Genomic DNA, 57,671 nt, shown 5'->3' with positions numbered 1-57,671 from the left:
AACGCTATATTTCAGATCGTTACCTTCCTGACAAAGCCATCGATTTGATGGATGAAGCAGGTGCTAAATTGAGAATGGAAATTGACTCTTTGCCCCAGGAGTTGGATGAATTGAACAGGCGCATCATGCAGTTAGAAATAGAGCGTGAGGCAATTCGTAGGGAGAAAAACAGAGACAAAGAAACTGTTCTTAGCAAAGAATTGGCTGACCTTTCAGAAAAAAGGCAAGCATTAAAAGCCAAATGGGAAAGTGAGAAAGGAGTTATTCAGGGTATTCAAAGAGAGAAGGAAAACATAGACAAGTTTAAAATAGAAGCAGAACAGGCTGAGAGAAGTGGAGACTTTGGTAAAGTAGCGGAGATTCGATACGGTAAGATTGTCGAGAGTGAGAAAAGACTTGATTCTTTTAAGCAACAATTGAGGGACATGCAAGAAGGTTCTCCCTTGCTAAAAGAGGAAGTGGATACAGAGGACATAGCTGCCGTAGTAAGTAAATGGACTGGAATTCCTTTGTCCAAAATGATTCAAAGTGAGCGAGAGAAATTGCTTCATTTAGAAGAACAACTTGGAAAACGTGTAGCTGGGCAAAAAGAAGCCATCACAGCTCTTTCAGATGCAGTGAGAAGAAGTAGGGCAGGCTTGCAGGACCCTAAACGACCAATAGGTTCTTTTATCTTCCTTGGTACCACTGGAGTAGGAAAAACAGAGTTGGCCAAAGCACTTGCCGAATATTTATTCAGTGATGAAAATGCAATGGTCAGAATTGATATGTCTGAATACCAGGAAAGACATGCTGTTAGTAGACTGGTAGGAGCGCCTCCAGGCTATGTGGGGTATGATGAAGGAGGGCAACTTACTGAAGCTGTCAGAAGGAGGCCATATTCAGTAGTATTATTGGATGAAATTGAAAAAGCGCACCCAGATGTGTTCAACATTCTCTTACAGGTTTTGGATGATGGTAGGCTTACTGACAATAAAGGAAGGGTGGCCAACTTCAAAAATACCATTATAATTATGACCACAAATATTGGTTCTCACTTGATCCAGGAGCGTTTTGAAACCATTACGAAAGAGAACAAAGAGCAAGTACTGGAAACCACGAAAGAGGAAGTTTTCAATATGTTGAAGAAATCAATGCGACCTGAGTTTTTGAACAGGATTGATGAAACCATCATGTTTGAACCTCTCAACAAAAGCATTCTTCGAAAAATTGTGGATATCCAATGGAGAGAGATTCAACAGCGTTTGGATGAATCCGGTATAGAAATTGATGCGACTCAGGAAGTATTGGATTATTTGGGAGAGGTAGGATATGATCCTCAATATGGTGCCAGGCCATTGAAAAGGACCATGCAAAAACTGATACTTAACGAATTGTCTAAACAAATCCTCGGTGGATTTGTTAAAAATGATAGCGCAGTCTTGGTGGACCTTGATGCGGTAAACCAGATCTACTTTAAAAATGTAGATAATGTAGACAGCGTTAAGATAAATTAAAGTTTGGTTAATTGGGTTTATTAGTTGGACAGCCAACCTGTTTTCAGGTTGGCTGTTTTTTTGTCCTTAATGAAGAATCGAAAACCGGCTTGCGTTGTTGTTAACGTTTTATGCTTTTGAAACTGGGTTAAATATGCATATATTAAGCATACAATATATTCCCATTCAAGTTTAGAACAATCCCAATTAGCCCATTCAATGCATAAGTTAATCTCTTTTCTACTGCTGTTTTTTATTTGTTTTTTTTCTGTCCTTCAGCCTGCAGAGTCCTCGGAATTAGCGCCTATGGCTACAACAAAAAAAATAGTATTGATAGCAGGTCCAAAAAGCCACGGTCCTAAAGCGCACGAATACATAAAATCTGTTAGGCTGATAAAAACCATGCTTGACAATTCCAATGTGGAAGAAATTGCCACTGAAATCCATTTTAATGGGTGGCCAGAGGATCCCTTAACTTTGGAAGATGCAGCCCTTATTTTGTTTATTTCGGATGGCCGTGATGGCCCTTTATATGATGAAGTGCCATTCATGACAATAGATCGGATGAAAGTAATGAAGCGGCAAATGGACAGGGGTTGCGGTCTCTCCTTGATTCATTTCTCAACTTTTGCTTCAGACGAAATGGGCAAAAAAGTTTTGGACTGGGGAGGCGGTTATTTTGATTGGCAGGATGATCAAGGAGAAAGAAATTGGTATTCTGCTATTAAAACCATGGAGACTGAGCTTGCATTTCCTGATACTGATCACACCATTTTATCCGGTGTTCAGCCATTCAGATTAAAGGATGAATATTATTATAATATTCGTTTCCAAGACCATGACAATCGCTTGAAACGAATAGCTGAAGTGCCAGCGTTGGGAGGACGAGAGGGAAATAGTAACACTGTGGCTTGGGCAGTGGATAGGCTGGATGGTGGTAGGGGCTTTAGCACTACCATGGGGCATTTCTTTTCCAACTGGGAAAATGCCAATTACAGAAAAATGGTCCTCAATGGAATCGTCTGGGCTGCGGGTGCAGATGTTCCAAAAGACGGAGTAGAAGCAAAGTATTATGAAGACGAAGAAGTAACCCAGCACCTTTACCAAAAGTCAGGGAAAGTATTGCTTTTAACGGGAAACCACCATCCTGCCCACCCATGGAAAGAAACTTCTCCGCTCATTAAATCCGCCATTGAAGGTAACAGTGATTTCTTTGTGGACATTTCCACAAATATTGAGGACTTATACCAATATGACCTTGATGATTATGACGCTTTAATTTTAAACTATGCGAATTGGGAAGACCCTAAGGGATTGTCAGACGCATCTAAAGATTCATTTGTAAACTACTTAAAACAAGGAGGAGGATTAATGGTGCTTCATTTTGCCAATGGTGCATTTCATTCCTCTCTTCCAAATGCAGGGAAATCGGATTGGCCCGAGTACAGGGAAATAGTGCGTAGGATTTGGGATCATGATGCCGATAGTGGACATGATAAATATGGGGAGTTTTCGATTCACATTTCAAATAGCAGACATCCAATTACTTCTGGAATAAAGGATTTCTCCACTTTTGATGAATTGTATTTTAATCAAAAAGGGGAACTACCCATTGCGCCTTTGTTTAGTGCTCGTTCTACTGTCACAGGAAAGGACGAACCGTTGGCTTGGGTGTACAACTATGGGGAAGGGCGGGTTTTCCAAACCCTATTAGGTCATGATGCCAAGTCTTTTAGCGCTCCTGAGTTTCAACAAATCCTAAGCAATGCGATCAAATGGGTCGCGAAAAAATAAATGGTGTTACTCTCATCTCAGTGACTATTGTTGTATGTCATTTCGGTCTGTTTCAAAGTGCTGGTAGTAAAATTTATAACAACTGTTTACGCTGTCTTCTTTAAGTAGGTATCCTAAATCGAATGAAATAAAATCCAAATCAAGGTGTTTACTTGGGATAATAAGTAGCTGATCTTTAGGTTTATTTTGATGAAAAAACCATTGATCCTTGTAGGAGATTAATACTTCTTGTATTAAGCTATCAGGATGTTCAATTATTTTAAATGGAAGAATTAGTGATCCATCACTTTTAAATATTGGTTTTCCATGAAACCCATATTGCATAGGGTTTTCGAAGCTTACGCATTTTAAATTTTCAATTTGATTTTGCTCATTTAGATTTATTGGAGCCGTTTTTCCTGAAATAACCTGCCTATCTTCACTATAAAATTTATCTACCCAATATTTTGATGTGTTGATAATTTTGAAACTGTTCAAATAGGAATTAGCAATTGATTTGTAGGTTGTTAATGTATTACTTTCAGGGAAAGTAGCACTTATCTTGTATATATAATCTTCATGATGTATCCATCGATAAAGTGTAGTTTCATTCAGTAGTGAATCATACCCCTCTACCCTAACTTCGTAATCGTAAAGGTCTTTAGAAACCTCATATTCAACTTGTTTTTGTGATTTTTCCTCGTAATAGCCTTTCAAATTTGCAACAAAATCATCAATTGGTAGATTGATATATTGGTGCGACACCATGGTAAAAATCATGTTGTATTTATCCAGTTGATACTCTCTATAGGCCAATTGATTTGCGCGAATTCCTTCGAAAAATTTGTGCTTTGATGGCATGCGAACTTTAGCCCCAGAGTAGAAATCAGTAACAAAACCAGATTCAGGATCGAAGAAGTTGAGCATTGAATCAATTTGAAATTCCCATTTTAGTTGCAAATTCCTTGATAGGCTGTGATTGGATTCAGTATCATAGACTTGTTGCATTTTTGATAGTTGTATCCTGGTTAAACTCAATTCATAAAGAACCTCTTCTTTAGTATTTAAAATATCTTTTTCAATTGTTTTATTAAGCTTTCGCGCAAAATATTCTGTAATATTAAAATGATATTGTTCGTGCTTGAGTAAATAGTCAGCCGCCCCGTTTTGTGACCAGTATTTTCTCCACGACAATCGGTTGTTCATTGCTGCATACGCTTGAAACTTGAGTGTTGTTGAGTCAAATTTTACATAAACATTACTATTAATTCCGGCATCCCATTTTGTAAATAGTTTGGCAGGACCTTGGAAATCATCCCATGTCAATTGCCTCCACTCAAGAAAATTAGCTGGAGTATTAAGATTATTCTTTAATAATTGGATCAAAATTAAAACACCAATTGAACCAATTATAACGATCAACTTGTATCTCAGAAAATTTGACACCTTATTTTTTTTAGTGAAAATTTGAGGAATGCCACGATTAATTCCAATGCAGTGAAAAGGAATACCAATCCAAATATTATAATAAAAAACATAAGACCATTTCCTTTGATACTTATTCTATAGCTACTATCTATTAAGAATGTAAAACCAATTTTAATAATTATTAGAAAGAATAAAAATATAAGATCAATGATCAATCGTCCTATGAAGTTGTTGGATCGGTTATGCTCAAGTCTGTAAACGATATGGTTCAATAAAAATATTGAAAGGAGTAGTACTATCTTCCAAGTATTGAGGGTGTTTTTAAAGATAAAGAGTGGATCATTGGAATAGATACCAATTACTTCTAGAAGGGAATGAAAAAGCAGGGATAATGCAATTATAGTAATAATTTCTCTGTAGCTAAAGGTTTTGAGAAAAGGTTTGGGATCTAAGCTTTGGGAAATCCCACTGCTATTTGACGGAATCTTTTTATTATGAATTTGCTCTAATTCAGAGAAATTTGGTTTATTTTTAATATCGCAATGGGCTTTTAATAGTTGTTCTGCAGCACAGACAGCATCTGCTTGATAATCGTCTTTGTTGGCTACGATTAATTCTAGTTCATGTATGCTTTTTTCTTTAAACTTTCTAGAGAAATAACTTTCCATTGCTAAGGATCGATAGGTAAAGGCAGATCATAACTGGAAGATGGAAATTAATCACCTTGAACTATATTTTTTGATGATAAAATATCTTCTTGTTTGAGAGGTATTTTATATTGGGTTAAATCCGTACGAAATATAATACCTAATGTTGTGTACAAACTTATCTGTTAGTGAATATAAAAAAAATATTTTACACAGTAATAAATCTGTAGTATAAATAGAATGACCACTTACAAATGTCATTTTTAAACCAATCCTCATCTTTGTTGAGGTTCCTCCTTTAATTTACTTTTTCCAAAGCTGACTTTCTTCAGTAACTTTCACATCCCATTCCTGAGCAGGATTTGGGTAATACTTGGGGTCGTGGTCCTTTTCAGGGAAAGTAGCGACTACTTCATATAGCTGGTTAAAGTTATTTTTTCTCTCCTCAGAATTAAGACTGTCCAACAGGTTATTGCTTTCCTCAGCATCCTTAAGTAAATCGAAGAATTTTTCAGGCTCCCTTTTGGAATCGATATATAGTTTGTATTTCTTGTTTCGCAGTACTCTATCTCTGAATAAGAATTGATTTTCTACCCCGTTTTGGGTGAGGGCGGCATTGTTTCCTCCGCCCATACCAAGGATCCAATTGCGGTTTGATTCTTCATTGTTTTTAAGTAAAACATCCTTAAAAGAATGACCATCTATCTTATGCGAATTGCCATCATCAATCACATTATTTTGAGGTGCTGCGCCTGCAAAGTCAAGAAATGTTGGGAAAAAATCAGTAAAGTCAATTAAGGCATTCGAAACCCTATTCGGTTTTATCGTTCCGGGCCAGCTGACAAAAAAAGGCGCACTGATACCTGGTTCAATTGTTTTTGCCTTTCCACCTTTTACATTTAAACCATTTCTTCTACCTGTGATCGCTCCAGTTGTCCCATTGTCTGTGGTCCAAAAGACAATGGTATTGTCTCTAATGCCTGCGTCTTCCAGTGCCTGAATTATCTCACCGGTTATTCGGTCAGTGTATTTCACCATTGCTTTATGTTTCCCCAAATTGTCTGCAGCAGTGTCGGTTGGTGTATTCACGAAAGGTGTATGGGTCAGGACCATAGGGAAATATACGAAAAATGGTTTCTTTTTATTTTGGTCTATGAAGTCTATGATGAAATCTTTAAATACATCTGGTCCAAATGCTCCTTCATAGGTTTTACTGCCTTCTTTTGTAAAGATATAAGGATTCTGATACCGGTTAGCACTTGCTTCTATTCCTGATTCGTAGCCAGTCCACATACAAAATGCATCGAAGCCATTTTTCGTCAATGCATCTGGCTCAACTCGAAAATCGTCTATTTGCCATTTACCTGCCACACATGTTGCATAGCCAGCTTTTTTCATTTCCTTACCAATGGAAGGATTCATTGTTTCATCGAAATGTGCCCCTCCTCCCCAGCGTGGTACATCCCAATGGTTTACCCAGCCATGCCTGAATGGGTATTGGCCAGTTAGTAAGGTAACCCTTGTGGGCGTGCATTGGGGCATTGAATACACATTGTTGAAAGAAACGCCGCTTGCTGCCAATGCATCAATGTTTGGCGTGGATATATCTTCTGCACCATATTGACTAATCCATTCTTTGCCCAGGTCATCCACCATTATTAGAATGATATTAGGGGAGGATGTCATTGCCTCAATTGACCTTTCTTGTTTGCAGCTAGAAAGCAGGGATAGGCAGAAGATAAAAACTACGTTTTTCATGAGGGATTTTTTTTATGGATCTGATGGGGCATTGCTTATTTTTTTTTCAGTTCGTAGACAAAACACGCAGTCTCATTAAACACTTGTTCTTGAACAAATTCAAAACCAATTCTTTCATAAAACCTATGGGCTTTTGTATTTGATTTTAAAGGGTCAATTAAAATGCCATCCACACCTGGTTGAAGGAAACATTTTTTGATGGCGAGTTTCATCATGGCTGTGCCATAGCCTTTATTCAGGTTTCTCTCTTCGCCAATCCAAATATCTATGGCTCTTTTGTTAGGTGCTATGTCCCCCCAGTAATGGGTTTCTTCCTTATAAGGATCAATTATCTGTACGAAGCCTATAGGGTCTCCATTCAATTCTGCAACCAATTGTTCCCGCCAAGGTGGGTTTCGATTCAATTCTTCTTTCCAATCCCAGTCCTCATCTGGATCACAATCAATTACATGTTGCTTCTTGTCCCAATATTTGAGCAATTCGAGGTCATCAATTGTTGCGGGTCTTAATTTTATCATTTTCACCTATTTTCAATCATTGACGAGAAGACCTTTTAGGTAATTAAGTTTATAGGATTTTCACTCGTCAATCAAATTTGCGCAGCAATGTATTTGTTCAATTTTTTATTCGTGGTATTTTGAATTTTACTTTTCATAAATGGTGTCCACCCAATTAAATAACCTACGATTCCCATAGCTTGTTTGGTCCATTTCCACAAATTAAAGGAATCAATGTGTTCAATGATTTTATCGTCTTTAAATTTAAATTCACCACTAACTTTATTGATTACTTTCCTCTTTTTGACGCCATAAGCGTATTCTGCCACCCAATTCACTTTTCCTCTTTCATCAGAAACCCGCCTGATGTCAAAGCTAATTTTCGTATCCGCCTTTTTATTGGAAAGTAACATTTCCCACATTTTGAAAGCGCGATCTCCCTTGAGTTTCCCAAAGACAGGGTCTTTAAATACAATGTCTTTGTGGTAACATTCCACCATTCCTTTGCTATCACCTTTAGAAAAGGAGGTGTAGAATTTCTTTAATAAATCGTTATTGTCCATTCTATTATAGTTGTCTGAAACGCTCGTTTTTTAGTTGAGAGGTTGTACTTTAAGTCCAATTTATTGATTAGTTTTTATATACTTTTAAATTAACGCAATTATCATTAGCATGTGGCCTTTACTTTTCGCTATTGATATGGACTATTATAGCGGCTTTTCTAACGATGCGTTTTTCTTTTATGCCTTTTTACCCATTTCTCGAATTCGACTGCCCAGAATACTATGCTAGAAAGACTTAAGCATATTGCCAACTCTGAAAAGGTTAGGGCTTGAGTTCTGAAAACACTTTGCAAAAATGGTAAGTAAATTACAGCTAACTGTAGGCCAATTGTTACCAGAATAGCAATACCCAATTGTTTGTTTTCAAAAATCCCTGAAGTGAAAATTGATTTATCATTACTTCTTATGGCCAAAGCATGTCCCAACTGTGAAATGCTAAGGATTGTAAAGACCATGGTTGCCCATTTAGGGTTTTCTACATGTATGGCCCAAGCTTGTGTCCCAAGGCACACAGTTCCCATAAGTAATCCCACCCAAAGTAGGTGTAAGCCAATACCTCCAGAAAATACGCTTTCATCGGGATTTCTGGGAAGGCGGTTTAGGATGTTTTCTTCTGCAGGTTCAGAAGCAAAAGCCAAGGCTGGTAATCCATCCGAGACTAAATTTACCCATAAGATCTGTATGGGAATAAGCGGAATGGGTAAGCCGAAAAGTGGGGCTAAAAAAATCGTCCAAATCTCACCGCTATTGCCAGTTAGGATGTATTTTATGAATTTCCGGATATTGTCAAATATTCTCCGTCCTTCACGGACAGCCTGAATTATGGTATCGAAATTATCATCCAACAAAATCATATCGGCGGCCTCTTTGGATACATCAGTCCCAGTAATACCCATGGCGATACCGATATCTGCCCGTTTTAATGCAGGTGCATCGTTTACTCCGTCTCCAGTGACAGCAACAAAATGGTTTTTAGCCTGAAGGGCTTTAACAATTTTCAGTTTTTGTTCGGGAGAAACACGTGCAAATACCTTTATGGATTCAAGGTTTTCTTGAAATTCTTGCTCGGAAAATTGAGTAAGTTCAGTGCCTGTAATGACCCTATCTGTAGATTGCTGTAAAATTCCAGTTTCGGTGGCAATGGCTTTTGCAGTTACCGGGTGATCTCCGGTTAACATGACCAATTTGATTCCCGCAGTATGGCAATCTGCAATGGCTTGAATGGCCTCAGATCGAGGAGGATCAATCATAGCTGCAAGGCCAATAAATTCCAATTCACTTTCAAAATTTTCTACAGTTAATGATTGAGGAAATTGATCGATTTTTTTGATCGCATATGCCAATACTCGTTTGCCTTGTTGGGCGTGTTTTTCTGTAACAGCATTTATTTCTTTCGCATTACCAGCATTGCATATCGTGAGAAGTTTTTCTACCGCCCCCTTTGTCACTACCAACCAACTTCCATTCATTGGATAAACCGTAGTCATTTTCTTTCTTTCAGAATCGAAAGGAAATTCATAAACACGTTTAAAATGGGTAAACCATTGTTTGTTATAATTCGTATTATTCCGTGCATAATCCACCAAAGCTGTTTCGGTTGGGTCACCCTTCAAATTATTGTTTTCATCCGTTGTTACATCATGATTGAGTGCCATTGCCAGGATTAGTAGCTCTTCTGATTGAAACCCAGTAACTGTCTTGACTTCTGGGGGTACCCAACAATCGACTACTGTCATTTTATTCTGGGTGATCGTCCCAGTTTTATCCGTGCATATATAACTGACAGCGCCTAAAGTTTCAGCAGCAGGTAATTTTCTGATGAGTGCATTTTTGCGTACCATGCGTTTTGCGCCAAGGGCCAAAGCAATGGTAATTACAGCTGGCAACGCTTCGGGAATAGCAGCTACGGCAACGGATATGGCTGTGAGTAACATTTGTATGGGCTCTTCACCGCGCATCCAACCGGTAAAAAAAAGCGCAATACAAATGCCTATAACCGTAAAAGACAAGGTCTTTGCAAATTTAGCTAATCGCTTTTGTAATGGTGTTTTTATTTTCTCCTCTTGCAGGAGCTGTGCAATACGCCCAATCTCGGTATTCATGCCGGTGGCGACAACCACCCCCTCGGCTCTTCCATTGGTGATTATGGTGCTTTTAAAGGCCATGTTTAAGCGGTCGCCAAGGGGGGAATCATCCGTGGTGATCGTTTCAGTGGATTTGGTAACGGCATGAGATTCTCCAGTGAGCGATGCTTCTTCAATTTTTAAGGTATGCGTCGATATCAAGCGTAGGTCGGCAGGCACAAGCATCCCTGCTTCAAGTATTACTAAATCCCCAGGGACAACTTCGACTGCAGGAATTTGCAAAATTTTTCCACCCCTGCGGACTGTCGCATGTAGGGCGGACATTTTATTTAAAGCTTCCATGGCTTTCTCGGCGCGATACTCTTGTACAAAACCGATTACCGCATTCAGCACTACGATGATTAAAATAACGATGGTATCAGAGCTGTCTCCAATCACAAATGAAATTACTGCCGCTACTAGCAGTATAAAAATCATCACATCCTTAAATTGATGAAGTAATAAGCTAAAAACTGAAATTTTCTTTTTTTTAACCAGTTCGTTTTTGCCGAATGTTTTTTGCCTGTTTTCAGTTTCAGAATTGTCCAATCCCTGATTACTTGTGCCAAGCTGCTTGTAGGTTTCTGAAATGGATTGATCGTGATAATTCATCTAAATAGCTTTATCTAAGGAATTATTTGGTAATACTATCCACGAATGGGTTTATGGGGCTAGCCTTATCGTTGATTGCTAATATTCCCTTGAAAACCTAAAACTATTTGAAATGGATATACCTCAGTACTTTAAAATTTGAGTTTACGATGGCCTCTTTTGTAGGAAATCTAAGCGCTACAGGTTCAATATAATTTAAAAAGTTGACCGTTGCAATGGATGAAAAGGTTAGAAAGGATTTCTTTCGAGGGCAAGCGTATCAATTTTTTATCAAAGATTTAATAAGGTGCTTTAAGGTGGGGGTACTCATTGCCTATGTAATGCTATTTCAAGACAGGATCTTAAGACTACCGGCTTATTTGGAAGCTTTCTTGAATTCAGCTTCTCCAAAGGCAGAGGGTATATGAAAATCTGGTGTTGGATTTTGGGGTTTAACCCAGGAATACCAGCTAACTTCTGTAGTCTGAGGCTTTTTAAAATCTGCCCGGAAAATCCCCAAATAAAAAGGGTTTAAAATTCCCAATTCTGTAAGTTCTTTCAATGAGATCCTACCTTCTAAAGTATAACCTGTTTCCGAGACCTTAGTGACCACCTTTGTACTTTTAAAATCCCATGCCTCATCAAAGTCGCGGTAAAATTCAGCTGAATAATCAAGCACATTGCCATTGGGATCCATCTCAACACAATAATAATTTGTCAAAGTTGTGTCACTGGCAAAAAAGAGTTCTACCCTGTCTCCACTGGCCACAGACAATTCTTTTTCAAAGGGGACGGTAGTCATGGTGAGGTCAGTAACCTGAAAGCTGAAATTGAAATAATCTGCAGAAACAAAAGCCTTGAACTCAGTTTGATCAGTGGAATCGTTTTCCCAAGGAGCAGTCAAATGTTCGAGGGAGGCAAACTTTTCCCATTCCCCTGTCTCAATTTCGCCATCTAGCGTTATTTCGTTCTCGGAATAAGGGATTAAAAACTTAGATTCCGTTGATTTAGCAAAAGAAACAAGAAGTAATAAAACTGAGAATGATACGTATTGAGACAACATTTTATTTAATGGGTTTGTCTGATAGCAATAGAAGCATAGGAAGTTTGAATATTGGCTAATACAAAAAGATAGGAGCATGATAAGTGGGTGGGTCAGTGCTCTAATATGCTTGAGGTATTTATGGGCCAACCATTTCTAGAGAATAATTAAGCTTGGAGGAAATGGTTTTTTCTTCTTGGTCCAGAAGAGTAAGTTTGCCAGTTTTGTCTTGTAAAAAGCTTTTGACCAGTGTGGAGGTGTCATCTAAAAGTCTAATGGCCATGGCTCCAGGCTGGTCTTCAAGGCCATAGATGACTTCATAAATCCCTGAAGTCACGTATTTGCGGTCTCCGTCTTTGGTTTCTAGATAAGTTTCTGTCAATTCGTAGGTACGTTCTAATTTCTCAGGGCTATTTTCAAGCTTTAATTCGGTTTTAATGCCTGAACAATCGGCACAGGGAAGTACTCCTGAATAGTACATCCAGGTAGTTCCAGTGTTTTCAAGAACGATTTCTTTTTCAGTGGAGGGCGCAACTTCTCCTTCGTATTTTTTCTCTTCTGTGGCGCTGTCACAAGCAAAAGTTAAAAGCAACAGCATAAATATAAATTGGTTTTTCATGAAGTTCAGATTTTATTTAGCCAATTTGGGAGGTTTATTATAATGTCTTTGGTCATTTGAGGCAAGTCGAATTTTGACTGCCAGTTCCAGTCTTTCCTGGCTTGAAGATCATTTATGCTTTGTGGCCAGTTTGCAGCAATTTCCTGTCGATAATCCGGGACGTAATTTATATTAAAATCAGGAAAATATTCTTTTAATTCCAGATAAATCTCCTCTGGAGTGAAGCTCATGGCCGCCAAATTGTAGCTGGATCTGACAGTGATGTGCTCCTTAGGTGCCTCCATTAAGTCCAAAGTGGCTTGAATAGCATCCGGCATGTACATCATCGGTAACCGAGTGTCTTTTTTTAGAAATGACTCAAAAGATTCGCCACTTAAAGCTTTGTGAAAGATATCTACGGCATAGTCGGTTGTGCCTCCTCCAGGTTTTGCTTTATAGCCAATAAGTCCTGGAAATCTAATACTTCGTACGTCAACTTGATGGTGTTGGTAGTAATAGTCACACCACTTTTCACCTGCCGATTTTGAAATCCCATAAACGGTGTTTGGTGTCTGTACGGCATTTTGCCCAGTATTTTCTTTTGGGCTTTCTTTCCCAAATACAGCAATTGATGAGGGCCAAAATATTTTGTCCAACTTTAGTTCTTTGGCCAGCTCCAGTAAAATCAACAAACTGTCCATGTTCAAATCCCAAGCCATGCGGGGTTTTTGTTCGGCGGAGGCTGACAATACCGCAGCAAGATGATAAACTTGCGTAACATTCTCAGAGAGAATTACTTTTTTCAGACTCACCTGATCCATAACATCCAGGGCAATAAACGAACAAAAAGGAAATTTTTTCGCAGCATTGTGATTGATATCTGAAGCAATGATTGCTTCAGATCCGTAGACTTCACAAAGTTTTTGTATAAGTTCAGTTCCCAACTGCCCTGCCGATCCAGTTACTAATATTTTATCCATTGGCTTTATTTCGATTCAGTGTGTCCCAAATGCCAATTTCAGAATTTTATTACAATTATGTGTCATTAATCTTTAAAAATCGTAAGTTTAGGCCTTATTGAAACCTAATGAACTGTTCCCATTAATTAACCGATTTCAGGCTTATGTTTGGTACATTAAAAGAAAAGATCCAGAATGAATTAGATAGCCTTAAGGCAGAAGGACTCTACAAAAGTGAAAGGATTATTGAATCCCCACAGGGAGCTAAAATTATGCTTGGTGGTAGTCGTGAAGTTTTAAACTTTTGTGCAAACAACTACCTGGGACTTTCTAGTCATCCTAAAGTTATTGAAGCAGCCAAAGCTGCCATTGATAGTCATGGCTATGGGATGTCGTCCGTAAGGTTTATTTGTGGTACACAAGACATTCATAAAACACTGGAAGATAAGATCACAGCGTTTCTAGGTACTGAAGACACAATTCTCTATGCTGCGGCTTTTGATGCCAATGGAGGTGTGTTCGAACCCATCCTCGGTGCTGAGGATGCGATCATCTCTGATGCATTGAACCACGCATCTATCATAGATGGGGTAAGGTTATGTAAAGCCATGCGCTTTAGGTACAAGCACAATGATATGCAGGATTTGGAGGAGCAGCTTAAAGACGCTGACGAAAAAGGGGCCAAGCAAAAGATGATTGTGACGGATGGTGCCTTCTCTATGGATGGTACTATTGCCCAACTTGATAAAATTGTAGCGCTAGCAGAAAAATACAATGCTTTGGTAATGACAGATGAATGTCACTCCACTGGATTTATAGGTAAATCTGGTAGGGGAGTCCATGAACTTAAAGGAGTGATGGGCAAAATTGATGTCATTACTGGTACTTTGGGCAAGGCATTGGGAGGTGCCTCAGGCGGATTTACCTCAGGAAGAAAAGAGATCATAGCAATGCTTCGCCAGAAATCGCGACCTTATTTGTTTTCTAATACACTTGCACCGGCTATAACTGGGGCGTCAATCGCTGTTTTTAATTTGCTGACCGAAACGACTTCGCTAAGGGATAAGCTGGAAGAAAATACTTTGTATTTTAGAGCTGGAATTCAGAAAGCTGGCTTTGCAATAAAAGAAGGGACTCATCCCATTGTGCCGATAATGCTATATGATGCGCCTTTGGCCCAAAAAATGGCAGAACAATTATTAGAAAAGGGCATTTATGTGATTGGATTTTATTACCCTGTAGTACCTAAGGGCCAAGCAAGAATTAGGGTTCAGCTTTCAGCTGCGCACGAAAAAGAAGACCTTGATAAAGCCATCAAAGCATTTCAGGAAGTAGGAAAATCTCTAGGAGTAATTAATTGCTAGAGTTCTGAAATTCGTTTCAATTCAGCCCTTCTTTCGGATTGATTGAGGGGCTCAAACTTATCATCAATTTCTTCACCGGTTAGGTAATTGTTTATCAATTCCCGTACTTCTTGGAAAGAAAGGTTGTGGAGTATTTTTCCATTTTTAGCCAATGAAACCTGGCCAGTTTCTTCTGAAACGATAAGAATTAATGAATCTGTAGCTTCGGACATTCCGATGGCCGCCCTATGGCGAAGGCCAAATTGTGCTGGTACTTCGCGTTCGGTGACAGGTAATATGCATCTCGCTGCTTTTACCCGTCCGTTAAATATAATAACACCGCCATCATGTAGGGGGCTGTATTTGTTGAAAATAGACACTAGAAGACGTTTTGATACCAAAGCATCTATCAAATCTCCACTCTCTGCATAGAATTTCAATTCAGAATTTCTTGACAATACAATCAATGCTCCGGTGCTACTGCCTGATAGGGTTTTAGAAGCCTCTATTAAGGGGGTTACATTGAAGGCTTGACTTTCTCTTTTTCTCCAAAACAATAACTCCTGCCACAAGTTTTCATTTGAAAATATGGAAGACTTACCCACAATGAGGAGAAACTTCCTGATTTCTTGTTGAAATAAAATTATAGCAGCCAATACACCTACCCCCATGAATTGACCCAAAATTATTGTGAGCAGTTCCATTTGAGCTGCACTTACAACCAAATAGATCAGATAAATGGAGAGAAATCCTAAAAATATCTTAATGGCCACACTACCTCGCATCAATTTGTAAACCTGATAAATGAGTACACTGACCAGTGTAATATCTATAAGGTTTACCAGAGAGATGTCCAGAAAGCCTATTTTAAAGAGTAAATTCAAGTGTAAATTTGTTTATATAATTTTATAGTTTCATTTGCTTCTTTAACATCATGTACCCTTAAAAGATTTGCGCCGTTAATGAGGGCAGCCATATGCAAGGCCGTGGTTCCATTTAAAGCTTCTTCAGGGCTATTTTCTAACAATTTATAAATCATTGATTTTCGTGAAACGCCTATCAGTACAGGTAATCTTAATGACTTAAAATAGGAAAAATTTTTAATCAATTCGTAATTCTGCTCCAAGGTTTTGGAAAACCCCAATCCAATATCAAGTATTACATCTTTTATGCCAGCTTTATGGCATTTTTTAACTTTTTCCGAAAAAAAATATTGAATTTCTTTTTCGATATCGATATAATTAGAAAAATGTTGCATTGTTTGGGGTGTTCCTATCATATGCATACATATATAGGGAACATCCAAATTACCAACCGTTTCAAACATTTCAGCATCCAGTCCCCCTCCTGAAATGTCATTGACTAGGTCAGCACCTGCTAATACAGCCTCCCTGGCGACATTGGACCTGAAAGTATCAATGGAAACCAAGTTGTCGGGAAAACTGTCTTTTATACTCTTAATAACGTGAATTACTCTTTTAAGTTCCTCTTTTTCTGATACTGGTGCAGCACCAGGTCTGGAACTATAACCTCCAATGTCCAAAATATGAGCTCCTTCTTCGATCATTTTGGATGCTTTTGCTAAAACTTCCTGTTCTTGACCAGTAGTTCTACTCTTATGGTAAAAGGAATCGGGGGTGCTATTTATTATCCCCATAATCCAAGGCTGGTCCAAAGCAAAAAGCTTTCCTTTAATTTGAAGTGTTATTTTTGGGGGAAATAAAGTATCTTCGAACTTGTAAACTGAATGAGAATTTTCTAACATAAAACATCGGTGCTTTGGAAACGCAAACCGCAAGCGAATATAATGAAGTTATTGGCCTTTGTAAAGAACTTTTTAAGAAGAAGACCCAAGACTATGGTACTGCATGGAGGATTCTAAGACTTCCCTCATTGACAGATCAGATTTTTATAAAAGCCCAACGAATTAGGTCCATACAGGAAAAGGGGACACAGAAGGTAGAGGATCCTATTAAAGATGAGTTTATTGGGATTATAAATTATTGCTTGATTGCATTGATACAGAATGATTTGGCGGCCGATTCAAGGATGGAATTAACTTTTGAAGAATTGGAGCCTGTTTATGAAAAATGGGTAGCAGCTACTAAAGATTTGCTGGCCAATAAAAACCATGATTATGGCGAAGCCTGGAGGGGAATGCGTATATCTTCAATTACAGATATTATTCTGATGAAGCTGTACCGGGTAAAACAGATTGAAGACAATCAGGGACAAACACTTGTTTCAGAAGGAATAGTCGCCAATTATCAGGACATGCTTAACTATGCGGTCTTTTGTATGATAAAATTAAATCAAAATGATCATTAAAACTTTAATTGCAATTTCTCGTGTTCTAGTTGGGGGACTTTTTATATTCTCTGGATTAATCAAGGTAAATGACCCTGTTGGTACCTCTATAAAAATGCAAGAATATTTCGATGTTTTTGCTACTGACATTACTCCCATATTTGAACCTTTGAAAGCGATATCCTTGCCCATAGCTGTGTTTCTGGTAGTCGTGGAGGTTGCTTTGGGAGTGATGCTTATAGTTGGTTGGCGGCTAAAGCGGGCCATCTTTCTTTTACTGGCAATGATCTTGTTTTTTACTTTTCTTACTTTTTATTCGGCATATTTTAATAAAGTAACAGACTGTGGCTGTTTTGGCGATGCTATAAAGCTAACCCCTTGGGAATCGTTTTATAAAGACCTTGTCCTATTGGGCTTAATTGTATTTATGTTGGTATTTAAAGAATACTTGCCGAGTAACTATTCAAGGTTGGGGAAATGGGTGACGATGGGCACTTTTATTATCTCTCTTACAATGGCAATTTACGCCATTAGAAACCTCCCTTTTATTGATTTTAGAGCCTTTAAAGAAGGTGTTAATATCCCTAATGCGATGCAGCCATCTGCCGAATTAAAATATTCTTATCTTATGGAAAAGGAGGGAGAAAAGATTTCATTTGATCAATACCCTTCCGATGAAAGTTATACCTTCTTGGAAATGACTTTGAAAAATCCTGAAGTGCTTCCTAAAATTTCAGATTTTGCTGTTTGGAGTGATGCTGGAGATCATACTGAAGAAATTCTTCAAGGTAAAAAACTATTGATCCTATCCAGTAACATAGATAAGATAGTTCTTTCAGTAAACGAACTGGATAGGATTAGTGCATTGATCAATTCATTCCAGGGGACTGGAGTGAAGGTGATTTTGGTAGCCGCTTCATCGGAAGAGGAAATGAAAAATTACCTTCAGGATAAAGGCTTAAATATTGGTTATTATATGGCTGATGCAACCGTCGTAAAGACCATCATTAGGTCCAATCCGGGTTTGGTGTTTTTGGAAGAAGGAACCATTCTTAAAAAGTTTCATTATCGAAATGCACCATCACCTGAAATAGCGAAAAATATTTTTTAAAAATAATGGATTCAAAAAAAATCATACTTGTTGGGATGCCTGGAAGTGGGAAATCCACGCTAGGCAAGTCACTTGCTTTAAAATTAAATTGGCCTTTTTATGATTTAGATGAGTTAATAGAGGCTGAAGCGGGAAAAGTTATTGCCGATATTTTCGCAACTAAAGGTGAGGGGTATTTCAGGAAGTTGGAGTCAACTGTTTTAGAAGACATTCTTAATAAAGAGGAGGCCTTCGTATTAGCCACTGGAGGTGGAGCTCCTTGCTACAATGATAATATGGAGCTTATTAATAAAAAAGGTGTTTCAGTTTACTTGGATGTACCTTTGAACAGTATACTTCAGCGGCTAACGCATACTGAAGTGTCTGTAAGGCCATTGTTCTCAAGTCTGGATACTCCTCAAATAATTTTAAAACTTAAAAACATGCACGCCCTGAGAAGTGCCTTTTATGAAATGGCAAAAATAAAACTCAGGGGAGAAGACAGTTCCCCTGAGTTGTTGATTTCTGAATGGCTGCCTTTGTTAAAAGCTAAACCCTAGGGTAAGCAGTCCAGTAGTTCTGGTATTGTCTGTGATGGCTAAATCAGCACCGGGGAATGAAGAATAATAACTGTTAAAATTGCTGTTTACAAGTCCCAGGTCTATACTAAAACTCGATAATTTTACACCTACTCCTCCAGAAATTTGAGAGGTACTTCTATCCAGGTTACCAGGTTCTTTAATTGGGTCGCCAAAATAAGCATAACCCGCTCTTACTCGGAACATTTTTATTCTAAGTTCACCACCAACACTGTAATTAATCGCTTGGCCATAAAGACTATTTATTTCGGTGTTGTCTTGATCTGTATTGAAAACATTTGACCTCAAGTTAGCCGAACTGTAATCTAAGAAATTAGCGTCAGCTGTAATAAATCCATTTTTACCGAAGAAATAGGTTAATCCAGTTCCAATACGCATTGGCGTTCTTAAACTATAGCTACTCATAAAAATATCAGTTTGGGCATCTGACTCAGAGACACTTCCGAATTCTGGATCTTGGAATGGGGGGAAGAAATTAGCAAATATATCTGCATCATATTCTTCGTTAAACTGCGTCCAGGTGGGAGATTTAAAATTTAACCCAACATTTAATTCGTCAATAGGTTTGTAGATGATTCCCAATCCAACATTGATACCTGAACCTGTGAGGTTTAGGTTTTCCTGCAATGAGCTAAAGAGAGCAGTTTGATTATTGTCATCTAAAAATACCTCATCGTAGGTCTTTGTAGACCTATAAGAGATGGAGTTGATCCCTATAGAAGCACCAATAAATATTTTGTTTTTATAATTACCCCCATAAGAAAATCCTATTTGAGACATGGTTCCTTCATTTTGAACCTTCTCTGTCTTTTCTAGTGCAAGAGTAGCATTTGGTGAATAATCATATCCTCCTCCACTTACAGGATTGATTAGGAAAGCATCAAAAAACAAACCATCAGTTCCTCCAGGAACGCCAAGATCATTATAAACATCAACGTAATAATCCAAAATGGATCCTTGATCAAGTTGGTTTGAAAAATAGCCAAAGTCGTTGTTATAACTAGCTTGCCTATTGATACTGATACCAAAGGAACCTCCTCGCCAATCGCCTACTTCTAGCGGACCTTTAGCTCTACTAATAACCACACCAAGGTTAGGTAACGAAAAATTTGTTGTATTAAAATTTTCTGATTGACCCAATAAAGTAGTGGATGCATTCCAGTCGCTATAGCCTGCTGTAAAGCTAAATTCTGAATTTTGATAAAAACCCAAACCAGCTGGGTTATTGTGAATATTACTTAAATCTCCCCCAAGTGAATTACCAGTACCTCCTAGTGAAGTGATTCTTGCGGTTCCGTTAGATCCATATTGGCTAAACCGTAGTGCGTCCTCGACGTAGCCACTTTGAGCTTTGGCATCACTTATATGAAATGCAGCCAAAGCAGATAAAGATAAAATCAATTTAAATCCTTTCATGTCAATTCTATTAAATCCTTTTTTTTGTTATAATCCCATTGGGAATTGAATTATGGGAATCTATTACCCTCAATCAATTCTTAGGTTTTGAAATAATGAAGCGATACTATCCGAAACGGATAATCTCGTGTTTAGGTTAAGGTAAAACGTTGCTTCAAGGGTAGGTATTTAAGTAATAAAGTCAATAAGGTAACTGCACTTACATCCAGGGTTTAGGATTAAGCGTAAAAAATCAATATTTGACAATGGGGAATTTTTTGAGGGATAGAAAAAAAAGAGGGAATTAATTCCCTCTTCTACTTCCGCTACTGCTACTTCCTGTACTTCTTGAAGACCCACCGCTGCTCCTAGGAGCACTGTAAGTAGATGAAGACCTGGAAGGAGCTGAATAGGTGCTACTTCTACTTGGTGTAGTAGAACGTTGTTGATAAGTTGGTGTAGTGGTTCTAGTGCTCCTACTTCTATTGTAAGAAGGGGAGGAACTTCTACTGTTTGAACGAGGAGCTGCGTATTGAGACCTGCTATTCGTTGAATTTATACTTCTAGACCTGCTGTTGCTTGAAGGCGCTGCGGATCTGTAAGTGCTGCTATTTCTCGTATTACCATAACTACTTCTGGTAGAAGTGTTCCCTGCCCTATTCATTGCAGGAGAATTAATATTCCTTCTTGCAGGGGTAGCAGAGGCTGAATTATAATAATCGTTTTGAGACCTGCTGAATGAATTGTTAGTTGCAGACGATCTGTTTCTAGATACCGCACTAGAATTGTTAGACAAAGCGTCTCTTCTGGCAGTAGCTCTTGATGAGGTTGGGCTTGCTATACTTCTGCTTCTACTAGAAGCATTTGAATTGGCTAAAGAAGAAGACCTGTAACCTCTGGCTCCTTGAACAACCTGACGTCTGTTTCCTTCAGATCCACCTGGCAATACAATTACCGGAGGATAATACCCACCTCCATATAAACCTCCAAAACCTGGTCTGTAACCGTATCCGTAGTTCATGAATGGGTCATACATTCCAAATCCACGACCGAAGTAAGGGTTACCAAATCCAAATCCCATTCCGAGAGAAAGATTGAAGCCTGGTCTGAAACCAAAACCTGAATTAAAACCAAAACCTGAGCTATAGAAGGGATCATAAAAACCCATTCTACCAAATCCTGAACCGAAGTAAGGATTGTACATGCCGCCCATCATCATAGAGGACATGCCATAACCCATCATTGGATTCATAAAGAAATTATTATTTGTTACTGATCCGCTTCCATTGGAACCTGTATAATTGTCATAGGCGTTAATGTTTGGATCACCAGTCGCTAAGTTTGTTCCGCTTTGAGAGTCATCAAAATAGACAGTTGACTCTTCTGCAGCGGGGGTCGCTGAACGTTGGTACTTAGCTATATATTCCGGATTTACATTTCTAGCAGAAAAATTTTCTACGTCTCCGTCAATATCACGGATTTGTTCAATTTCCTTAAAGTTTTCCGGATTGTTGTTTTTCACAGCAAATTCAGTCGCTATTCTTGAATCTGAAGCCATGAAGTACAAGTTGTCGACTTCACCACCCATATTGCTAGCTTGGTAGCCAGTGCTACAGGCAGCAAGGCCTAAAATCGCAAATGCGCTTATTGTCCGAATTGGATTGAAATTAATCATATAGATATTTAGTTTATTCCTCACCTACTATATACGATGATATAACAAGAAGGTTATCAATTTTTAATTTATATTTGTCACAAATCAAGAATCTAAGATAAAGAGTTTTTTTATTACAACAAAGAAATAATAATGAGTAAAGGATTACCCAAACGTAGTGAGGATTATTCCCTGTGGTACAATGAATTGGTTAAACGAGCTGACCTAGCTGAAAATAGTGCCGTCAGAGGTTGTATGGTAATAAAACCATACGGATTTAGCATTTGGGAAAAAATGCAGGCTGAGTTGGATCGGAAGTTTAAAAAAACGGGGCATAGCAACGCTTATTTTCCCTTGTTTATTCCAAAATCCTTTTTGTCTAAGGAAGCCAGTCACGTAGAAGGCTTTGCCAAGGAGTGTGCAGTTGTTACCCATTACCGACTTAAAACTGATCCTTCAGGCAAAGGGGTGATTGTAGATCCAGATGCAAAATTAGAAGAGGAGCTGATCGTTAGACCTACCTCAGAGACTGTTATTTGGAGTACCTATAAAAACTGGATTCAATCTTACCGCGATTTACCTTTACTTATCAACCAGTGGGCAAATGTGGTGAGATGGGAAATGCGGACAAGGCTTTTTCTTAGAACTGCAGAGTTTTTATGGCAAGAAGGACATACTGCACATGCTACCAAAAGAGAAGCAGAAGCAGAAACAGTACAAATGTTAAATGTCTATGCGGATTTTGCTGAGAAATTCATGGCAATGCCTGTTATTAAAGGTGTGAAAACCGAAAGTGAAAAATTTGCAGGAGCTGAGTCTACCTATTGTATAGAAGCAATGATGCAGGATGGAAAAGCTTTGCAAGCTGGTACTTCTCATTTCTTAGGGCAAAATTTTGCAAAAGCATTTGATGTCAAGTTTGCTACGAAAGAAGGCGGGTTGGACCATGTATGGGGAACAAGCTGGGGGGTGAGCACTCGATTAATGGGCGCTTTGATCATGGCTCATTCTGACGATAAAGGTTTAGTTTTGCCTCCAAAATTGGCTCCAATTCAAGTAGTGATCGTACCAATATTTAAAAGTGAAGAAGAACTTGAAGAAATTAGCGTTAAGGCGCAGGAAATAGTAGATCAACTGGATGACATAGGCATTTCTGTGAAATTTGATAACAGAGATACCTTTAAGCCAGGTTGGAAGTTTGCAGAATATGAATTGAAGGGAGTACCGTTAAGGCTTGGAATAGGGCCTAGGGATCTTAAAAATAAAACGGTAGAACTAGCCCGTAGAGATGATTTCTCCAAAACGGTTGTCAATTTTGAAACAGAAGATTTAATTTCTATAATTAAAGATACCCTTGACAATATTCAAGAAAGCATTTATCAAAAGGCTAAATCATTTACTGAAGAAAAAACAACTTCCGTTGATACCTGGGAGGAATTTGTAGCTGCCCTAGACAATAATGGTGGATTTGTTGCTGCCCATTGGGATGGCACTGCCGAAACTGAGGAAAAAATAAAAGAGAAAACTAAAGCGACTATTCGTTGTATTCCACTTGATCAGGTAGCTGAGGAAGGTCAATGTATTGTTACAGGGAAACCTTCCACAGGAAGGGTGTTATTTGCAAGAGCCTATTGATATTGTAAAGGGAAACAATTCAGCTTTTTCAAAATGAATAATGGAATAATAGACCTTAGACGTTTCTTTGTTCTATGGCATAACAAGATGTTCATTCTTTATTCAATTGATTTCGAGTTGCCTTTTGAAACTTGATGAGAAAATAGGGAGATTCAATTCAGCTACTTTACAGAAATAAGCATAAGAATTCCTTAGTTGAATCTTGCAAGTGCCTGTGAATGCATTTAAGTATTAAACAATAGAAAGCCAAATGATTCATTTCATTTGGCTTTCTATTGTTATGAATTCTCGTAATTTTACAGAAAGCTTGCCTATTAGAAAATAGGGGTGCCTAAATAAAAAGTATTTTATGGATTGGTTAATATTAATAAGTTTAATAGTTTTTGGTGCACTTTTAGTAATGTTGGAAGTTATTTTTGTCCCTGGGACCACTGTTGTAGGGATATTGGGGCTTATTTTTACAGCATTGGGCATTTATCATGCTTTTCAAAATTTCACACCTTTAGTGGCCTATGGTGTATTGGCCGCGGCGGCACTCATTAATTTCGGAATGATTGTTTATGGGTTTAAGGCTGGGGTTTGGGATCGTTTTGCACTCAAAGATACTTCACTCGGAACTGCACATGAAGATCGATTGCTAGGACTTGAAGTGGGACAAGTAGGGGAGACAATTTCTGATTTCAAGCCTTATGGCAAAATAATTATAGCAGATAAGATTTATGAGGCCAAGTCTCAAGGTGGCTTTATTCCCTCAAAAACAAGCGTTACCATTTCAAAAATTGAAAACAATAAAATCATCATAAAACCCTAAATTATGGATATTTCTAATTCGGTATTAGTACTGGTCGCTGCTTTTGGCGGTCTAATTTTATTATTTGTATTTCTATATTTCGTTCCGGTAAATCTTTGGATAACTGCCATTTTCTCAAATGTTAAAGTTGGACTATTGGAACTAGTGGGTATGCGTATTCGAAAAGTCCCACCAGGGATTATTGTCAATTCCTTGATCACTGCCACGAAAGCCGGACTTAACCTTACTACAAATGATCTCGAGACGCACTTTCTGGCAGGTGGGAATGTGCCCAATGTAATAAGGGCATTGATATCCGCAGACAAGGCCAATATATCCCTCTCCTTTAAACAGGCAACAGCCATAGACCTTGCGGGAAGAGATGTGTTTGAAGCGGTGCAGATTTCTGTAAATCCAAAAGTAATCAATACGCCCAATGTAGCTGCGGTAGCAGCCGATGGTATTCAGCTTATCGCTAAAGCCCGAGTGACTGTAAGGGCAAACATTGCCCAGTTGGTAGGTGGAGCCGGTGAAGAAACCATTCTCGCCAGGGTTGGTGAGGGTATAGTGACTTCTATAGGTTCTGCAAAAAACCATAAGAGTGTGCTTGAGAACCCAGATAAAATTTCAAAACTTGTTTTGGAAAGGGGACTTGATTCTGGTACTGCCTTTGAAATATTATCAATTGATATTGCGGACATTGATGTCGGATCCAATATTGGTGCAAAACTTCAAATAGATCAGGCTACTGCAGATTTGAAAGTAGCTGAAGCAAGGGCTGAAGAAAGAAGAGCCATGGCTGTAGCGCTTGAGCAAGAGATGAAAGCTAAAAATGTAGAGATGAAAGCGAAAGTAACTGAGGCTGAGTCTGAGGTTCCAAAAGCGATCGCAGAAGCCTTTAGATCTGGTAATCTTGGTATAATGGATTATTACAAAATGGAAAATGTAAAATCTGATACCAGCATGCGTGATTCAATAGCAAAATCTGATGAAAACAAATCCTCAGACAGGTCACGAGGAAACGACAAAAATAAATAACAAAACAAAAAAGGGGTATTAAGCCCCTTTTTTGTTTTTCAATCTTTTTTTCAATTCTTTTTTACTCAATACTTCAGGAACCGCTTCTGTTTCACTTTTCGCTAAAATCTTTTCGTTTTTATTGTCAAACAGAATGGCATTATAGAAAAGCGGCAATTCGAAATCCCCATTTTCTTTAATAACACCGAATTTGTCTCCTTTCCTTATTAATATCTTATCCTTTGCTTCTCTTCTGATCTCTTCATAAACAGGATTGCTTATAACAGTGCCATCAGGTTTTGCAAGGCCAAAGAGCCCCTTGTCTTCCAGCAAGTAATAACCATCCATCATTCTACTGACTCTTTTGTAAGGCGTCTCAAGCATTGACTCCCCATTTTTATTGATCAAATTATAGGCACCATCATTTTGAACAATAGCGATTCCTTGAAGAAAAGGACCTACAGTGTTATAAGTGTAGGGAATAACCAATTCCTGCTGCTGATTAATGTAGCCCCATTTGGTTCCTGTTTTTACACTTGCCATTCCTTCGGAGAATGTTTTTACCTGATCAAATTTGGGAGACACCAAAGTGTCTCCACTGGCATTGATAAAGCCAAAACCATCTCCTATTTTTGCCCCATAAGCACCTTCATTTCCAGGTAAAATCCCAGTAGCCGTTTTGGTTGGCTTTACTTCCCAGTCCCCGTCTCTGTTAAGTAGTCCTGTAGTGCCGTCTCTAAAGTGAACATTGAAATAATCCCCGGATTTTCGTACAGAATCCATTCCCACGATATCTAACAAGATGCCGTCATTTTTCATGATTCGCCGTAACTTACCATGAATGTATTCTACCATCACGTCGTTTTCTATGCTGATCCGGTGAAAGCTATTGTACCTGATGTCGGCTGTAGTGGATAGCGCATTGATCAAAAGGTATTCATTGCTGTTTTTGGCGTAAAAATAACTGTCCTCCAAATGGCTCAATTCGTCAATAACCGGTTTAAGAATGTAATTTCCCTCCATATTTATTAACCCAAGGCCTGTTGCTTCCCTGGCTACAATTACATCGTTTGTTGGATCGGTCAGTGACTCATACTTGTGATCAGGTGTTTCTGAAAGGGGTAGCGTGAAGCTCCCATCGCTATTTAGTGCAATTACCTGTCCATTTCTGGCAATTCTCGCAGAAGCAAAATGTCCAATGGAAAAAGTAGTTCTTTTGCCCCGATCATATACGAAATATTCTTCTCCTTTTCTGGCGAGTAATAGGGTATAATAAGAATCTATCTCATCGTAAATGGCCGGCAAAACCTGCTCACCATATTCATGAAGGGCCCCGAATTTGTCTTTGTTTTGGATGATAATCCAAGGCTCAAGAAATTGATATAAACTGGCGTCTTCTATAACGGTAAATGGCTCATATTTTGAATCCAAAAAGGACAGGTCATTGTTCCAGACATTGATTCTAAGGCTATTTCCAAGTAAAAAAATTTCACCCTTAGAAAGTTTTTTTTCCAAGTGAAAGTTATTGTCAAATACTTCCCAGGTTTGGGAAGCTCCTTCCCTTGCAAACATAACAAACGATAGCAAGGCTATAAAAAATTTAAACAGGTATATTTTGTGCATATTTGCGTGTTTTGGGTGAAAGTAAAAAAGAAATTACAGCTTTCCGAATAAAACAATGAGGCTATTTAAATTGCCACATAAAAAATCAAAAACTTTCGGGTGATAGAATTATACTAGTGATCTGTTTTTTTGACTTCTTCCTTTTCTAAATCGAAAAGGTCATTGATAATACCGATCATTTCTTCAGCTTGATCACGTTTGCAGGCAGCCCTTAATTGCACTACAGGCACTTTAAGGATCTTTTGCATCATGCTCTTAGTCAACTTGTCAATGATATCGAATTGCTGGCTATCAGCATTCTTTAGGTACCTTTCAAGTTCTTCCCTACGGATTTGTTCAAGGCTATTTTTAAGCTTATTAATGGTAGGGGAGACCATCATTTCTTTTTTCCAATCGTAAAACTCTTTAATGTTCTCTACAATAATATTTTCTACGTGAGGAATAGCTGCTTTCCTTTTACTCAAAGTTTCTGTAGCCTTGCTACGAATATTGTCCACGTTGTAAAGCAATACACCAGGGAGGTCTTCCACTGCGGTATCTATGCTTCTAGGAACAGAAAGATCTACCAGTAATTTATAACTCTTGATATTGAAACTGCTGATAAGCTGTTTGCTGATCAATGGCTCAGGCATCGTTACAGAGGATATGATTACATCTGCCTCTTTCATGGCTTCAAAACAATCCTCGAAAGGGATGGCTTCAAAATCATATTCAATGGCCAGTTCCAAAGCTTTAGAATGGGTCCTGTTGGCAATTTTAACTTTTGCATCTTTCAGGTAAACCAGGTTTTTGGCTACATCTTCTCCAATTTCCCCCAAACCTACTAATAGCACTCTTGGTTGATGGGTATTTGAGGTAAGTTCTTCAATCAACTCTACTGCTGCATAAGATACTGAGGCTGCACCATCCCTAAAGGCCGTTTCTTGCACCACCTTTTTATTGGTAAAGAAAATGGTATGCATAAGGCGATGAAGGAATGGACCTGCCATGTCCATGTCTACCGAAGTCTGATAGGCACGTTTCACCTGATTGGAAATTTGCATGTCACCGATCACCTGAGCCTCTAACCCCATAGCCACCCTGAAAAGGTGGGATATGGCAGATTTGTCATCATGAAAGATGTCAAAGTACTCCAGGTAGGAAATGGTGTCCATCAAACCCTTCTCTAGCCCAACAAGCTTGATGATTTCTGTGGAAAGATCCAGCTCATGGCTGTAATATATTTCTGTACGGTTACAGGTAGATAGAATCAGGGTATCGGTAAGGCTAAAAAATTCTCTCAATTTACCCAAAAGTGAGCGTACCGCACCATCATCCAAAGATACTAACTCCCGGATTGCTACAGGGGCATTCTTATATGATAGACTTAAAGCTTTAAACTTTGACTGCATGATAACCAACTTTCAGCTACAAATTTATTATAGAATTGGGACGAAATGAATTAATTCAGCAAAGGGAGTTTAATTTATAATGCTTCTAAATAAATTCGTCTCCTTTTTATTCCTTATACAATAAGGTAATTTTTTGGAATAACATTCCATTATTCTTAATTTAACTATGCAATAGGGGAAACTATGTGGAATAGATGGTTTTATGTGTTAAAATCTTATTTGGGATTTACCCGACGGGAAATGCGTGGTTTTGTCTTTGTGATCCCAGTTTTAACCCTGTTGTATGCCGCTCCTTATTTTATTGAGAGGCATAACCGTTCGGCTGCCCAAACTTCCTACCTCACTTATATTGCCGAGAATAAAGCTTTATTTTCTCAAGAGCCTTCTTCCCAGGAACGCAAGGCTACAGGAAATGAAAGGAGCAGTAATGCTACTTCTACACTTAAAAGACCTGCAAAACCCAGCTTGAATAAAATATCTTTTACTGAAACGACCGCTGTGGAGTTGCAGATGGTACAAGGTGTTGGCCCCGTTTTGTCTGCTCGAATAGCTGAATACAGAAGCAATTTAGGAGGCTTCAATGCTCCTGAACAATTATTGGAAGTATATGGCGTAAATGCTGAACTGGCAGAGAAAATTTACACGGTATTTACTTTTGAGCCCAAGATTAACCGAAAATTAAATGTAAATAATGCAGATTTTAAACAGTTAATTAAGCATCCCTACATAGATTATGGAGCTGCAAAAGTTATTTTAGCTTATAGAAATCAGCATGGGAATTACGATTCCGCGAAGGATTTATTAAATATTAAAATTTTCAACGAAGCATGGGTAAATAGAATTGCCCCTTATCTGGCCTTTTGATTTTTATTCTTTCGATTAGTTTTTGCCTTCTGATTTTTTGTTGGAAATTTGTCCGATGAAGGATTTGGTTCAACATTTGGCCGCCATTGAGCTAAATTTACCGGCTTATTCCATGGATATTGAAAAGGGAGAGCAAGGTAAATATTATGTTTTCGATTCAATAAGGAAAAAGAAGCTGCTTTTAACTCCTGAAGAATGGGTGAGACAACACATCATCCATTACCTTGTCAAGAATATGAATTATCCTGGAAGTTTGATCTCTTTAGAAAAAGGGTTGAAATACAATGCTTTGCAAAAGCGCTTTGATATATTGGTATTGGACAGATCTGGCGCGGCGTTTTTTTTGATCGAATGCAAAGCGCCGGATGTCAAATTAAATCAAAAGACTGTTGAGCAGGTCTGTCTATACAATAACAACTTCAAAGCACCCTTTATTTGTATAAGCAATGGGCGCATGCATTTTTGCCTAAAAAGAGAATCAAATACAGGGAAGTATTCTCAAATTAGTCATTTTCCAGTATTTGAATAACTCCCATTAAAGTAAGGTCCTGAATTTTATAAATAAAAGTGACCTTAGTCCTTTAATTTGTTAAATTTGTTTAGTCACTAATTAAATGGTGTTTCAATATGGTGAATAAAGTTAAAAGTACCCCTTGCGAAATGTGCTTGAGCAGGAAACTTTCCTTATTCTCAGGACTTGGAGATGAGCATTTATGCAATATTTCTGAAGGGAAAAATTTCATATCACACAAGAAAGGTCAGATCCTTTATTATGAAAACACCAAGCCCTTAGGTGTTTTCTGCGTTAATAGTGGTGTGGTTAAGATTTTTAAAACAGCATCCAATGGGAAGGATCAGATCATTCGACTTGCTCAAAAAGGCCACCTTGTGGGCTATTCATCCTTGATAGGGGAAGAATCCTATTCGACTACCGCTACCATTGTAGAAGATGCGGGGGTTTGCTTTGTACCTAAGGAAGTTTTTTTGAAGGTGATGTCAGAAGACAGTAAATTTCATCAGCGGCTTACTCAGGCACTTTGTCACGATATGGGACTCATGGAAAGTCAGTTGACAGATGCGACTCAGAAATCGATCAGAGAACGATTGGCTTTGACCTTACTCCAGTTGGGAGACAGTTATGGTGTTGACGGTGGAGATAGGCAGCGCCTAGATATAGCACTTACACGCGAAGAAATTGCCGGACTTGTAGGGACCGCTACTGAAACAGTGATCAGGTTATTGTCCGAATTTAAAAAGGACAAACTTATAGACCTGCAAGGAAAGAAAATAATTTTATTGAACCGAAAAGGGCTTGCCAGGCTTTCTGATTTTTACGGATAACTTATAAAGAAGCATAAAAGCCCATTTCTGGGCTTTTTTTTACTCTCTACTATTCCGAAAGTTCGGTTATCGGTTCGAGAATAAGTTTCCTGAATTCCACTTTTGCTCCTTCAGCTTGCACGGCAATTTGCCCCTTAGATACGGTACAATTGTATCCTTCATTTACGAAGTCACCATTTACCCACACCTTAACCCTGTCATTCAGGCATTCTATCACCATTCTATTCCATAATCCGGGAGTATTTTCCGAACCATCAGTAAGGTTGAGAATTCTTCTTTTTTTACCTTCAGTTACACCCCATTCTTCTTTTGGGCCTCTTCTTTCAACCATGTTGTCCACTTCGATGTTTTCTACGATACACCAAAAATCGCCTGCATTTTCGTGGTACATCTGGACTTCTATGGATTTGGGGAACATTTCATAAAGTGACCTCGGGGTAGAAGCATGCACCAAAATTCCGCAATTGCCTGTGGCTTCCGGGAAACGGTACTCGGTTGTTATTCTGTAATTTTCATATTCATCGTCAGTAATCAGGTGGCCTTGTGGATTCCCCATACTTATAAGCAATCCATCTTTGACAATAAAGGAAGGGCTTACATTTGGGTTATCGTCTTGCTCAGGAACATCTACATGCCATCCCGACAAGTCTTTCCCATTAAAAATAGGTGTCTGCTGTGCAATAGAAGGGCTAAATAGGCATACAAAGACCAATGAAATCAGAGAAAAAAGCTTTTTCATATTGTAGTGGTATTATTGGTTATTCTGAATTGAAAAACAAACAGGGGAACACCTTATGACGCTCCCCTGTTAATATTGATTGGTATTCGGACAAGTTTATCCGATCAAGTTGCCATTGTCATCCCACTGGGCAATGGTTCCTCTAGTAGTTACATCAAGATATACGTCTTTGTATTTTGGGTCGTTTTCTAAACCATGTTTGGCCAATACTTCTTCAGGTACACCATCCCACGCATTTGGTTTGTTACCTACATAACCCAGGTCTTTGAAGCCTTCTTCGCTAGTGAAAAAACCAGTCGCGGTAAGGTTTCTAAGGTTGTTGAAAAATTTCACACCGCTTAGATTTTCAGGTTTAGCAGTGTCAGGGTAAGCGATAAGATCTATTATTTGTATGCGTTGATCTTCAGATATTTCTAGGAATTTATTGCCAAACATTTCATCTGATTTGTGATCAAGCCACAGGAGGCCACCCCTTAATGGTGTTTGATAGCTAGGAATGTCTTTTACCATAAACTCAATAAAGTCAGGAACACCAGCGCCAGTTGCACTTCCTGAGGTGTCGTCGGCAGGTATGATCATGTCCACTAGAATATCTAGTTTCTTTCGCTCCTCTTCTGTGAAAAAAGTGGCGGATTTTAGATTTTCATTGTGAATGATTTCTTCAGGAGTACGGCCATAGCTCCCAAACTCTCCTATTTTAGGGTTGTGAGGGATTTCTACGGTTTCAGGAGTTTCTGGTCCACATCCTGTAAACAGTATACCTGAAGCCAGGGAACCTGTAAATAAAAGTTTTAAGTTTTCTCTTCTGTTCATCGCTTTAGATATTTTTCTTGTTCAGTTGATCAATAATATATTCGGAAGTTCTCCAAGAGTTGGCTAATATCGTCCAGGTAGGATTCTTATCCGCCTGTGAGACAAAGGCACCACCATCCACTACAAATAAATTTTTGCAATCATGTGCTTGAGAATATTTATTCAATACAGATGTTTTAGGATCATTGCCCATGCGGGTGGTTCCTACTTCATGAATAATCCTTCCAGGTTTGTGAAGTCCAAATTCTCTGTCAGCACCAGGTTTACTGCCCAGCAATACTGCTCCCATGCTGGTTAATATTTCTTCAAAAGTTTCATGCATGTGTTTGGCCTGGTTCAATTCCTGGTCACTCCATTTGTAATGAAATTTCAAAACAGGGATACCATATTTGTCTACCACCTGGTCATCAATTTCACAATAATTTTCGTATCGTGGAATGCTTTCTCCTCGGCCTGACATGCCTACCGTACTTCCGTAAAATCTTCGAATGTCTTTTTTAAGTCCTTCACCATAGCCTCCGTTTACGCTAGGATTTCCAAACTCGTCTTTTACATGTTGACGCATGGTGTCCATGCCGCCTCCAAAACCGTAAGAAGGCATACCCATTCCACCCCAATATTCAATATGATAGCCTCTGGCAAAATCCAGGTTTTTTTCATTCAGCCACCAAGGGGTATAGACGTGCATTCCACCTACTCCATCTTCATTGTACCTTTCCCTATCCATCATGTCAGGTAGGATCCCCATTCTGTCGGCACCAGTAGAGTCATGCAGATAATGGCCTACATGTCCAGAACTATTGCCCAATCCATCAGGATGGTTTTTTGATTTGGAATTTAACATTATCCGTGCGGATTCACACGCAGATGCACCCAATACTACCACCCTTGCAGATAGCTTGTATTCTTGCATGTCTAGTTTGCTAATATAGGTTACGCCGGTAGCTTCGCCCTGTTCATTGGTCATTACCGTTCTTACCATGGCCATGGTGAAAAGATCTACCTGACCTTTTTTCATAGCAGGTTTAACCAGGCAAGTACCTGCAGAGAAATCTGCATAGACTTGACATCCTCTGTTACATTGACTACAAAAGAAGCAAGTTCCCCGGTCATTGTTTACAGGTCGGGTGAGTATTGAAAGCCTTGATGGGATAACAGGTATATTGACTTTATCCGCACCTTTTTTTATGAATAATTCATGTAAACGTGGCTTTGGTGGCGGGAGAAAATTGCCATCAGGTTCATTATTTATCCCTTCCTTTGAGCCAAAAACACCTATTAATTTATCTACTTTATCGTAATAAGGAGCCATGTCCTCATAGCTGATAGGCCAGTTTTCACCGAGGCCATCAAAATCTTTACGCTTAAAATCCAAGGGCCCAAATCGCAAAGAGATTCTACCCCAGTGATTGGTTCTTCCACCGAGCATTCTCGATCTAAACCAGTCAAATTCACTGCCTTCAGCACGTGTATAGGGTTCTCCTTCTATGTCCCATCCGCCAATGGCTGCGTCAAAATCTCCAAATGGACGTACTGTGCCAGCACCTCTTCTTGGAGATTCCCAAGGTGGTCTCAATTGGGTTCTGTGATCTTCTAATGCGGGGTCAAAATCAGCGCCTGCTTCTACTACTGCTACCTTTAATCCAGCTTCTGCTAAAATTTTGGAAGCCATTCCACCACCTGCTCCAGATCCTACAATAATTACATCATAAACATCTCCAGCAGTCTGTATTTGAATACTCATCCTTTGTTTTTTATTAATTACTCGGAAAAATTAAGATAATTTTCTGATAATAAAAAGAAACATTTTTAAAGACCTATACCTCCAAAGCCAAAAAGAGGCTATTAATTATAGTAAGGGTCTTAAATGTTTCCAAACTGTTTGGGCGACAATTCGCTGCCCGTCACTTGTTGGATGGATGCCGTCTGGTAGGTTCAATTCCGGATTACCAGCTACTCCTTCCAATAGAAAAGGTATAATGGCTACACTTTGTTTTTCAGCTACCTCGGCATACATCCCTCTGAATTCTTCAGCGTATTCCAGCCCCATGTTCGGCGGAATCTGCATTCCTGCTAACAAAATCTTGGTGCTTGGGAATTTTTCGGAAACAGCAGAAATAATCGCATTGAGGTTCTTTTTGGTTTCTTCAAGCGGAATTCCTCTCAACCCATCGTTTCCGCCTAATTCAAGTACAAAGACTTCTGGCTGGTCTTCAAGAAACCAATCCAACCTACTGAGTCCACTTGCAGTGGTTTCACCACTTAAACCACCGTTAATCACTTGGTAGTTCAATTCAAGGCTGTCAATTTTATTCTGAATTAATGAAGGGAAAGAAGCCTCTTCGTCCAATCCATAGCCAGCAGTCAGGCTGTTGCCATAAAATAGAATGTACTTTTTTTCGCTCTTTTCTTCAGCTTTAGTCGTTTCTGGTGCAACCTTTTTCCCAGTTTCCTGTTTTTGATTACAGGAAACTGTTAAAGATGAAATTACTGCAGACAAGAGAATGGCAGTGAATGCTGTTTTTAATGATCTTAACATTTGAATTATTTTTACAGTCAATTATCAAAAATACTAAACTTAATCCACTATTGTTTTTGTTCAAAAGGGATAAGTTTTTTTCTTTGAAAGATATGAATATACTAAGCGTTGAAAATCTGACCAAAACCTACCGAAGCGGAAACAGGGAACTTACTGTTTTAGACCAGGTTAATTTTGAGGTCGAACAGGGTAAAACCCTATCTATTGTAGGTCCTTCTGGTAGTGGTAAAACCACTCTATTGGGACTTTGTGCCGGACTGGATGTTGCCAGTTCTGGAAGTGTATTAATAGATGGGAAGCCCCTTGAAAACATGACCGAAGACCAAAGAGCCGGTATAAGAAACCAGTTGGTAGGTTTTATTTTTCAAAATTTTCAACTTCTACAAACATTAACCGCTTTGGAAAATGTAATGGTTCCTTTGGAGCTAAAGAAGCGTAAAGATGCCAAAGAAAAGGCCACGGAGCTTTTAGAAAACGTGGGCTTAGGTGATCGACTCACGCATTATCCAAATCAGCTTTCTGGTGGAGAACAGCAGCGTGTATCCATTGCCAGGGCTTTTGCGAATGAGCCAAAAATTCTATTTGCAGATGAGCCAACAGGTAATTTGGATACGGAAACAGGTGAGTTGATAGAAAATTTGATTTTTAATCTCAATGAACAACATGGGACTACTTTGATCTTGGTTACGCATGACTTGGAATTGGCCGCCAGGACCCACCATTCCTTACATATTAAAGGCGGAAAAATACAGGAGGCTACCAATGGTTGATTTGGCCTGGTCATTTAAAATGGCGAAAAGAGAGTTTAGAAAAACAGGAGTAAAATTGATCTTGTTCGTTTCTGCTATTGTTACCGGTATTGCAGCCTTGGTTGCGGTCACTTCTTTTGGAGATAATTTAAGTAAGGACATTGACAACCAAGCAAAGGAATTGTTAGGAGCTGACCTGCTGCTAAAGAAAAACCAAAACATTGAGTTTCTTGAAATAGAAAAAGTCGCCAGCGCGCACTCCTTAGAAATCAACTTTGCTTCAATGGTGTATTTCCCGAAAGTAGGAGATAGCAGGTTGACTCAGGTAAGGGCTTTGGAAGGAGAATATCCCTATTACGGAACCCTGGAGACATTGCCCCAGGAAGGGGAAAGAGACTTTAGGTCAGGGGGAAAGAAAGCTTTGGTAGAAAAAACCTTAATGGCTCAGTTTGGTGCTGTCGTGGGTGACAGTATTAAGGTGGGGAATGTAACACTTGAGATTGTTGGGGCCTTGCAAAAAGTCCCAGGGCAAACAGGTATTACGGCCACTGTAGCGCCAGCTGTTTACATCCCTATGGACCAACTTGAAGCTTCCGGTCTGGTGCAATATGGGAGCCGAGTCAATTACAACCATTATTTTTTATTTCCCCAAGATTTTGAATTGCAAGCACTGATTGATGAAAATAAAGATATTTGGGATGAGGACAGGGTGAATTTTGATACGGTTCAATCTCAGAAGGAGTCAACCGGTAGGTCTTTTGAAAACCTCTCGAATTTCCTGACCCTTGTGGCTTTTATTGCTGTATTACTAGGCTGCGTAGGAGTGGGAAGTGCAGTGAATGTTTTTGTAAAAGAGAAGCTCCCCTCAGTTGCCGTTTTAAGGTGCTTGGGAGTGAAGGCCCTCGATATAATCGTGGTTTATCTGGTGCAAATTTTCTTCATGGGATTGGTAGGTTCCATCATAGGCGCAATGGCTGGCGCAGTGCTTCAGTTTTTACTGCCTTTGGTCTTTAGTGAATTTTTACCTGTTGAAGTGACGGTTCAGTTGGCTTGGGGGGCCATAGTAGTCGGTATTATTACTGGTGTGTTGATCTCCATTCTGTTTGCTTTGATTCCCCTATTGAAGATCCGAAAGGTTTCTCCAATGATGACTTTAAGACCAGATGATCAGTCTGGCGGTTTTGGCAATGACCCTGCTAGGTTATTTGTCCTATTCGCAATTATTGTTTTTATACTGCTCTTTAGCTATTTCCTGTTGGGTAAATGGGATCAAACGCTTTGGTTTACAGGCTTTGTGGTTGTGTCATTTGGGGCATTGTGGCTATTGGCAATGGGAGTGATGAAAACCATTCGAACTTTTCTTCCAATTTCCTTAAACTATCCTGTAAGGCAGGCCCTGTCCAATTTATACCGGCCCAATAACCAAACGGTTTCCCTTTTAGCGACAATAGGATTGGGGACAGCCATGATAGGTACTTTGTTTTTTATCCAAGACCAGCTTCTGGATGAGGTTCGCTTTGCAGACAAAGAAGACCAACCCAATATGCTGTTTTTTGACATTCAGACCAGTCAGGTAGATAGCATGATCACAGTGCTTCAATCCGAAGACCTTCCAATATTACAACATGTGCCAATCATTACCATGGGTGTATCTGAGGTCAACGGGCTTTCAAAATTGGATAATGAGGAGCTTGAGGACGAAGAGAGAAGATCAGGTTCTTTTTACAATAGGGAATTTAGAGTAACCTATAGGGATAGCCTAATCAATACAGAAGAGTTAGTGGATGGAGCACTTAAGTCCTATAACTCTACATCAGATAGCATTTTTGTTTCCATGGAGGAAGGTTATGCAGAAAGAAACCATGTGAAAATTGGTGATGAAATAGTGTTCAATGTTCAGGGTAGACCTTTGACAACCTATGTTGGAAGTATTAGAAAAGTAAACTTTAGAAGGGTATCTACTAATTTCCTTGTGGTTTTTCCTGACAAAGTTTTGGACAATGCACCGAAATTTCATGTGCTGATTACCAAGACAAAAGATGACATGGCCTCAGCAAATATACAAAATACAATCGTTCGACAGTTTCCAAATGTGTCCGTTGTGAACCTAAGTATGATTGTAGAAACCCTTGAAGACCTCTTGGGCAAAATCGGATTTGTTATTCAGTTTATGGCCTTCTTCAGTATTCTGACTGGAATATTGGTATTGATTAGCTCCTTGCTCATCAGTAAATTTCAGAGAGTTAGAGAAAATATCCTATTAAGGACAATAGGAGCTGAAAGAAAGGTACTAATAAAGATAAATATTTTGGAATACCTCTTCCTTGGAAGCCTTGCAGCTGGTGGAGGATTAATCTTGTCGGTTCTAGCCTCTTTCTTGCTTAGTTATTTTGTTTTTGAAATCGCATTCAGTTTGGCTTGGCAACCTTTATTTATCGTTTTTGGGCTAATCACTGGTCTTACGGTCTTTTTGGGATGGATCAATAGTTTGAATATTCTTAAAGCGAATACGATGGATATTCTGAGGTCTTAACAATACCTCGAATACGAATCAATAATGGGTAAATGAACCTTTTGGATATAATCTATGTATCTACATTAGATACAAGTAAATCAAATGAAAATTGAAGAGGAAATAAAACAAAATCCATTCAAAGACGGCTATACAAAGGCATTTGTAAATCTATTGTTTACTCAAAGTTATTTGGTTACCCGTCAGAGTAAGATTTTTAAGCCTCATGATTTATCGCCTGAGCAATACAATGTGCTCAGGATTTTGCGAGGACAATTCCCCAATCCCACTACGGTTTCATCCATCCAGGAAAGAATGCTTAATAAAATGAGCAATGCTTCCAGGTTGGTGGAGAAGCTAAAGCAAAAGGGAATGGTGAAACGCTCGGCTTGCCCAAAAGACAGGCGGCAGGTAGACATAGTGATTACCAAAAAAGGACTTGAACTTTTAGAATTGCTAGATGTGGAGGTTAAAAGCTTCAATGTTGAAACCATTCATCTCGACGAAAAAGAAGTAGACCAGCTCAATACCCTTTTGGATAAATTGAGAGGTTAAAATCTTGATTTTTTGCAGGGCGCTATTTGTGGGTCCATTCATTTTTCACGTACCTCCAAAACCTCAGTTTATTATTGAACCTATTTTTTTTTACTTTCAACCGATTATAAAAATGAGCTTGAGCAGTTGCTTTGAAATCTTACTGCATGATCTGGTTAAGACGCCAAAGATTAATGTTTGGCCTGTGATTTGTTAAAGGATTGTCTGAATTGATACGATTACATTATTATTAAAGAAGATAGGGGTATGAAAAAGTTGCTAGCAATAGTTTGTTTATTTATAGGGTTTCAGGTGATGTCTATGGCACAGGAAACCTCTAAAATTTCGGTTGATGGTAAAAGTGAAATTAAGGTTTCCCCTGATGAAGCATTGGTTCGGGTTTCGCTTACCACGAAAGCGATGAAAACTGCTGATGCCACTGAGGGGCTCAATAGAAAAGCTGCCGAGGTAACCAATGCCCTCAAGAAAAGTGGGGTAAAAAATTATGAATTAAAGGCGGACAACTATTTTGTCAATATAAACAGGGTGTATACCAAAGGCACTTCGAGGGACAGTGGTTATGTGGCCAGCCAAACCTTAAGGGTCTTGGTGAAAGATACTGGAGAAGACTTGGTGAAAGTCATAGAGGCTTTACATAGTAATGTCGACATGGGCTTCCAATTGGAGCTTCAATTGTCTGAAAATAAAAAGAAAGAATACGAAACGGAACTGTTGCAGTTGGCGATAAAGGATGCTAAAAATAAAGCCGAATTAATAGCCAATTCACTTGATTTGGAAAAAATAACTGTTCATCAGGTATTTTATGGGGAGGCTCCTGGCACCTATCAACCAAAGATGTACAGGTCAGAGGCGATGATGATAAATGCAGACAACCAGCGAACGGCTCCTACCATTCAACCAGATGAGCAAACTTTAAGTGATCAGGTAAAAGTGATTTTTACTTTCGATAAATAATTTGATCTAGGCCTGTGGATTGGGGAAATTGTCTTTTTCATTTTCCCCCGGCCTTTTATGAAGACATTGAAAATCTTTTTCAATTAAAACATAAAGGTTGGTACCTGCTTCTAAAGATATGGTCTCGGAAATCCCTACTTGATCAGTGTTGGCCCAGTTATTTATTTTCGATGCAGGAAGGTTAACGCTCAATTTTCCCTCCAAAAAGCTTACCGTAAGTTTATCCCCTATGTCTGCAATTTCCAGGGCATATACGAATGCTGAATAAGGAGCAGGAAACGGCAATTCTTCTCGTATTGCCATTCCTTTTGCAAGCTGATTGACTTCAGTTTGAGAAAGTCTTAACCGGATAGCGTCATTAAGGATGCGTATTTTCATAGATTTTAGATAAGCAATTGACCCGAAAAAGCCTGTTTAAGTATAGTTGTAAAGTTAAATGAATTTAACCTAAATTATGCAATTTTGAGCATAAATGGATAGGAAAGGCCTTGTCCTTTCCTGATTAATAGTTTCTGGTAGCCATGCTTTCCTCCTTTTTAAATCGGATTTTGAAAGTATATTTGACAATGAAATAAGAGGTTATTTGCAGTCGTCTTCACTAGGAAATAATTAAAGTGTAATCGGCAGATAGACCTATAAAATTTTTGATTTCGCCGAAAGTATACCCAATTTACCAAAAGGAAATCTTCCTTCAATTTAGCGCTTACTCACATGCCAAATAAAGACCTATTAACCTTTCTTACTGAACTGTCTATCAATAATTCTAAAGAATGGATGGATGAAAACCGTAGCTGGTATGAGCAAGAGAAAGCCTCATTTCTTGAAAGTGTTGCTGAGATTTTGGCCCAATTAAGTAAATGGCAACCTGGATTTTCAGAATTACGCCCGAAAGATTGTGTCTTTAGACAAAATAGGGATATCCGATTTAGTGCCAATAAAGCACCTTATAAAAGTAATATGGCTGCTTATTTTTCAGTAGGAGGCAAGAAATCAGAAGGGCCTGGATATTATGTGCATGTGCAGCCTGGAGGATCCTTTGTTGGTGGAGGAATATGGATGCCGCCAGCGCCTATTTTAAAGAAAATCAGACAGGAAATAGATTATTCTGGTGAGGAATTGCAAAACTTATTACTGTCCCCTGAAATCAAGGAAAATTTCGGCGAAATGCAAGGGGCAAAACTCAAAACCTCTCCTAAAGGATTTGGGAATGACCATCAATACATTGAATATTTAAGATATAAAAGTTTTATTCTTTCTCATCCTTTATCGGATGAGGACATCCGATCTGGGGCATATGTTGCCATCTCATTAGAAGCTTTTTCTAAAATGATGCCCTTTCATGCCTTCCTAAATAAAGCGATTTCCACTACTGATGAAGACGACATTTTGCTCTAAAGCAATAGTCTTTCAATCGTTTTAGCTACGCCGTCCTCGATGTTTGTAGCCGTGATTTCTTTTGCTACAGCCTTTACTTCCTCGCGAGCATTGGCTACGGCTACTCCATACCCCACTTCTTCTATTAGAGAGATGTCATTGTAGTTGTCTCCAAAAGCGAGCGCTTCACTCATTGGGATTCCATGCTCAGCTAAAACTTGTCTGAGGGCAGTGGCTTTTGATATTGACTTAGGAGCAATTTCAATATACGTGTCTTTCGATCTGTATAAATGCAAGGAAGAGCCATGATTATCGATTAGTTTCTCATAAAGCCATTGAATCTCGTCCGCATTTCCCATGCACATCACCTTGTGTGCTCCTTTTTTATTTTCTTCCCAATTTCCAATGACAGCATGATGGTGGTCTAAAGTTGCCTTAACTTTTGTGACCATTTCTTCTTTTATAGTCCATTTGTCCCTGGTAGGAGCATACCAATTGTCTCCTGAATACAGGCTCACATGTACCTTTGTTTGCTCGGTAAGCTGGAAAATTTCACGGCAGGTTTCTGTTGCTATATAGGTTGAATCAACTTGTTGGTAATCCTTTATTTTGGAACGGATCACAAAGCCACCATTGTAACAAATCAGCGGGTTGTCGATTCTTTTAAACTCCTCTAGCAAATGAGACATGGCACTGGGCATTCTTGAGGAAGCTAGTATGATGGGAAAATCTGAAGGCAAAGCTGCAAAAACATCCAGGGTTCTTGCTGATATTTGTCTTTTTTTATCTAAAAGGGTACCGTCGATATCGGTGCAAATGGCGCTAATTTTCATTTTTAAAAAGGTTTGCCCGAAGGTAATCAATCAAATGGCTTTACTAAAGACAGCACTAGAATTTTCTGAATTTTGAATGTATGGGTCAAAAGCCATGCAAATATTTCTGACGAAGGGTTTACCCTCTTCAGTAACGTTTATTACATTTTTTTCAAAGGAGATCAAACCTTCGTTCAAAAAGCCCATTATAGAATTCGGTATATTATTTCTCCCAATCCAGGAAGCTTTGTGGTTGCAGATCAGGTCCATAATGAAAGCTTTGGTACTCAAATCTGTTTCGCTTTGTACATGTCCTTTAATTATTGGGAATTCACCATTTTCTATTTTTTCCAAATAGGCCGAAATGTTTTTTTCATTTTGGCTATAAGCATAGAAAGCGTCACCAATGGCACTGCTTCCCAAACCCAGAAGTATTTTGGATGGCGATGTGGTGTATCCCATGAAGTTTCGGTGCAGGGTGCGATTTGATTTGGCTTTTAGCAATGGGTCTCCTGCTAAGGCAAAGTGGTCCATGCCAATTTCTTCGTAGCCCATTTCTTTAAGCCAGATTTTCCCTTGTTCATAGAGCATCCTTTTTTCATGTTCATTTGGAAGGTTCTTCTCAAAAGATTTTTGAGAAGGGAATACGGTAGGAAGGTGGGCATAACTATAAAACGCTATGCGATCGGGAAGTAATTCACAGGTTTTTTCAAGAGTGCGCTTTAAAGTTTCTAGTGTTTGGTGTGGAAGTCCATAAATTAGGTCAAAATTTATAGAGCTGTATCCCGCTTTTCTGCTCTCCTCGGTCACATACTTTACTCGCTCGAAAGGTTGAATTCGGTGGATGGCCATTTGAACTTTGCTGTCAAAGTCTTGAATGCCATAGCTGACCCTATCAAAACCAAATCCTGCTAGTATTCGGAGATGCTCGGTAGTTGTATTGTTCGGATGGCCTTCAAAACTGAATTCAAAGTCCTCCATTTTGGTAGCTGCCTGGGTAATATGGTTTATCAATGTATAGAGTGCAGAGGGAGAAAAAAAGGTTGGAGTTCCACCACCTAAATGTATCCCCGCTAATTTTGGTTTTTCTCCCAATAACTGAGTATACATGTCCCACTCTTTCATTAAGCCAGAAATATAGGGCAGTTCAACCTTGTGATTTTTAGTGATTCGTTTATTACATCCGCAATAGGTACACAGGCTTTCACAGTAGGGAAGGTGGATGTACAAACTTATACCTTCTTTAGCACCAAAATTTTGATAAGCGCTGGTAAAAGAATCCCCCCAGTTTATAGGGTTGACAATATTGTTCCAGTGGGGCACAGTTGGGTAAGAAGTGTACCTAGGAGCAGGTACATTGTATTTCTGAATCAGGGAAGGTTTTATCATGACCACAATAAATTGATTTGGGACACAAATTTCCCATTACTTAGCTCCCAAAAGCATGAGAATAATGAGAGATTTAACTGATATAGATCATGTTTTTCGCACCAAGAAACGAATTAAATGACTTGTGTTAATGGTGATTCAAATAGTAACTGACAGGCACATGGGGTAGTTTGAAAGTATCTGCCACGGCTTGGTACACGATATCTCCTTTGATAATGTTGTAGCCGAAACTTAGTTCAGGAAATTTGTCACAAGCATTTTTCCAACCTTTTTGCGCCAGTTCCAGGGCATAGGGAAGCGTTGCATTGGTAAGGGCTAGTGTGGCGGTATAAGGTACTGCCCCAGGCATATTGGCTACACAATAATGCAACACGCCATCGATGGTGTAGGTGGGGTCTTCGTGCGTTGTGGGCGTGCAGGTTTCAATACAGCCTCCTTGGTCCACTGCCACATCCACCAATACTGTCCCAGGGAGCATTTCTTTTAGCATGTCCCTGGTGATTAAGTGAGGGGCTTTAGCACCTGGAATCAACACTGCGCCAATGATAAGGTCTGCAGTTTGGATAAGGTTTCTTATGTTGAACTCATTCGACATCATGGTCTTAACGTTCTTAGGCATTACGGTAGATAGGTACCGCATTCTGGATAGCGATACGTCTAAAATAATTACATCAGCGCCAAGGCCTGCTGCCATCCACGCTGCCTGAGTACCGACTATGCCTCCTCCTAATATTATCACTTTGGCAGGAAGGGTTCCTGGTACACCTCCCAATAAAATACCTCTACCTCCTAGTGGTTTTTCCAGGTAGTTGGCACCTTTTTGTACAGACATTCTTCCTGCTACCTCTGACATAGGGATCAATAGAGGTAGGGTTTTATCTTCTTTTTCTACTGTCTCATAAGCCAGGCAGATCGCCTTACTATTGATCATCGCTTGGGTTAGGGGCTTGTTGGAAGCAAAGTGAAAATAGGTAAACAGCAAGTGGTTTTCCTGTATAAGTGGGTACTCTTCTTCGATAGGCTCTTTTACTTTCATAATCATGTCCCCTTTACTGTATGTTTCTTCTATGGAGGGCAAAATTATAGCACCCGCTTTTTGATAGGTCTCATCAGAAAACCCACTGCCTAGCCCTGCTGATTCTTGTACAAAAACCTGGTGACCATTTTTCGTGAATTCTTGGGCGCCTGCTGGAGTGAGGGCAACCCTGTTTTCATTGTTTTTAATTTCCTTTGGGACGGCAATGCGCATATTAGTGGCTTTAGGGTTAACGAATTAATCAAATATAACCAGTACATCCGCACAAGGAAAAGGATTTGGTGAAAAATAATTTTTATTATTATATACTTTTTTTATTATTACAAGTAGCGGTTAATTCACTTTAAATGAGGGGTATGCAATTAATATTTAGTTGCCATGCTGTTAATTGATAAAGTTTTCATTCTTAATTCGAAATAATATTTCATTGAGACCGTTTATTAATAGCGATTACAAAATAATATTGTTTTATATTCATTTTGGCTCCTGTTATAAATTGGGATAACTCCAAAAATTGTGTATTTTTGAAATCCTTGGATTTCAAATGGTGAAAAATGGCTTAATTAATGAATACTGAATATTTACCTACACTTACGAAAGAAAGCATAAACCCTTTTGGTGTACAAAATGTCTTGAATGACTATAGATTGGTCATGATAAGCAGGCATGCGTCATTGACCGTACGAAAAGAGGTATTTATGGGTAAAGCTAAATTTGGTATTTATGGGGATGGCAAGGAACTGGCACAGATAGCCATGGCTAGATTTTTTCAGTTGGGCGACTTCAGGTCTGGGTATTATAGGGATCAGACCTTGTTGTTTGCGATGGATGAGCTAAGCCTTCAGGAGTATTTTGCGCAACTGTATGCACATACTGATATAAAGGAGGAGCCGGCAACGGGTGGTCGTTTGATGAATGGACACTTTTCTACCAGGTCCCTAAATGAGGATGGAAGTTGGAAAAACCTCATGAAAATAAAAAATTCAACAGCTGATGTTTCTCCAACAGCAGCTCAAATGCCCAAGTTGCTAGGGATTGCTTATGCATCCAAGCTTTTTAAAGCAAACCCATCCCTACATCATATGACGGAATTTTCCAATAAGGGAAGAGAAGTTGCATGGGGTACAATAGGGAATGCCTCAACTGCAGAAGGAATGTTTTTTGAAACGTTTAATGCTGGAGGCGTTTTACAAGTACCTATGGTCATTTCAGTATGGGATGACGATTATGGCATTTCTGTCACCAATGATTTGCAAGTAACAAAAGCGAGTATTTCTGTAGCTTTAGAAGGTTTCAAAAGAGACAATGAGCAAAAGGGGTATGAGATTTTAGTTGTAAAAGGTTGGGATTACGAAGGTTTGGTCAATGCTTATAGTAGGGCCAATAAAGTAGCCAGGGAGCAGCATGTGCCTGTGTTGGTGCATGTAATTGAGATGACCCAACCACAAGGGCATTCTACATCTGGATCTCATGAAAGATATAAAAGCAAAGACAGACTTTCTTGGGAAGCTGAATACGATTGTGTAGTCAAGTTCAAAGAATATATTTTAGAGAATAAAATTGCCTCTGAGGAGGAATTGGATCGAATTGATGCCGAGGCGAAGCAGCTTGTCAAAGAAAGCAAGGACAAAGCATGGAGAGCATTTACAGCTTCGATCAAAAAGGAATTGGATGAAGCGGTAGGCTTATTGAGTGAACTGGCAAAAAATACGCAAGGAAATGAGGAGCTTCTTCGAATGGCACATGACCTTAAGCAGACCCTGAACCCTGTTCGTATGGATGTCATTAGTACCGTCCGGAAAGCCTTGTTATTGGTTAGAAATGAACCAGTTGAGATTAAAGCAAGACTTCAAAACTGGTACAAAGGTCAGTCGAAATTAAATGAAGAGAGGTACTCAAGTCATCAATACAGTGAATCGGAGTTTAGAGTTGGTGCGATTGCTCCTGTTGAAGTGAGCTACGCTGAGGAGCCAGCTTTACTGGATGGGCGTGAAATTCTGAAAGCTTGTTTCGATGCCATTCTCACAAGAGACCCCAGGGTGTTTGTGATTGGTGAAGATGTTGGTCTGATTGGAGATGTAAATCAAGCATTTGCTGGTTTGCAAGCCAAGCATGGTGATTTGCGCGTGACAGATACAGGTATACGCGAGGTAACCATCATTGGCCAGGGAATTGGTGCGGCACTGAGAGGCTTGAGGCCTATCACCGAGATTCAATACCTTGATTATTTGATTTATGCTTTAATGACATTATCGGATGATTTGGCTTGCCTGCATTATAGAACGAAAGGTGGTCAAAAAGCACCCTTGATAATCCGAACCAGGGGGCATAGACTTGAAGGGGTTTGGCATTCAGGTTCTCCTATTGGTATGATTTTAAGCAGTCTTAGGGGTATATTATTGTGTGTACCAAGAAACATGACCCAGGCAGCAGGTATGTACAATACCCTTTTAGAATCCGATCAGCCAGCGATCGTTATTGAAACACTGAATGGTTATAGGCTCAAAGAAAAAATGCCTTCCAATATTGGGGAGTTTAAAGTAGCTCTTGGAAAGGCTGAAATACTACAAGAAGGAAAAGATATCACAGTAGTGACCTACGGTTCCATGTGCAGGATTGTCATGGAAGCTGCAAAACGACTTTTTTCAATAGGTATTTACGTGGAGGTTATTGATGTGCAGACTTTGATGCCATTTGATCTTGAGCAGGTGATTTTAAATTCAATAAAGAAAACCAATAGGGTTATTTTTGCAGACGAAGATGTCCCTGGTGGAGCATCCGCCTTTATGATGCAGCAGGTGCTGGAAATGCAAAACGCTTATTATTATCTCGATTCTCAACCAATGACGCTTTCTGCTAAAGAGCATCGTCCCGCCTATTCATCTGACGGGGATTATTTTTCAAAACCAAGTGCAGATGATGTCGTTGAGAAAATATATGGAGTGATGCATGAAGCTGCTCCTGAAAAATACCCTTCAATTTACTAATTGCTATTTATTTCTCAATCAGCGTTCGATCTGTGATAAAGTGAAGTCAGGTGTGGTGACCACATTGCTTTCATTTAATGCCCTGTCCTTGACTTTTACCTCCAGTCTTAAGGTATCATTTCGGAATATACTATTCCAACCTAAAGATAACATGGAGTACCTGATTTTACCTTCGATTGCACGCAACTGTTCGTTTTCAAGCATTCGCGGAAAGCGACCATTAAATGTGGTGAAGTAAGGAGGGTCTGACCAATTGAACTCAGTGTAATTACCGCCTCTTTTAACAAAGAATTTAATCAATATATTGTAGTAGTCTTCATTCTCTGATACCCATAAAGTGTCTTTGATTTCCTGATTGTTGATCAATGGAAAAATAACCCAATCCCTATTGTTGAAGTCTGGAGCATTATCAGGACGTTCACTGTAGGTGATAAATTGTCCCGCCTCGTTGGTGAAATAGTTAAGCTCGTTAAAAGGAGGGAAAATATCTGTGGCATTTAGGCCTAAATCGCCTTCGGCATCACGAAATTCTAGCGTTACAATTAATGAATCTGACCCTGCCGTCTGCACAAATTCCAGGTCATTAAAATCAATTTGTGGTACCGTTGGAAAATTATCCGGTGGGGAAATGCATCCAACCCATACTGAAAGTAAGAGCAGGGTAATGATGGTGTGATTTTTTAACTTCATAGGTAATCCGTAATTTTACACTTCCGCCTCTGTGAATGTAAAAATGATCAAAATTTGGGTTTTACCATAAAATAACGATGAATTCTTTTAAAAGTTTTTCTGAAAAAATTAAATCTGGACAGATCAATGATTTTGATGCCATGGCAATGGATTTATTTAGCTATCAGTCTAGACACAATAAAATTTACCAGAGGTATCTTGAAGTAAGGGGGATACATCCAAAAAACATAACGGAAGTAAAGGATATACCTTTCTTGCCGGTATCGATGTTTAAAACTACTAAGGTTATCTCAGGACCTGAGAATGTTTTTGACTTCTGGTATTCCAGTAGTGGTACCACAGGCCAGGAAAATAGCAGGCATTATGTGTGGTCCAAAGCCCTTTACCTGGATCACTGTGTCAATAACTTTGAGTCGGTCTATGGTTCTTTAGAAGATTTTCATGTATTGGCTTTGTTGCCTTCTTATTTAGAAAGGGAAGGCAGCTCTCTTGTGGACATGGCCGCACACTTTATTGAGAAAAGTAAATCGGAACAATCTGGATTTTATTTATATGAACATGAGGCTTTACTGGAAAAAATGGAACGCCTTAAAAATGACCGAAAAAAAATATTGCTACTTGGCGTGACTTTTGCGTTGTTGGATATAGCAGAGATAAGCGCTAAACATACTGAGTATGGTGAGTTGATCGTTATGGAGACAGGAGGGATGAAAGGAAGAAGAAAGGAAATGATTAGAGCCGAAGTTCACAAGGTACTCAAGGCTGCTTTTAAGGTGCAATACATTCATTCAGAATATGGTATGACGGAACTTATGTCCCAGGCCTATTCACTAGGTGAGGGGAAATTTTGGTGCTCTTCTTTTATGAAAGTGCTGATAAGGGATGTATATGATCCCTTTGCTTATACCTCCGGCACCACAGGTGCAATAAATGTCATTGATTTGGCCAATTTTCACTCTTGTTCCTTTATAGAAACCGAAGATTTGGGCTTGCAAAACATGGATGGAAGCTTCACAGTGCTGGGAAGAATGGACAACAGCGAAACCAGGGGCTGTAATTTAATGATCAATTAATTTTGTATTTGTTTAGTATTTACACATATTTGGCTTAAATAATTTTATAATATGAAAACTTTAATGACAATTTTGGTGGCTTGTGCGATTTTGGTATTGTCCTCATGTGCTTCTAGCAAGCCCTGTCCAGCTTACGCAACAACAGGTGATGTAGAAGTAAATGGTTAAATACAGAGCAGCCATTTAATAATCGGCATACTTTTTAATGTCTTCGGTGGAAATACTTTTACCGCCAAGTATTACCAGTCTCTCGATCACATTTCGGAGTTCGCGAATATTTCCTGTCCAAGGAAATTCCTGTAATTTTTGAATGGCAGCTTTATCGATTTCTTTTTTTGCAGTCCCGTACTCTCCGGCAATATCTCCTAAGAATTTGTCTACTAGTAATGGTATGTCCTCACTTCTATCCTTTAGAGGTGGTACCTGAATAAGTATGACACTGATTCTATGGTAAAGATCTTCCCTGAAGTTTCCTTCGGCTATTTCATTTTTGAGGTTTTTATTGGTAGCTGCCAATACCCTGACATCGACTTTAATGTCTTTGTCTCCTCCTACTCGAGTGATTTTATGTTCTTGCAAAGCCCTTAATACTTTTGCTTGAGCTGATAGACTCATGTCTCCTATTTCGTCGAGAAAGAGTGTTCCACCATTTGCTTGCTCAAATTTCCCTTGTCTTTGTTTGACAGCTGAAGTAAATGACCCTTTTTCATGACCAAACAATTCACTCTCAATTAATTCAGCTGGTATGGCAGCGCAATTGACAGCAATGAATGGGGCTTTCTCCCGATTGCTTTTTTGATGAATCCAATGTGAAACCAATTCTTTCCCTGTTCCATTGGGGCCTGTTATAAGTACCCTGGCATCTGTAGGGGCTACTTTTTCTATGGTTTCTTTGACTATGGAAATGGCTTTGGATTCACCGACCATGTCCAGTTTTTTAGAAAGTTTTTTCTTAAGCACTTTCGTTTCCTGAACGAGATCCTTTTTGTCCAAGGCATTCCTTACGGTCAGTAAGAGGCGATTTAAATCAGGAGGTTTAGGTATAAAATCGAAAGCTCCTTTTTTGGTAGCTTCAACTGCCGTTTCTATGGAACCATGAGCCGAGATCATAATAAATTGAGGCTGCCTGCTTAGTTCACTTGAACTGGTAAGAACTTCCATTCCATCCATTTTTGGCATTTTGATATCACAAAGGACTAAGTCAAAATCCTCATTTTTTATCATTTCGAGACCTTTTTCACCATCCTCGGCTTCAAAGATTTCATACTTTTCATACTCAAGAATTTCTTTAAGCGTAGACCTGATGACTTTTTCATCATCTATAATCAAAATTTTCGGCATATTAAAAGCGATCCGTTAATTAGTAAAATTAAAAGTGCAGGCCTGTAAGCCGGGTTCTGTATCTTTTTTCAAAGTGCTTGTCATTTATCTAGCCTTTTCTTCACAAAAAAGGTCCAACGACCTACCCACTCCGGTTATCTTGTTAGATTTGAACGAGCAGCCCAGTGACCGGAGCCTATTTGGTCTTTCAACCCATAAGGTTTGCCTTGCAATATCGGTCACCCGATACCCGGTGGGCTCTTACCCCACCCTTTCACCCTTACCGCAATTGGAAAACCAGCTGCGGCGGTTTTCTTTCTGTTGTACTGTCTGTTATTCTGGTATTCCTACCAGAACACCTTCCCGTTAGGAAGTATGGCGCTCTATGTTGCCCGGACTTTCCTCTTTTCTTGGTGAAATCACCAAGAACAGCGACAAACCAGCCTGCACTCCACAAAAATAAATTAAATAAAGCCATTATTCACAATCCTATCGGTTTTTATTAATGGTTTCCCCTTTTGATATCAGCAAAATCTATTTTCCACTTCAAATTTATTGGTTATATTTCTAGAGAAAATATAACCAATAACTGACTGAATACTATGAAAGATTTATTTAAAGGATTAATCGCTGGATATGGTGCCTACAAATTAGGTGGAGGGTGTTTTAGTACCATCTTAGTTTTTATCTTGATTTGGTTTCTTTTGGGGCAATGCAGTTAAAGTGGTAATCCCAATCAAACAACCCACTTAATTAGGGCATAGGTTAGGTTTTATTTTTGACCTGTTCAAGAAAAGGATACCTTTGTAAAAAATGAGTATATGATATTAGTTGGGAATGCAGTAATCAGCGATGACATAAAGGAGCAATTTTTTGTTTGCGACTTAGGAAAATGCAAAGGAGCTTGCTGCGTAGAAGGTGATGCTGGAGCACCCCTTACAGATGATGAAATAGAAATTCTGGATAAAGATTATCCTTCCATAGCCCCTTTTCTTACAGATCAGGGCAGAGAAGCAATTGCCGAAAAAGGTACTTGGGTAATTGACCAGGAAAACGAGAAGGGCACAAGTACCATTGGAGAGAATGGTGCTTGTGCTTTTTCTATTAAGGATGAAAGAGGTATTCTTAAATGTGGGATAGAAGATGCTTATAATAATGGTAAAACAACCTTCAAAAAACCAGTAAGCTGCCACCTGTATCCCATCAGGATCACCAAATATGATGAGTATGAAGCGTTGAATTATGACAGATGGGAGATTTGTGATCCTGCCTGTTCATTAGGGAATTCCTTGGGAGTGCCCCTGTATCGATTCTTAAAAGATGCATTGGTGAGAAAATTTGGGGAAGAATGGTATGCAGAGCTACTAGAAGAAATAGGAGTGGAGGAGTAAAAACTTCGTTTCTTTTACACAATTAAGAGCCTTTTTACTAAAGGCTTTATTTTTTTAACAATCTTACCACTCTCCATCCATCAATTTCCACTAATTGTTGCCACCTTAAGTTCCCTTCGGTTTGTGGCAATTGCTTTCTACTTTTAACTATCCAAAGGGATCTATTTGGAGCCGATGAACTTATCCATTCAGGGTTTGCCTTCAAATCTATAAGTTGAGCTTTCCATAGTTGATCTTGTTGAAATTGGGTTTCTCTATTCAAACTTTCGTCTCCATCAAAAACAGAAATCACCTGAAGATTGGAATTGAAAAGTACTGATGGTAGTCGTTTATCATAAATGTATACACGGCGCTCGGCTTGTTCATGAGTCGAAATCCAATCCGTGACACGATGGGTGTCGTTAATAAGCCCTGGGTTTTGACTCAAGAAATAGGTGGACATACAGGTCAATCCTAAAGTGAAAATAAAAGCAGAAATTACCGTTCGATCTGATTTTCGGATGTTTACCTGCTGAATAGTAACCAAAAGAGAAGCGAGTATAAACCAGATGAAATAATATTTGTAATTAAGGGAAATTCTAGCGTCCATTAATGGCAAGCTTAGCAGGGTAATCATCAGTGCAATGTGGTAAACAGATTGAAACCTTTCCCATATTTTATGTTGGGCAGGTTTCAGTTTTTCCCAATAGTAAATTGCGCCAATTGCCAAACCGGGATAAATAGGTAAAATATACAAAATCAATTTTGATTGGCTCATAGAGAAAAACAACAAAGGCAGAAGTACCCACATAAGCAAAAGGGTGCCATTGTTTTGAAAATCTTTCCATCTTCTGGGAAATTGCTTGAACAATAGGATCACCCAAGGAAAAGCAGTTCCTAGTAAAACGGCGATGTAATACCAAAATGGCTGCCCCCTTTGGAAAGTATTTGTTGCAAATCTTTGGATAGTGTGTTTAAATAGAAAATAATTTAAAAATCGGGCATCCTCTAAAAACAAATACACAAACCAACTTAAACCTATTGCTAACATTAGTGTTAGGCCTATTACATGTGTCTTCCATGATCCAAGATTCTTTTTTTGCACCAACCCCTGAAACAAGCCTACCATAACCGGTACAATTAAAACAACAGGTCCTTTGGTCAAAAATCCAAAGCCTAGGAAAACATAAAATAAGACAAGAAGATTGGGGTTTTGTTTTTTCAAGTATGAAAACCAATAATACATAGCAGCCAGGACAAAGACTGTTAAATACATGTCTGTAGTTAAAGCCCTGCTCCCTATTATTAAAGTAGGGAATGAGGCATAGAGCATGGCGGCAAGGAATGCGTGATTGGTACTGTTAAAAAAGAGCAAAGCAATCTTATAAACTAGCCAGATCATTATCAAGGCGGCGAACTGTAGGAAAAGTCGGGAAGAAAAAGCAGCCGTTCCAAAGAGCTTAAAACTGAGGGCTGTCAGCCAGTACGTTACTGGAGGTTTATGGTAATGATAGATCCCCATCAATTGTGGATGTAATAGGTCACCACTCGTCAGCATTTCTTTGGAAATCTCTGCATACCTTGCTTCACTCGATTCTGTTACAGACCATGAACCAAGGTTAAAGAACAAGGCCAAACCTGTAAATAACATTAGAAGAAAGAGTCGGATTTTTTTTAACCTGTATAAGTAAGGTTGTCGACTGGAATTTACTTTTCCAGAATTAATCATAAGGTTACGCAAATAGACGATGATACCAAACGCTTGGCCGATAAACAAAACACTGTCTTTTCTATAGATGGCATAGAAAGCGATAAGTATTGCACCTACAAGACTAATGTACCAAAAAGTTACTGGAAACGCTGCCGTCCCTTTCTTTTCTGCATGGCGCCATTGTACTACAAAGCGTAAGGTAAAAATGGCCTGACCAAAGGTGCCCCAGGTTAATAAAACCCTACTAATCTTAGGATTATTTACCAATAGGGAAAAGTCATAATGTGCTACAAACAGCAGGTAGAGTAAAAAAAACAAGGGAAGTAGCAAGAAAAACCACCTCAATATAGCTGTAAAAGCTTTCCATGCGTGGAGAATTTGTAAATTACGGATGTATATGTAATAGCCTATCAACTGTCCCCCGACAATAACCATATCTTGGCGAAAGGTCCCATAAACAAGCAAAAGAAAGGAAGCCAATAAGCTCAATTGCCAAAAAATAACAGGAGACAATACTTTCCCAGCCTTTTCAGACTTGACTAGCTGAATAAGGAATCTGGCAGAGAAAAGACCTTGAGCAAGAAACCCAATTCCAAGTAGGGCCCAATTTTTCACATTATATCAATTTTATTTTTTCTGATGGAACTTTGCGAAATTATGAAGTGAGTTTTTCTCTGCATCATCCACCTTACCGCTAAAGAATCCTGCAATGGAGACAATAATCGATTCCCAAGGTTAAATTTTGACTTGCCAGTTAATCTTGGGTAATGCTTGATAGGAACTTCTACAATACTTTTTCCTTGAAGTAATGTTAAAGCAGGGAAAAAACGGTGATTCCCTTTAAAGAAAGGCATGTCTAAAGCCACTTTCCGTTTAATAATTTTTAGTGGACAGCCTGAGTCGCCAACACTATCATGTAGTAGGGCATTCCTAAACCAATTGGCTAATAATGAAGATATTATTTTTACTCTGTTATCTCTTCGTGCCTCTCGTTTTCCAGTTACCAAATCGTATTTAGGAATCAGGGCTTCTAGTTTTAAAAAGTCAGATGGATTGGTTTGCAAATCAGCATCTATATACCCTACCCAATGAGTGGTTGCAGTTTGAAATCCTGCTCGAATAGCAGCGCTAAGCCCTGCGTTTTTTTCAAACGATATATAATCCACAAAGTCATATAGGGAGCAAACCTTTTTAATCTGAAGCAAACTCTTGTCTGTTGAGCCATCATTTACGAATAGAATTCTGACAGCAAGCGTAGTGCGGTGAAGGTAATTTTCAAAAGAGGGTATAATCCTTTTAATACCAGCCTCTTCATTGAATACAGGGATAATTATTGTAATACTATTAAGGGATTCTTTCACAGTAAAATGGTTAAAAATGGTAACTATAGCCTGCCCTCAAAATTTGAGTTTCGTAATAGTCTGCACTGGTGTAGCTGAAGTTATTCCCATTAATTGTTTTATAGATAACCATAGTATTTAATAAATCTGTGGCATTTACAAACAACTCACCTTTTCCTTTTTGGATGGTCTTTTTTATCCCCATATCCAGTGAAAACCGATGCTTAATTTTTCCTTGTGGAATGATATCAGGAGCCAAATAAATAATGGTCAATTGAGCTGTTGTGGATTCTGAAAACTTAAACTTAGAATTCAGTTTAAAATTACCGGAGAAAATTTCTTGCTTAGCGTTGTCGAAGGTGTGTGGATAGGGATAGAGGTTTTCCACTGAAAAAGCTTCGATCTGGTTCTTGTATCCTAGTAGATTCAAATCAAAGGAATACCATTTATTTATGTCTTGGTCATAAATTAATTCCAATCCTGTATTATAACTTTTACCTGCATTCTGAAATATGGCATAAATTAAATTACTTGAACCGTAGGTGGTTGAAATTCTGGTGATTGTTCCATTCACGCTACGGTGATAACTTGCAAGATATAGTGAGCCTGAATTCCACACTGTCTTCCATCCAAGTTCAAATGAATTTGTAAATTGAGGTTTCAGGGCTGGGTTTCCTACTTTGATGATTTCAGCATCGTCGTATTTGGGAAATATTCTGATGTCTACTTCATTAGGTCTGTCTACTCTGCGATTATATGATCCTGTGATCCTATTATTACCGTCGATTTTATAGGAAATTCTTGAATTTGGGAAGGGTTGAAAATAACTATAACCGTCACTTGTGTAAGTAGGGTGTTCAGGGTTTACTTCATATTTTAAGTTGACGTATTCTATCCTAAGTCCTAATTCAGCATCTATTTTTTTTGTCTCGTAAGCATAATTACCATACACCGCAGGAATGGTTTCCTTGTAAGTAGCAGGCCCTCCAGCAAGGGAGTCTACAGGTGAATTCAAGCCTGGGAAAAATTGCATATTGGTTGGGATCCATCTTCTCCTAATTTTAAAACCTGCCTCATACCTGCCATTTCTCTGAGGCTTTACAAAATCAAAGGTAGCGTCCACTACATTTTCATCTGACAGTAATTTAAAAGCATCTTCACCAATTGAGGAGGGTAGCGTGTTTGTAAAAAAATATTGCTCGTCTTCTCTATGAAAGGTATAGTTGAGTGCTGCGGATAGTGTATGTCCGGGATCTGCATATTGATGGGCAAATGAGAGTGAACCCATCACTGTGGTCTTTATCTCATCTTCCAGGAATTGCCACAGCCGCAAACGTTCCGAATAATCTTTTGTGAAAAATGGCTGGTCCCCTCTATCTATTATTTTCTCACTTCCGAAAAGACCTGAAATTGTCAAAGTATTTTCGGGATCAATTTCCCAGTCCAACCCTAAGGTAGAGGTATAAAAATTAGTATTTCTGTTTCTTTTAAGTTGCTGATGTATGACTGAGCCATCGGCATATACCCTAGTGACAAATTCATTTTTATTTAGTGTCTGGGTGTAAAGGTTGTCTGCTGTCAGAAAAAAGTTTATGTTTTTATTCCGGTAATTTAAATTTACGGAAGGGTTGATTTTTGGGGTCTTTACATATTGTGATCTAATTCCAGGCAAATTTGCCTTCTTCTCCCAAAGAGCACCTTGTCCCAATGCCAACCCTACTTTTCCGTTGAAACCTTCCTTTTCTTCTTTTTTTAAAATAATATTGATGATTCCGCCATTCCCATTTGCATCAAACTTAGCAGAAGGATTATTTATAATTTCAATCCTTTCTACAGAGGAAGAAGGCAGATTATCCAAACCCGCTTGGTTACCAAATCCAGTTATAGCAGTCTGTTTTCCATCTATTAAAACAGCTACTCTGTCATTCCCTCTGATTTGAATTTTTCCATCCTGAATGCTGACCCCCGGTAAATTTTGCATTGCCTGAAGAATGGATCCCCCTGTTTGACTTATATTGGTGGCTAAATTATAAGTTTTCTTATCCATCTTTTGGTTAAGCCCTTCTTGAATTCCAATGACTTCAACTGCCTGAAGTTCTTGTAACATTTCATTCAATAGTACCTCTCCAATATTCAAGAAAGGAGAACTTGATCCTATAAATATGGATTTATTCTGAGTTTCATACCCGATTAAGCTGATCTCCAAATTATAATCCCCTGGAATTATTTCGGTCAAGGTAAATAGCCCATTCTCATCGCTTATAGTCCCAGTAATAAAGCGCTGGTCATTTTTTGTATTTAATATAACATTGGCAAAGGAAATGGGTTGTAAGGTGTTTTGATCCAATACTTTACCCGAAATTTTTATTTCCTGTTCCTGAGCAAAAACGCCCCGGCTTAGCTTCAGGGAAATGAACAATAAACAGAGAAATATCCTCATTTTATTTTTAGATTATGAACAATACATAGCACCTAATTCTTTTGTAATCTTTGAAGTTTCAAATCGCTGTGGAAATAAGAGCAAGGGGTTTTCAGTTCTCGAAATGAATATTCAATACCTGACACATACCATTCGACCAGTTACTTTAATATTTTTTCTCTAAGGATTGAATTGAAATGTGAAAGAGTTAACCCTAGATTTCGAAAGAGAAATTTAATTGATCAAATGTGGGAATGAATTTGGAAGATATTTTGAATTTTAGAATTGGACCGAAAAAATATGTGTAGAATTTTCGAATTTGTAGTTTACAGTCCAACTATTTTGCTTACAAATTTCCTTAAGAATAGCGAGACCCAAGCCGCTATTTGTCGTAGCAGTGGTACTTATGGAAAATCTTTCGAAAAGTGTTTTTTCTTCTAATTTATCCTGACCGGAATTGGAAATAGTCAAGACCCGGTTGGATAATTTCACATTAATAAATGCATCAATTGGCGTATGCCTTATCGAATTAGAAAGCAAATTGTTAATTAAAGTTTCCGCTAAAAATTTACTACAGAAGACGGTTTCAAAAACTTCAATTTCTTTTTCCAACTTAATGTTTCTCTCCTCAATATAATCATGGAGTAAGTCCATGCTTTTATCAATAAGAATTTGGAAATCAACTTTTTCAAAATCATCAAATTGACTGTTTTCAATTTTTGCAAGTAACAAAAGGTTTTTATTTACCCGTGTCAATCTTGACAATGGGATTTGAATGCCTTGGAT

Annotated in this window: 49 protein-coding genes and 1 other RNA gene (2 of these 50 cut by a window edge); 20 read left to right on the top strand and 30 right to left on the bottom strand. The window is 38.8% G+C overall.

Going from position 1 to position 57,671, the window contains the following annotated elements:
- Positions 1-1,496: the 3' portion of an ATP-dependent chaperone ClpB gene (gene clpB / locus AAC073_RS09950; protein ID WP_339923677.1), read on the top strand. Its footprint begins 1,129 nt before the window's first position; only the last 1,496 of its 2,625 coding nucleotides appear in the window; the start codon falls outside the window, past its left edge; it ends in the stop codon at positions 1,494-1,496.
- Between the two features lie 198 nt (positions 1,497-1,694).
- The gene (locus AAC073_RS09945; protein WP_339923676.1) at positions 1,695-3,269 is read left to right on the top strand and encodes a ThuA domain-containing protein; all 1,575 of its coding nucleotides are present in this window, start codon (positions 1,695-1,697) and stop codon (positions 3,267-3,269) included.
- Positions 3,270-3,293: 24 nt separating this feature from the next.
- Here AAC073_RS09945 and AAC073_RS09940 read toward each other — a convergent pair whose 3' ends face one another.
- The 9 genes from AAC073_RS09940 to AAC073_RS09900 form a co-directional block, all read right to left on the bottom strand.
- A complete protein-coding gene (locus tag AAC073_RS09940) occupies positions 3,294-4,694 on the bottom strand; it encodes a hypothetical protein (protein WP_339923675.1) in 1,401 nt (466 codons plus the stop codon).
- Positions 4,679-5,344: a hypothetical protein gene (locus tag AAC073_RS09935; protein WP_339923674.1), complete on the bottom strand. Its 666-nt coding sequence runs from the start codon at positions 5,342-5,344 to the stop codon at positions 4,679-4,681. Before AAC073_RS09935 ends, AAC073_RS09940 begins: the two co-directional genes overlap by 16 nt.
- A 282-nt stretch (positions 5,345-5,626) precedes the next feature.
- Positions 5,627-7,081 carry a sulfatase-like hydrolase/transferase gene (locus AAC073_RS09930; protein ID WP_339923673.1) on the bottom strand — a complete coding sequence of 485 codons (1,455 nt, stop codon included), beginning with the start codon at positions 7,079-7,081 and terminating at the stop codon, positions 5,627-5,629.
- 35 nt (positions 7,082-7,116) lie between these two features.
- Entirely contained in the window at positions 7,117-7,599 is a 483-nt protein-coding gene (locus AAC073_RS09925) for a GNAT family N-acetyltransferase (RefSeq protein WP_339923672.1), read from the bottom strand.
- Positions 7,600-7,670: 71 nt separating this feature from the next.
- Positions 7,671-8,141: a nuclear transport factor 2 family protein gene (locus AAC073_RS09920; protein ID WP_339923671.1), complete on the bottom strand. Its 471-nt coding sequence runs from the start codon at positions 8,139-8,141 to the stop codon at positions 7,671-7,673.
- 158 nt (positions 8,142-8,299) lie between these two features.
- Entirely contained in the window at positions 8,300-10,876 is a 2,577-nt protein-coding gene (locus tag AAC073_RS09915) for a calcium-translocating P-type ATPase, PMCA-type (protein WP_339923670.1), read from the bottom strand.
- Positions 10,877-11,231: 355 nt separating this feature from the next.
- The gene (locus AAC073_RS09910) at positions 11,232-11,918 is read right to left on the bottom strand and encodes a sugar-binding protein (RefSeq protein ID WP_339923669.1); all 687 of its coding nucleotides are present in this window, start codon (positions 11,916-11,918) and stop codon (positions 11,232-11,234) included.
- Positions 11,919-12,036: 118 nt separating this feature from the next.
- Positions 12,037-12,516, bottom strand: coding sequence for a copper resistance protein NlpE (locus AAC073_RS09905; RefSeq protein ID WP_339923668.1), 480 nt, complete (start codon positions 12,514-12,516; stop codon positions 12,037-12,039).
- A 5-nt stretch (positions 12,517-12,521) separates the two neighbouring features.
- A complete protein-coding gene (locus AAC073_RS09900; RefSeq protein ID WP_339923667.1) occupies positions 12,522-13,475 on the bottom strand; it encodes an NAD-dependent epimerase/dehydratase family protein in 954 nt (317 codons plus the stop codon).
- Between the two features lie 143 nt (positions 13,476-13,618).
- Here AAC073_RS09900 and kbl point away from each other — a divergent pair, with 143 nt between their 5' ends.
- The gene (gene kbl / locus AAC073_RS09895) at positions 13,619-14,818 is read left to right on the top strand and encodes a glycine C-acetyltransferase (protein WP_339923666.1); all 1,200 of its coding nucleotides are present in this window, start codon (positions 13,619-13,621) and stop codon (positions 14,816-14,818) included.
- Here kbl and cdaA read toward each other — a convergent pair.
- A complete protein-coding gene (cdaA, locus tag AAC073_RS09890; RefSeq protein WP_020888729.1) occupies positions 14,815-15,681 on the bottom strand; it encodes a diadenylate cyclase CdaA in 867 nt (288 codons plus the stop codon). The genes kbl and cdaA overlap by 4 nt on opposite strands.
- Positions 15,678-16,562 (bottom strand): dihydropteroate synthase, encoded by an 885-nt coding sequence (folP, locus tag AAC073_RS09885; RefSeq protein WP_339923665.1) that lies wholly within the window; start codon positions 16,560-16,562, stop codon positions 15,678-15,680. The genes cdaA and folP overlap by 4 nt, the downstream gene beginning before the upstream one ends.
- Before the next feature lie 14 nt (positions 16,563-16,576).
- On the opposite strand from folP, the gene AAC073_RS09880 reads away from it, so the two are divergent.
- Genes AAC073_RS09880 through AAC073_RS09870 form a run of 3 tightly spaced genes read left to right on the top strand, consistent with a single transcriptional unit; the run spans position 16,577 to position 18,754 of the window.
- Positions 16,577-17,125, top strand: a complete 549-nt coding sequence (locus AAC073_RS09880) for a DUF1599 domain-containing protein (protein ID WP_339923664.1) — start codon at positions 16,577-16,579, stop codon at positions 17,123-17,125.
- Entirely contained in the window at positions 17,115-18,215 is a 1,101-nt protein-coding gene (locus AAC073_RS09875) for a BT_3928 family protein (protein WP_339923663.1), read from the top strand. The genes AAC073_RS09880 and AAC073_RS09875 overlap by 11 nt, the downstream gene beginning before the upstream one ends.
- A gap of 5 nt (positions 18,216-18,220) precedes the next feature.
- Positions 18,221-18,754 (top strand): shikimate kinase, encoded by a 534-nt coding sequence (locus tag AAC073_RS09870; RefSeq protein WP_339923662.1) that lies wholly within the window; start codon positions 18,221-18,223, stop codon positions 18,752-18,754.
- Here the strand turns inward: AAC073_RS09870 and AAC073_RS09865 are convergent.
- Both AAC073_RS09865 and AAC073_RS09860 read right to left on the bottom strand, forming a co-directional pair.
- Positions 18,737-20,209: a long-chain fatty acid transporter gene (locus AAC073_RS09865; protein WP_339923661.1), complete on the bottom strand. Its 1,473-nt coding sequence runs from the start codon at positions 20,207-20,209 to the stop codon at positions 18,737-18,739. The two genes, AAC073_RS09870 and AAC073_RS09865, sit on opposite strands and share 18 nt — an antisense overlap.
- 283 nt (positions 20,210-20,492) lie before the next feature.
- Positions 20,493-21,863, bottom strand: a complete 1,371-nt coding sequence (locus AAC073_RS09860; protein WP_339923660.1) for a hypothetical protein — start codon at positions 21,861-21,863, stop codon at positions 20,493-20,495.
- 132 nt (positions 21,864-21,995) lie between these two features.
- On the opposite strand from AAC073_RS09860, the gene proS reads away from it, so the two are divergent.
- The 3 genes from proS to floA all read left to right on the top strand — a co-directional run bounded on the left by proS (position 21,996) and on the right by floA (position 25,305).
- Positions 21,996-23,477, top strand: coding sequence for a proline--tRNA ligase (gene proS, locus AAC073_RS09855; RefSeq protein WP_339923659.1), 1,482 nt, complete (start codon positions 21,996-21,998; stop codon positions 23,475-23,477).
- A gap of 349 nt (positions 23,478-23,826) precedes the next feature.
- Positions 23,827-24,288 carry an NfeD family protein gene (locus AAC073_RS09850; protein ID WP_339923658.1) on the top strand — a complete coding sequence of 154 codons (462 nt, stop codon included), beginning with the start codon at positions 23,827-23,829 and terminating at the stop codon, positions 24,286-24,288.
- 3 nt (positions 24,289-24,291) lie between these two features.
- Positions 24,292-25,305, top strand: coding sequence for a flotillin-like protein FloA (gene floA, locus AAC073_RS09845; RefSeq protein WP_339923657.1), 1,014 nt, complete (start codon positions 24,292-24,294; stop codon positions 25,303-25,305).
- Between the two features lie 18 nt (positions 25,306-25,323).
- On the opposite strand, the gene AAC073_RS09840 is transcribed toward floA, so the two are convergent.
- A complete protein-coding gene (locus tag AAC073_RS09840) occupies positions 25,324-26,907 on the bottom strand; it encodes a WG repeat-containing protein (RefSeq protein WP_339923656.1) in 1,584 nt (527 codons plus the stop codon).
- A gap of 113 nt (positions 26,908-27,020) precedes the next feature.
- Entirely contained in the window at positions 27,021-28,298 is a 1,278-nt protein-coding gene (hemA, locus tag AAC073_RS09835) for a glutamyl-tRNA reductase (protein ID WP_339923655.1), read from the bottom strand.
- 204 nt (positions 28,299-28,502) lie between these two features.
- On the opposite strand from hemA, the gene AAC073_RS09830 reads away from it, so the two are divergent.
- The 3 genes from AAC073_RS09830 to AAC073_RS09820 all read left to right on the top strand — a co-directional run bounded on the left by AAC073_RS09830 (position 28,503) and on the right by AAC073_RS09820 (position 30,503).
- Positions 28,503-29,162: a helix-hairpin-helix domain-containing protein gene (locus AAC073_RS09830; RefSeq protein ID WP_339923654.1), complete on the top strand. Its 660-nt coding sequence runs from the start codon at positions 28,503-28,505 to the stop codon at positions 29,160-29,162.
- 55 nt (positions 29,163-29,217) lie between these two features.
- Positions 29,218-29,691 carry a type I restriction enzyme HsdR N-terminal domain-containing protein gene (locus AAC073_RS09825; protein ID WP_339923653.1) on the top strand — a complete coding sequence of 158 codons (474 nt, stop codon included), beginning with the start codon at positions 29,218-29,220 and terminating at the stop codon, positions 29,689-29,691.
- A gap of 98 nt (positions 29,692-29,789) precedes the next feature.
- Positions 29,790-30,503 (top strand): Crp/Fnr family transcriptional regulator, encoded by a 714-nt coding sequence (locus tag AAC073_RS09820; protein WP_339923652.1) that lies wholly within the window; start codon positions 29,790-29,792, stop codon positions 30,501-30,503.
- Positions 30,504-30,552: 49 nt separating this feature from the next.
- Here AAC073_RS09820 and AAC073_RS09815 read toward each other — a convergent pair whose 3' ends face one another.
- From AAC073_RS09815 to AAC073_RS09800, 4 genes are all read right to left on the bottom strand, one after another.
- Positions 30,553-31,242, bottom strand: coding sequence for a DUF1080 domain-containing protein (locus AAC073_RS09815; RefSeq protein ID WP_339923651.1), 690 nt, complete (start codon positions 31,240-31,242; stop codon positions 30,553-30,555).
- Positions 31,243-31,338: 96 nt separating this feature from the next.
- On the bottom strand, positions 31,339-32,055 hold the full coding sequence (locus AAC073_RS09810; RefSeq protein WP_339923650.1) for a gluconate 2-dehydrogenase subunit 3 family protein: 717 nt from the start codon (positions 32,053-32,055) through the stop codon (positions 31,339-31,341).
- 4 nt (positions 32,056-32,059) lie between these two features.
- The gene (locus tag AAC073_RS09805) at positions 32,060-33,799 is read right to left on the bottom strand and encodes a GMC family oxidoreductase (RefSeq protein ID WP_339923649.1); all 1,740 of its coding nucleotides are present in this window, start codon (positions 33,797-33,799) and stop codon (positions 32,060-32,062) included.
- Between the two features lie 105 nt (positions 33,800-33,904).
- Positions 33,905-34,594: an arylesterase gene (locus tag AAC073_RS09800; protein WP_339923648.1), complete on the bottom strand. Its 690-nt coding sequence runs from the start codon at positions 34,592-34,594 to the stop codon at positions 33,905-33,907.
- Positions 34,595-34,686: 92 nt separating this feature from the next.
- Here AAC073_RS09800 and AAC073_RS09795 point away from each other — a divergent pair, with 92 nt between their 5' ends.
- From AAC073_RS09795 to AAC073_RS09780, 4 genes are all read left to right on the top strand, one after another.
- Entirely contained in the window at positions 34,687-35,364 is a 678-nt protein-coding gene (locus AAC073_RS09795) for an ABC transporter ATP-binding protein (RefSeq protein ID WP_339923647.1), read from the top strand.
- Positions 35,357-37,876: an FtsX-like permease family protein gene (locus AAC073_RS09790; RefSeq protein ID WP_339923709.1), complete on the top strand. Its 2,520-nt coding sequence runs from the start codon at positions 35,357-35,359 to the stop codon at positions 37,874-37,876. The genes AAC073_RS09795 and AAC073_RS09790 overlap by 8 nt, the downstream gene beginning before the upstream one ends.
- An 84-nt stretch (positions 37,877-37,960) precedes the next feature.
- Positions 37,961-38,410 (top strand): MarR family transcriptional regulator, encoded by a 450-nt coding sequence (locus AAC073_RS09785; protein ID WP_339923646.1) that lies wholly within the window; start codon positions 37,961-37,963, stop codon positions 38,408-38,410.
- Between the two features lie 246 nt (positions 38,411-38,656).
- Positions 38,657-39,364 carry an SIMPL domain-containing protein gene (locus AAC073_RS09780; protein ID WP_339923645.1) on the top strand — a complete coding sequence of 236 codons (708 nt, stop codon included), beginning with the start codon at positions 38,657-38,659 and terminating at the stop codon, positions 39,362-39,364.
- Between the two features lie 6 nt (positions 39,365-39,370).
- Here AAC073_RS09780 and AAC073_RS09775 read toward each other — a convergent pair whose 3' ends face one another.
- Complete coding sequence (locus AAC073_RS09775) at positions 39,371-39,742, bottom strand: hypothetical protein (RefSeq protein ID WP_339923644.1); 372 nt, start codon at positions 39,740-39,742, stop codon at positions 39,371-39,373.
- A gap of 333 nt (positions 39,743-40,075) precedes the next feature.
- Here AAC073_RS09775 and AAC073_RS09770 point away from each other — a divergent pair, with 333 nt between their 5' ends.
- A complete protein-coding gene (locus tag AAC073_RS09770) occupies positions 40,076-40,759 on the top strand; it encodes a DUF2461 domain-containing protein (RefSeq protein WP_339923643.1) in 684 nt (227 codons plus the stop codon).
- Here the strand turns inward: AAC073_RS09770 and AAC073_RS09765 are convergent.
- From AAC073_RS09765 to ald, 3 genes are all read right to left on the bottom strand, one after another.
- Positions 40,756-41,571 (bottom strand): Cof-type HAD-IIB family hydrolase, encoded by an 816-nt coding sequence (locus AAC073_RS09765; protein ID WP_339923642.1) that lies wholly within the window; start codon positions 41,569-41,571, stop codon positions 40,756-40,758. The two genes, AAC073_RS09770 and AAC073_RS09765, sit on opposite strands and share 4 nt — an antisense overlap.
- Before the next feature lie 30 nt (positions 41,572-41,601).
- Positions 41,602-42,939 carry an oxygen-independent coproporphyrinogen III oxidase gene (gene hemN / locus AAC073_RS09760; RefSeq protein WP_339923641.1) on the bottom strand — a complete coding sequence of 446 codons (1,338 nt, stop codon included), beginning with the start codon at positions 42,937-42,939 and terminating at the stop codon, positions 41,602-41,604.
- Between the two features lie 127 nt (positions 42,940-43,066).
- Positions 43,067-44,188 carry an alanine dehydrogenase gene (ald, locus tag AAC073_RS09755; RefSeq protein WP_339923640.1) on the bottom strand — a complete coding sequence of 374 codons (1,122 nt, stop codon included), beginning with the start codon at positions 44,186-44,188 and terminating at the stop codon, positions 43,067-43,069.
- A 353-nt stretch (positions 44,189-44,541) separates the two neighbouring features.
- On the opposite strand from ald, the gene AAC073_RS09750 reads away from it, so the two are divergent.
- Positions 44,542-46,962, top strand: a complete 2,421-nt coding sequence (locus AAC073_RS09750) for a thiamine pyrophosphate-dependent enzyme (RefSeq protein WP_339923639.1) — start codon at positions 44,542-44,544, stop codon at positions 46,960-46,962.
- Between the two features lie 18 nt (positions 46,963-46,980).
- Here the strand turns inward: AAC073_RS09750 and AAC073_RS09745 are convergent, their stop codons facing one another.
- Positions 46,981-47,652, bottom strand: a complete 672-nt coding sequence (locus tag AAC073_RS09745) for a hypothetical protein (protein WP_339923638.1) — start codon at positions 47,650-47,652, stop codon at positions 46,981-46,983.
- Positions 47,653-47,729: 77 nt separating this feature from the next.
- On the opposite strand from AAC073_RS09745, the gene AAC073_RS09740 reads away from it, so the two are divergent.
- Positions 47,730-48,725 carry an acyl transferase gene (locus AAC073_RS09740; protein ID WP_339923637.1) on the top strand — a complete coding sequence of 332 codons (996 nt, stop codon included), beginning with the start codon at positions 47,730-47,732 and terminating at the stop codon, positions 48,723-48,725.
- A 183-nt stretch (positions 48,726-48,908) separates the two neighbouring features.
- On the opposite strand, the gene AAC073_RS09735 is transcribed toward AAC073_RS09740, so the two are convergent.
- The gene (locus AAC073_RS09735; RefSeq protein WP_339923636.1) at positions 48,909-50,066 is read right to left on the bottom strand and encodes a sigma-54 dependent transcriptional regulator; all 1,158 of its coding nucleotides are present in this window, start codon (positions 50,064-50,066) and stop codon (positions 48,909-48,911) included.
- Positions 50,067-50,095: 29 nt separating this feature from the next.
- Positions 50,096-50,496, bottom strand: an RNA gene (rnpB, locus tag AAC073_RS09730) — RNase P RNA component class A.
- Between the two features lie 370 nt (positions 50,497-50,866).
- Between rnpB and AAC073_RS09725 the strand changes: the two genes are divergently transcribed.
- On the top strand, positions 50,867-51,436 hold the full coding sequence (locus AAC073_RS09725; protein ID WP_339923635.1) for a DUF3109 family protein: 570 nt from the start codon (positions 50,867-50,869) through the stop codon (positions 51,434-51,436).
- A 46-nt stretch (positions 51,437-51,482) separates the two neighbouring features.
- Here the strand turns inward: AAC073_RS09725 and AAC073_RS09720 are convergent, their stop codons facing one another.
- The 4 genes from AAC073_RS09720 to AAC073_RS09705 all read right to left on the bottom strand — a co-directional run.
- Positions 51,483-53,741 carry a lipid-A-disaccharide synthase N-terminal domain-containing protein gene (locus AAC073_RS09720; RefSeq protein ID WP_339923634.1) on the bottom strand — a complete coding sequence of 753 codons (2,259 nt, stop codon included), beginning with the start codon at positions 53,739-53,741 and terminating at the stop codon, positions 51,483-51,485.
- Positions 53,738-54,487 (bottom strand): glycosyltransferase family 2 protein, encoded by a 750-nt coding sequence (locus tag AAC073_RS09715; RefSeq protein WP_339923633.1) that lies wholly within the window; start codon positions 54,485-54,487, stop codon positions 53,738-53,740. Before AAC073_RS09715 ends, AAC073_RS09720 begins: the two co-directional genes overlap by 4 nt.
- 10 nt (positions 54,488-54,497) lie before the next feature.
- Positions 54,498-56,906 carry an outer membrane beta-barrel family protein gene (locus AAC073_RS09710; RefSeq protein WP_339923632.1) on the bottom strand — a complete coding sequence of 803 codons (2,409 nt, stop codon included), beginning with the start codon at positions 56,904-56,906 and terminating at the stop codon, positions 54,498-54,500.
- 258 nt (positions 56,907-57,164) lie between these two features.
- On the bottom strand, positions 57,165-57,671 hold the 3' end of the coding sequence (locus AAC073_RS09705; protein WP_339923631.1) for a HAMP domain-containing sensor histidine kinase. 798 nt of this gene lie beyond the right edge of the window; only the last 507 of its 1,305 coding nucleotides appear in the window; its start codon lies off the right edge, out of view; its stop codon occupies positions 57,165-57,167.

The organism is uncultured Cyclobacterium sp., from assembly GCF_963977555.1.
In the GTDB taxonomy this organism is placed as follows: domain Bacteria; phylum Bacteroidota; class Bacteroidia; order Cytophagales; family Cyclobacteriaceae; genus Cyclobacterium.
The sequence above is the reverse complement of the archived record's forward strand: the minus strand, read 5'-3'. Positions and strand labels throughout refer to the sequence as shown.

Excerpts from the sequence above, each read along its gene's own strand:
- AAC073_RS09945 (WP_339923676.1), top strand. The coding sequence starts at position 1,695 with ATGCATAAGTTAATCTCTTTTCTACTGCTGTTTTTTATTTGTTTTTTT.
- AAC073_RS09935 (WP_339923674.1), bottom strand. The coding sequence starts at position 5,344 with ATGGAAAGTTATTTCTCTAGAAAGTTTAAAGAAAAAAGCATACATGAA.
- AAC073_RS09930 (WP_339923673.1), bottom strand. The coding sequence starts at position 7,081 with ATGAAAAACGTAGTTTTTATCTTCTGCCTATCCCTGCTTTCTAGCTGC.
- AAC073_RS09925 (WP_339923672.1), bottom strand. The coding sequence starts at position 7,599 with ATGATAAAATTAAGACCCGCAACAATTGATGACCTCGAATTGCTCAAA.
- AAC073_RS09920 (WP_339923671.1), bottom strand. The coding sequence starts at position 8,141 with ATGGACAATAACGATTTATTAAAGAAATTCTACACCTCCTTTTCTAAA.
- AAC073_RS09915 (WP_339923670.1), bottom strand. The coding sequence starts at position 10,876 with ATGAATTATCACGATCAATCCATTTCAGAAACCTACAAGCAGCTTGGC.
- AAC073_RS09910 (WP_339923669.1), bottom strand. The coding sequence starts at position 11,918 with ATGTTGTCTCAATACGTATCATTCTCAGTTTTATTACTTCTTGTTTCT.
- AAC073_RS09905 (WP_339923668.1), bottom strand. The coding sequence starts at position 12,516 with ATGAAAAACCAATTTATATTTATGCTGTTGCTTTTAACTTTTGCTTGT.
- AAC073_RS09900 (WP_339923667.1), bottom strand. The coding sequence starts at position 13,475 with ATGGATAAAATATTAGTAACTGGATCGGCAGGGCAGTTGGGAACTGAA.
- kbl (WP_339923666.1), top strand. The coding sequence starts at position 13,619 with ATGTTTGGTACATTAAAAGAAAAGATCCAGAATGAATTAGATAGCCTT.
- folP (WP_339923665.1), bottom strand. The coding sequence starts at position 16,562 with ATGTTAGAAAATTCTCATTCAGTTTACAAGTTCGAAGATACTTTATTT.
- AAC073_RS09875 (WP_339923663.1), top strand. The coding sequence starts at position 17,115 with ATGATCATTAAAACTTTAATTGCAATTTCTCGTGTTCTAGTTGGGGGA.
- AAC073_RS09870 (WP_339923662.1), top strand. The coding sequence starts at position 18,221 with ATGGATTCAAAAAAAATCATACTTGTTGGGATGCCTGGAAGTGGGAAA.
- AAC073_RS09865 (WP_339923661.1), bottom strand. The coding sequence starts at position 20,209 with ATGAAAGGATTTAAATTGATTTTATCTTTATCTGCTTTGGCTGCATTT.
- AAC073_RS09860 (WP_339923660.1), bottom strand. The coding sequence starts at position 21,863 with ATGATTAATTTCAATCCAATTCGGACAATAAGCGCATTTGCGATTTTA.
- proS (WP_339923659.1), top strand. The coding sequence starts at position 21,996 with ATGAGTAAAGGATTACCCAAACGTAGTGAGGATTATTCCCTGTGGTAC.
- AAC073_RS09850 (WP_339923658.1), top strand. The coding sequence starts at position 23,827 with ATGGATTGGTTAATATTAATAAGTTTAATAGTTTTTGGTGCACTTTTA.
- floA (WP_339923657.1), top strand. The coding sequence starts at position 24,292 with ATGGATATTTCTAATTCGGTATTAGTACTGGTCGCTGCTTTTGGCGGT.
- AAC073_RS09840 (WP_339923656.1), bottom strand. The coding sequence starts at position 26,907 with ATGCACAAAATATACCTGTTTAAATTTTTTATAGCCTTGCTATCGTTT.
- hemA (WP_339923655.1), bottom strand. The coding sequence starts at position 28,298 with ATGCAGTCAAAGTTTAAAGCTTTAAGTCTATCATATAAGAATGCCCCT.
- AAC073_RS09825 (WP_339923653.1), top strand. The coding sequence starts at position 29,218 with ATGAAGGATTTGGTTCAACATTTGGCCGCCATTGAGCTAAATTTACCG.
- AAC073_RS09820 (WP_339923652.1), top strand. The coding sequence starts at position 29,790 with ATGGTGAATAAAGTTAAAAGTACCCCTTGCGAAATGTGCTTGAGCAGG.
- AAC073_RS09815 (WP_339923651.1), bottom strand. The coding sequence starts at position 31,242 with ATGAAAAAGCTTTTTTCTCTGATTTCATTGGTCTTTGTATGCCTATTT.
- AAC073_RS09810 (WP_339923650.1), bottom strand. The coding sequence starts at position 32,055 with ATGAACAGAAGAGAAAACTTAAAACTTTTATTTACAGGTTCCCTGGCT.
- AAC073_RS09805 (WP_339923649.1), bottom strand. The coding sequence starts at position 33,799 with ATGAGTATTCAAATACAGACTGCTGGAGATGTTTATGATGTAATTATT.
- AAC073_RS09800 (WP_339923648.1), bottom strand. The coding sequence starts at position 34,594 with ATGTTAAGATCATTAAAAACAGCATTCACTGCCATTCTCTTGTCTGCA.
- AAC073_RS09795 (WP_339923647.1), top strand. The coding sequence starts at position 34,687 with ATGAATATACTAAGCGTTGAAAATCTGACCAAAACCTACCGAAGCGGA.
- AAC073_RS09790 (WP_339923709.1), top strand. The coding sequence starts at position 35,357 with ATGGTTGATTTGGCCTGGTCATTTAAAATGGCGAAAAGAGAGTTTAGA.
- AAC073_RS09785 (WP_339923646.1), top strand. The coding sequence starts at position 37,961 with ATGAAAATTGAAGAGGAAATAAAACAAAATCCATTCAAAGACGGCTAT.
- AAC073_RS09780 (WP_339923645.1), top strand. The coding sequence starts at position 38,657 with ATGAAAAAGTTGCTAGCAATAGTTTGTTTATTTATAGGGTTTCAGGTG.
- AAC073_RS09775 (WP_339923644.1), bottom strand. The coding sequence starts at position 39,742 with ATGAAAATACGCATCCTTAATGACGCTATCCGGTTAAGACTTTCTCAA.
- AAC073_RS09770 (WP_339923643.1), top strand. The coding sequence starts at position 40,076 with ATGCCAAATAAAGACCTATTAACCTTTCTTACTGAACTGTCTATCAAT.
- AAC073_RS09765 (WP_339923642.1), bottom strand. The coding sequence starts at position 41,571 with ATGAAAATTAGCGCCATTTGCACCGATATCGACGGTACCCTTTTAGAT.
- hemN (WP_339923641.1), bottom strand. The coding sequence starts at position 42,939 with ATGATAAAACCTTCCCTGATTCAGAAATACAATGTACCTGCTCCTAGG.
- ald (WP_339923640.1), bottom strand. The coding sequence starts at position 44,188 with ATGCGCATTGCCGTCCCAAAGGAAATTAAAAACAATGAAAACAGGGTT.
- AAC073_RS09750 (WP_339923639.1), top strand. The coding sequence starts at position 44,542 with ATGAATACTGAATATTTACCTACACTTACGAAAGAAAGCATAAACCCT.
- AAC073_RS09745 (WP_339923638.1), bottom strand. The coding sequence starts at position 47,652 with ATGAAGTTAAAAAATCACACCATCATTACCCTGCTCTTACTTTCAGTA.
- AAC073_RS09740 (WP_339923637.1), top strand. The coding sequence starts at position 47,730 with ATGAATTCTTTTAAAAGTTTTTCTGAAAAAATTAAATCTGGACAGATC.
- AAC073_RS09735 (WP_339923636.1), bottom strand. The coding sequence starts at position 50,066 with ATGCCGAAAATTTTGATTATAGATGATGAAAAAGTCATCAGGTCTACG.
- AAC073_RS09725 (WP_339923635.1), top strand. The coding sequence starts at position 50,867 with ATGATATTAGTTGGGAATGCAGTAATCAGCGATGACATAAAGGAGCAA.
- AAC073_RS09710 (WP_339923632.1), bottom strand. The coding sequence starts at position 56,906 with ATGAGGATATTTCTCTGTTTATTGTTCATTTCCCTGAAGCTAAGCCGG.